66 protein-coding genes, 1 pseudogene and 1 riboswitch are annotated in these 56,846 nt (G+C 40.6%); of the genes and pseudogenes, 21 read left to right on the forward strand and 46 right to left on the reverse strand.

Going from position 1 to position 56,846, the window contains the following annotated elements:
- Window positions 1–13: 13 nt before the first annotated feature.
- The 7 genes from G6554_RS04810 to G6554_RS04840 form a co-directional block, all read right to left on the reverse strand.
- Entirely contained in the window at window positions 14–679 is a 666-nt protein-coding gene (locus G6554_RS04810) for a CpsD/CapB family tyrosine-protein kinase (RefSeq protein WP_347564278.1), read from the reverse strand.
- The gene (locus G6554_RS04815; RefSeq protein ID WP_166239314.1) at window positions 657–1,394 is read right to left on the reverse strand and encodes a YveK family protein; all 738 of its coding nucleotides are present in this window, start codon (window positions 1,392–1,394) and stop codon (window positions 657–659) included. Before G6554_RS04815 ends, G6554_RS04810 begins: the two co-directional genes overlap by 23 nt.
- A 570-nt stretch (window positions 1,395–1,964) precedes the next feature.
- Entirely contained in the window at window positions 1,965–2,420 is a 456-nt protein-coding gene (locus tag G6554_RS04820) for a lasso peptide biosynthesis B2 protein (RefSeq protein WP_166239316.1), read from the reverse strand.
- A gap of 28 nt (window positions 2,421–2,448) precedes the next feature.
- Window positions 2,449–2,748, reverse strand: coding sequence for a lasso peptide biosynthesis PqqD family chaperone (locus G6554_RS04825; protein ID WP_166239318.1), 300 nt, complete (start codon window positions 2,746–2,748; stop codon window positions 2,449–2,451).
- A 2-nt stretch (window positions 2,749–2,750) separates the two neighbouring features.
- A complete protein-coding gene (locus G6554_RS04830; protein ID WP_166239320.1) occupies window positions 2,751–3,680 on the reverse strand; it encodes a phosphoenolpyruvate carboxykinase (ATP) in 930 nt (309 codons plus the stop codon).
- A gap of 141 nt (window positions 3,681–3,821) precedes the next feature.
- Window positions 3,822–3,953 carry a paeninodin family lasso peptide gene (locus tag G6554_RS04835; protein WP_166239322.1) on the reverse strand — a complete coding sequence of 44 codons (132 nt, stop codon included), beginning with the start codon at window positions 3,951–3,953 and terminating at the stop codon, window positions 3,822–3,824.
- A 14-nt stretch (window positions 3,954–3,967) separates the two neighbouring features.
- A complete protein-coding gene (locus G6554_RS04840) occupies window positions 3,968–5,908 on the reverse strand; it encodes a lasso peptide isopeptide bond-forming cyclase (protein WP_166239324.1) in 1,941 nt (646 codons plus the stop codon).
- Between the two features lie 411 nt (window positions 5,909–6,319).
- Window positions 6,320–6,436, forward strand: a riboswitch (SAM riboswitch).
- A gap of 143 nt (window positions 6,437–6,579) precedes the next feature.
- Here G6554_RS04840 and G6554_RS04845 point away from each other — a divergent pair.
- From G6554_RS04845 to G6554_RS04885, 9 genes are all read left to right on the forward strand, one after another.
- Window positions 6,580–7,692: a methionine biosynthesis PLP-dependent protein gene (locus G6554_RS04845; protein WP_166239327.1), complete on the forward strand. Its 1,113-nt coding sequence runs from the start codon at window positions 6,580–6,582 to the stop codon at window positions 7,690–7,692.
- Window positions 7,692–8,885 carry a cystathionine beta-lyase gene (metC, locus tag G6554_RS04850; RefSeq protein WP_166239329.1) on the forward strand — a complete coding sequence of 398 codons (1,194 nt, stop codon included), beginning with the start codon at window positions 7,692–7,694 and terminating at the stop codon, window positions 8,883–8,885. Before G6554_RS04845 ends, metC begins: the two co-directional genes overlap by 1 nt.
- Window positions 8,882–10,744 carry a bifunctional homocysteine S-methyltransferase/methylenetetrahydrofolate reductase gene (locus tag G6554_RS04855; RefSeq protein WP_166239331.1) on the forward strand — a complete coding sequence of 621 codons (1,863 nt, stop codon included), beginning with the start codon at window positions 8,882–8,884 and terminating at the stop codon, window positions 10,742–10,744. The genes metC and G6554_RS04855 overlap by 4 nt, the downstream gene beginning before the upstream one ends.
- Window positions 10,722–14,171 (forward strand): methionine synthase, encoded by a 3,450-nt coding sequence (gene metH / locus G6554_RS04860; protein WP_166239333.1) that lies wholly within the window; start codon window positions 10,722–10,724, stop codon window positions 14,169–14,171. Before G6554_RS04855 ends, metH begins: the two co-directional genes overlap by 23 nt.
- 282 nt (window positions 14,172–14,453) lie before the next feature.
- Complete coding sequence (locus G6554_RS04865) at window positions 14,454–14,867, forward strand: MarR family winged helix-turn-helix transcriptional regulator (RefSeq protein ID WP_166239335.1); 414 nt, start codon at window positions 14,454–14,456, stop codon at window positions 14,865–14,867.
- 14 nt (window positions 14,868–14,881) lie between these two features.
- On the forward strand, window positions 14,882–16,090 hold the full coding sequence (locus G6554_RS04870; RefSeq protein ID WP_166239337.1) for an MFS transporter: 1,209 nt from the start codon (window positions 14,882–14,884) through the stop codon (window positions 16,088–16,090).
- A gap of 67 nt (window positions 16,091–16,157) precedes the next feature.
- On the forward strand, window positions 16,158–16,364 hold the full coding sequence (locus G6554_RS04875; RefSeq protein WP_166239339.1) for a hypothetical protein: 207 nt from the start codon (window positions 16,158–16,160) through the stop codon (window positions 16,362–16,364).
- A gap of 98 nt (window positions 16,365–16,462) precedes the next feature.
- The gene (locus G6554_RS04880; RefSeq protein WP_166239341.1) at window positions 16,463–17,026 is read left to right on the forward strand and encodes an NAD(P)/FAD-dependent oxidoreductase; all 564 of its coding nucleotides are present in this window, start codon (window positions 16,463–16,465) and stop codon (window positions 17,024–17,026) included.
- Window positions 17,027–17,199: 173 nt separating this feature from the next.
- The gene (locus tag G6554_RS04885; protein WP_166239343.1) at window positions 17,200–18,714 is read left to right on the forward strand and encodes an MDR family MFS transporter; all 1,515 of its coding nucleotides are present in this window, start codon (window positions 17,200–17,202) and stop codon (window positions 18,712–18,714) included.
- Window positions 18,715–18,756: 42 nt separating this feature from the next.
- On the opposite strand, the gene G6554_RS26310 is transcribed toward G6554_RS04885, so the two are convergent.
- Entirely contained in the window at window positions 18,757–18,804 is a 48-nt protein-coding gene (locus tag G6554_RS26310) for a hypothetical protein (protein ID WP_481747907.1), read from the reverse strand.
- A 490-nt stretch (window positions 18,805–19,294) separates the two neighbouring features.
- Here G6554_RS26310 and G6554_RS04895 point away from each other — a divergent pair, with 490 nt between their 5' ends.
- A complete protein-coding gene (locus G6554_RS04895) occupies window positions 19,295–20,203 on the forward strand; it encodes a nuclease-related domain-containing protein (protein WP_166239345.1) in 909 nt (302 codons plus the stop codon).
- Window positions 20,204–20,387: 184 nt separating this feature from the next.
- Here G6554_RS04895 and G6554_RS04900 read toward each other — a convergent pair whose 3' ends face one another.
- The 5 genes from G6554_RS04900 to G6554_RS04920 all read right to left on the reverse strand — a co-directional run bounded on the left by G6554_RS04900 (window position 20,388) and on the right by G6554_RS04920 (window position 23,458).
- Complete coding sequence (locus G6554_RS04900) at window positions 20,388–20,783, reverse strand: cytosolic protein (RefSeq protein ID WP_166239347.1); 396 nt, start codon at window positions 20,781–20,783, stop codon at window positions 20,388–20,390.
- A 99-nt stretch (window positions 20,784–20,882) separates the two neighbouring features.
- Window positions 20,883–21,044, reverse strand: coding sequence for a hypothetical protein (locus tag G6554_RS04905; protein ID WP_166239349.1), 162 nt, complete (start codon window positions 21,042–21,044; stop codon window positions 20,883–20,885).
- Between the two features lie 116 nt (window positions 21,045–21,160).
- Window positions 21,161–22,099: a magnesium transporter CorA family protein gene (locus G6554_RS04910; protein ID WP_166239351.1), complete on the reverse strand. Its 939-nt coding sequence runs from the start codon at window positions 22,097–22,099 to the stop codon at window positions 21,161–21,163.
- Window positions 22,100–22,303: 204 nt separating this feature from the next.
- Window positions 22,304–23,209 carry a cation diffusion facilitator family transporter gene (locus tag G6554_RS04915; RefSeq protein WP_166239353.1) on the reverse strand — a complete coding sequence of 302 codons (906 nt, stop codon included), beginning with the start codon at window positions 23,207–23,209 and terminating at the stop codon, window positions 22,304–22,306.
- 111 nt (window positions 23,210–23,320) lie between these two features.
- A complete protein-coding gene (locus tag G6554_RS04920) occupies window positions 23,321–23,458 on the reverse strand; it encodes a hypothetical protein (RefSeq protein ID WP_166239355.1) in 138 nt (45 codons plus the stop codon).
- A gap of 93 nt (window positions 23,459–23,551) precedes the next feature.
- Here G6554_RS04920 and G6554_RS04925 point away from each other — a divergent pair, with 93 nt between their 5' ends.
- Window positions 23,552–23,758, forward strand: a complete 207-nt coding sequence (locus G6554_RS04925; RefSeq protein WP_166239357.1) for a YozQ family protein — start codon at window positions 23,552–23,554, stop codon at window positions 23,756–23,758.
- A gap of 48 nt (window positions 23,759–23,806) precedes the next feature.
- On the opposite strand, the gene G6554_RS04930 is transcribed toward G6554_RS04925, so the two are convergent.
- Window positions 23,807–24,562 (reverse strand): TraR/DksA C4-type zinc finger protein, encoded by a 756-nt coding sequence (locus G6554_RS04930; RefSeq protein WP_166239359.1) that lies wholly within the window; start codon window positions 24,560–24,562, stop codon window positions 23,807–23,809.
- 217 nt (window positions 24,563–24,779) lie between these two features.
- Here G6554_RS04930 and G6554_RS04935 point away from each other — a divergent pair, with 217 nt between their 5' ends.
- Entirely contained in the window at window positions 24,780–24,941 is a 162-nt protein-coding gene (locus G6554_RS04935; RefSeq protein WP_166239361.1) for a hypothetical protein, read from the forward strand.
- Between the two features lie 47 nt (window positions 24,942–24,988).
- On the opposite strand, the gene G6554_RS04940 is transcribed toward G6554_RS04935, so the two are convergent.
- The 5 genes from G6554_RS04940 to G6554_RS04960 form a co-directional block, all read right to left on the reverse strand.
- Window positions 24,989–25,765 (reverse strand): enoyl-CoA hydratase-related protein, encoded by a 777-nt coding sequence (locus tag G6554_RS04940; RefSeq protein WP_166239363.1) that lies wholly within the window; start codon window positions 25,763–25,765, stop codon window positions 24,989–24,991.
- 114 nt (window positions 25,766–25,879) lie between these two features.
- Complete coding sequence (locus G6554_RS04945) at window positions 25,880–26,506, reverse strand: LysE family transporter (protein ID WP_166239365.1); 627 nt, start codon at window positions 26,504–26,506, stop codon at window positions 25,880–25,882.
- A 103-nt stretch (window positions 26,507–26,609) separates the two neighbouring features.
- Window positions 26,610–27,650, reverse strand: coding sequence for a glycosyltransferase family 2 protein (locus G6554_RS04950; RefSeq protein ID WP_166239367.1), 1,041 nt, complete (start codon window positions 27,648–27,650; stop codon window positions 26,610–26,612).
- A gap of 20 nt (window positions 27,651–27,670) precedes the next feature.
- On the reverse strand, window positions 27,671–29,347 hold the full coding sequence (locus G6554_RS04955; RefSeq protein ID WP_166239369.1) for a DUF6044 family protein: 1,677 nt from the start codon (window positions 29,345–29,347) through the stop codon (window positions 27,671–27,673).
- A gap of 122 nt (window positions 29,348–29,469) precedes the next feature.
- Window positions 29,470–29,634, reverse strand: a complete 165-nt coding sequence (locus G6554_RS04960) for an aspartyl-phosphate phosphatase Spo0E family protein (RefSeq protein WP_242637714.1) — start codon at window positions 29,632–29,634, stop codon at window positions 29,470–29,472.
- A gap of 229 nt (window positions 29,635–29,863) precedes the next feature.
- Between G6554_RS04960 and G6554_RS04965 the strand changes: the two genes are divergently transcribed.
- Window positions 29,864–30,850: a potassium channel family protein gene (locus G6554_RS04965; RefSeq protein WP_166239371.1), complete on the forward strand. Its 987-nt coding sequence runs from the start codon at window positions 29,864–29,866 to the stop codon at window positions 30,848–30,850.
- A 47-nt stretch (window positions 30,851–30,897) separates the two neighbouring features.
- Here the strand turns inward: G6554_RS04965 and G6554_RS04970 are convergent, their stop codons facing one another.
- The 5 genes from G6554_RS04970 to yugI all read right to left on the reverse strand — a co-directional run bounded on the left by G6554_RS04970 (window position 30,898) and on the right by yugI (window position 36,648).
- Complete coding sequence (locus tag G6554_RS04970; protein ID WP_166239373.1) at window positions 30,898–32,244, reverse strand: glucose-6-phosphate isomerase; 1,347 nt, start codon at window positions 32,242–32,244, stop codon at window positions 30,898–30,900.
- 110 nt (window positions 32,245–32,354) lie between these two features.
- A complete protein-coding gene (locus G6554_RS04975) occupies window positions 32,355–33,518 on the reverse strand; it encodes an iron-containing alcohol dehydrogenase (protein ID WP_166239375.1) in 1,164 nt (387 codons plus the stop codon).
- 94 nt (window positions 33,519–33,612) lie between these two features.
- Complete coding sequence (locus G6554_RS04980; protein ID WP_166239377.1) at window positions 33,613–34,884, reverse strand: Glu/Leu/Phe/Val family dehydrogenase; 1,272 nt, start codon at window positions 34,882–34,884, stop codon at window positions 33,613–33,615.
- A gap of 14 nt (window positions 34,885–34,898) precedes the next feature.
- Window positions 34,899–36,110 (reverse strand): ornithine--oxo-acid transaminase, encoded by a 1,212-nt coding sequence (locus tag G6554_RS04985; RefSeq protein WP_166239379.1) that lies wholly within the window; start codon window positions 36,108–36,110, stop codon window positions 34,899–34,901.
- A gap of 136 nt (window positions 36,111–36,246) precedes the next feature.
- Window positions 36,247–36,648, reverse strand: a complete 402-nt coding sequence (gene yugI / locus G6554_RS04990; protein WP_166239381.1) for a S1 domain-containing post-transcriptional regulator GSP13 — start codon at window positions 36,646–36,648, stop codon at window positions 36,247–36,249.
- Window positions 36,649–36,863: 215 nt separating this feature from the next.
- On the opposite strand from yugI, the gene G6554_RS04995 reads away from it, so the two are divergent.
- A complete protein-coding gene (locus G6554_RS04995; protein WP_481747904.1) occupies window positions 36,864–37,103 on the forward strand; it encodes a helix-turn-helix domain-containing protein in 240 nt (79 codons plus the stop codon).
- Between the two features lie 225 nt (window positions 37,104–37,328).
- Here the strand turns inward: G6554_RS04995 and G6554_RS05000 are convergent, their stop codons facing one another.
- From G6554_RS05000 to G6554_RS05025, 6 genes are all read right to left on the reverse strand, one after another.
- Window positions 37,329–37,592 (reverse strand): DUF1871 family protein, encoded by a 264-nt coding sequence (locus G6554_RS05000; RefSeq protein WP_166239385.1) that lies wholly within the window; start codon window positions 37,590–37,592, stop codon window positions 37,329–37,331.
- A gap of 57 nt (window positions 37,593–37,649) precedes the next feature.
- A complete protein-coding gene (locus G6554_RS05005) occupies window positions 37,650–38,834 on the reverse strand; it encodes an alanyl-tRNA editing protein (RefSeq protein WP_166239387.1) in 1,185 nt (394 codons plus the stop codon).
- 119 nt (window positions 38,835–38,953) lie between these two features.
- Window positions 38,954–39,337 (reverse strand): hypothetical protein, encoded by a 384-nt coding sequence (locus G6554_RS05010; protein WP_166239389.1) that lies wholly within the window; start codon window positions 39,335–39,337, stop codon window positions 38,954–38,956.
- A gap of 131 nt (window positions 39,338–39,468) precedes the next feature.
- Window positions 39,469–40,020 carry a superoxide dismutase family protein gene (locus G6554_RS05015; RefSeq protein ID WP_166239391.1) on the reverse strand — a complete coding sequence of 184 codons (552 nt, stop codon included), beginning with the start codon at window positions 40,018–40,020 and terminating at the stop codon, window positions 39,469–39,471.
- A 105-nt stretch (window positions 40,021–40,125) separates the two neighbouring features.
- Window positions 40,126–40,335 carry a hypothetical protein gene (locus tag G6554_RS05020; protein ID WP_166239393.1) on the reverse strand — a complete coding sequence of 70 codons (210 nt, stop codon included), beginning with the start codon at window positions 40,333–40,335 and terminating at the stop codon, window positions 40,126–40,128.
- 90 nt (window positions 40,336–40,425) lie between these two features.
- Complete coding sequence (locus tag G6554_RS05025; protein WP_166239395.1) at window positions 40,426–41,175, reverse strand: peptidylprolyl isomerase; 750 nt, start codon at window positions 41,173–41,175, stop codon at window positions 40,426–40,428.
- A gap of 127 nt (window positions 41,176–41,302) precedes the next feature.
- Here G6554_RS05025 and kapB point away from each other — a divergent pair, with 127 nt between their 5' ends.
- Entirely contained in the window at window positions 41,303–41,680 is a 378-nt protein-coding gene (kapB, locus tag G6554_RS05030; protein WP_166239397.1) for a kinase-associated lipoprotein KapB, read from the forward strand.
- Between the two features lie 38 nt (window positions 41,681–41,718).
- Here kapB and kapD read toward each other — a convergent pair whose 3' ends face one another.
- The 9 genes from kapD to G6554_RS05075 form a co-directional block, all read right to left on the reverse strand.
- Entirely contained in the window at window positions 41,719–42,342 is a 624-nt protein-coding gene (gene kapD, locus G6554_RS05035; RefSeq protein ID WP_166239399.1) for a 3'-5' exonuclease KapD, read from the reverse strand.
- A gap of 185 nt (window positions 42,343–42,527) precedes the next feature.
- On the reverse strand, window positions 42,528–42,911 hold the full coding sequence (locus G6554_RS05040) for a hotdog fold thioesterase (protein ID WP_166239401.1): 384 nt from the start codon (window positions 42,909–42,911) through the stop codon (window positions 42,528–42,530).
- Between the two features lie 111 nt (window positions 42,912–43,022).
- Window positions 43,023–43,271 carry a hypothetical protein gene (locus tag G6554_RS05045; RefSeq protein ID WP_242637715.1) on the reverse strand — a complete coding sequence of 83 codons (249 nt, stop codon included), beginning with the start codon at window positions 43,269–43,271 and terminating at the stop codon, window positions 43,023–43,025.
- Between the two features lie 147 nt (window positions 43,272–43,418).
- On the reverse strand, window positions 43,419–44,930 hold the full coding sequence (locus G6554_RS05050; RefSeq protein ID WP_166239405.1) for a leucyl aminopeptidase: 1,512 nt from the start codon (window positions 44,928–44,930) through the stop codon (window positions 43,419–43,421).
- A gap of 63 nt (window positions 44,931–44,993) precedes the next feature.
- Window positions 44,994–45,374, reverse strand: coding sequence for a DUF309 domain-containing protein (locus G6554_RS05055; RefSeq protein ID WP_166239697.1), 381 nt, complete (start codon window positions 45,372–45,374; stop codon window positions 44,994–44,996).
- Between the two features lie 68 nt (window positions 45,375–45,442).
- The gene (locus G6554_RS05060; protein WP_166239407.1) at window positions 45,443–46,054 is read right to left on the reverse strand and encodes a 3D domain-containing protein; all 612 of its coding nucleotides are present in this window, start codon (window positions 46,052–46,054) and stop codon (window positions 45,443–45,445) included.
- Between the two features lie 128 nt (window positions 46,055–46,182).
- On the reverse strand, window positions 46,183–46,506 hold the full coding sequence (locus G6554_RS05065) for a YuiB family protein (RefSeq protein ID WP_166239409.1): 324 nt from the start codon (window positions 46,504–46,506) through the stop codon (window positions 46,183–46,185).
- A gap of 131 nt (window positions 46,507–46,637) precedes the next feature.
- Window positions 46,638–46,763, reverse strand: a complete 126-nt coding sequence (locus G6554_RS05070) for a YuiA family protein (protein WP_166239411.1) — start codon at window positions 46,761–46,763, stop codon at window positions 46,638–46,640.
- Window positions 46,764–46,986: 223 nt separating this feature from the next.
- Window positions 46,987–48,204 (reverse strand): NAD(P)/FAD-dependent oxidoreductase, encoded by a 1,218-nt coding sequence (locus G6554_RS05075; protein ID WP_166239413.1) that lies wholly within the window; start codon window positions 48,202–48,204, stop codon window positions 46,987–46,989.
- A 450-nt stretch (window positions 48,205–48,654) separates the two neighbouring features.
- Here G6554_RS05075 and G6554_RS05080 point away from each other — a divergent pair, with 450 nt between their 5' ends.
- Entirely contained in the window at window positions 48,655–49,653 is a 999-nt protein-coding gene (locus tag G6554_RS05080; RefSeq protein WP_166239415.1) for an FAD-dependent oxidoreductase, read from the forward strand.
- A gap of 37 nt (window positions 49,654–49,690) precedes the next feature.
- On the opposite strand, the gene G6554_RS05085 is transcribed toward G6554_RS05080, so the two are convergent.
- Together G6554_RS05085 and G6554_RS05090 are read right to left on the reverse strand one after the other, a co-directional pair.
- Window positions 49,691–50,056 (reverse strand): HesB/IscA family protein, encoded by a 366-nt coding sequence (locus G6554_RS05085; protein ID WP_166239417.1) that lies wholly within the window; start codon window positions 50,054–50,056, stop codon window positions 49,691–49,693.
- 212 nt (window positions 50,057–50,268) lie between these two features.
- Window positions 50,269–50,508 (reverse strand): YuzB family protein, encoded by a 240-nt coding sequence (locus tag G6554_RS05090; RefSeq protein ID WP_166239419.1) that lies wholly within the window; start codon window positions 50,506–50,508, stop codon window positions 50,269–50,271.
- A gap of 201 nt (window positions 50,509–50,709) precedes the next feature.
- Between G6554_RS05090 and G6554_RS05095 the strand changes: the two genes are divergently transcribed.
- Entirely contained in the window at window positions 50,710–51,777 is a 1,068-nt protein-coding gene (locus tag G6554_RS05095) for an NAD(P)/FAD-dependent oxidoreductase (protein ID WP_166239421.1), read from the forward strand.
- Between the two features lie 39 nt (window positions 51,778–51,816).
- Here the strand turns inward: G6554_RS05095 and G6554_RS05100 are convergent, their stop codons facing one another.
- Complete coding sequence (locus G6554_RS05100; protein WP_166239423.1) at window positions 51,817–52,143, reverse strand: YuzD family protein; 327 nt, start codon at window positions 52,141–52,143, stop codon at window positions 51,817–51,819.
- A 140-nt stretch (window positions 52,144–52,283) separates the two neighbouring features.
- Between G6554_RS05100 and G6554_RS05105 the strand changes: the two are divergent.
- Window positions 52,284–52,520, forward strand: a pseudogene (locus G6554_RS05105) (NifU family protein); the annotation flags it as partial.
- Between the two features lie 48 nt (window positions 52,521–52,568).
- Here G6554_RS05105 and yutH read toward each other — a convergent pair.
- Complete coding sequence (gene yutH, locus G6554_RS05110) at window positions 52,569–53,582, reverse strand: spore coat putative kinase YutH (protein WP_166239427.1); 1,014 nt, start codon at window positions 53,580–53,582, stop codon at window positions 52,569–52,571.
- 167 nt (window positions 53,583–53,749) lie between these two features.
- Here yutH and G6554_RS05115 point away from each other — a divergent pair, with 167 nt between their 5' ends.
- Window positions 53,750–54,259 carry a phosphatidylglycerophosphatase A family protein gene (locus G6554_RS05115; protein ID WP_166239429.1) on the forward strand — a complete coding sequence of 170 codons (510 nt, stop codon included), beginning with the start codon at window positions 53,750–53,752 and terminating at the stop codon, window positions 54,257–54,259.
- A gap of 32 nt (window positions 54,260–54,291) precedes the next feature.
- Here G6554_RS05115 and G6554_RS05120 read toward each other — a convergent pair whose 3' ends face one another.
- Both G6554_RS05120 and G6554_RS05125 read right to left on the reverse strand, forming a co-directional pair.
- Window positions 54,292–55,056, reverse strand: coding sequence for a TIGR01457 family HAD-type hydrolase (locus G6554_RS05120; protein ID WP_166239431.1), 765 nt, complete (start codon window positions 55,054–55,056; stop codon window positions 54,292–54,294).
- A 53-nt stretch (window positions 55,057–55,109) separates the two neighbouring features.
- The gene (locus G6554_RS05125; protein ID WP_166239433.1) at window positions 55,110–55,547 is read right to left on the reverse strand and encodes a DUF86 domain-containing protein; all 438 of its coding nucleotides are present in this window, start codon (window positions 55,545–55,547) and stop codon (window positions 55,110–55,112) included.
- A gap of 157 nt (window positions 55,548–55,704) precedes the next feature.
- Between G6554_RS05125 and G6554_RS05130 the strand changes: the two genes are divergently transcribed.
- Window positions 55,705–55,971: a DUF3055 domain-containing protein gene (locus G6554_RS05130; RefSeq protein WP_166239435.1), complete on the forward strand. Its 267-nt coding sequence runs from the start codon at window positions 55,705–55,707 to the stop codon at window positions 55,969–55,971.
- 55 nt (window positions 55,972–56,026) lie between these two features.
- Window positions 56,027–56,314 (forward strand): cytosolic protein, encoded by a 288-nt coding sequence (locus G6554_RS05135; RefSeq protein WP_166239437.1) that lies wholly within the window; start codon window positions 56,027–56,029, stop codon window positions 56,312–56,314.
- 182 nt (window positions 56,315–56,496) lie between these two features.
- Here G6554_RS05135 and G6554_RS05140 read toward each other — a convergent pair whose 3' ends face one another.
- Window positions 56,497–56,772 (reverse strand): YutD family protein, encoded by a 276-nt coding sequence (locus G6554_RS05140; RefSeq protein ID WP_166239439.1) that lies wholly within the window; start codon window positions 56,770–56,772, stop codon window positions 56,497–56,499.
- Window positions 56,773–56,846: the final 74 nt, after the last annotated feature.

Consider the following 56,846-nt stretch of genomic DNA (forward strand, 5'->3'; position numbering starts at 1 on the left):
CCGTTATGTATTCCTATTTATTCATGACAACCCCAACCAGTTTTGCTTTTGCAAAATCCAACACTTTTTTAGCTTCAGCCGCTTTTTCAAATTTTGTTTTACCATTTTGGATGACCAATATAACCCCATCACATTGATTTGCCAATAATTTAGTATCTGTTACTTCTAGTAGTGCATTTGTATCTATTAATATTGCAGCATATGATTTTGATGCTGTCTTTAGAAGGTCCTGCATCATATGGGAACCTAATAATTCAACTGGATTATACTGGATACGCCCACTAACTAAGAGATCTAGCCTTCCGATTTCTGTATGTTGAATAGCCTCATAGAAAGATACTTTCCCAGTAAGTACATCTGTTAGCCCAATTGAATTAGATGTCTTAAAAAAGGAATGCAAAGCAGGTTTCCTTATACTTGCATCTATTAATAGAACCTTCTCTTTCTGTTGTGCCATTGACACTGCCAGATTAGCCGCAGTAGTCGACTTACCTTCACCATCACCGGGCGAAGTAATTAAAAAAATTTGACTTTTTTCTTCAATCATAGAAAATTTAATATTTGTTTGAATCGTCCGAAATTGCTCCGATATCTTTGATTCTGGATGTGAGTAGGTAACAATTGTCCTCTTTTTGTTAGCTAACAAAGATTTTCGCTTATTTATTACCAATGTTCTCACCTCTTAGGTTATATTCAAGCTGCATAGTATTCGTTTTCCTTTTTACACTTCTTTTGCTTACTTTTGACACTCTTCCTAATACAGGTACACCAAGTAATAATTCAATTTCACGGACTGAACGAATTCTGTCATCCAATGACTCTAATAAAAATGCTAATCCAATACCAATTATTAAACCACCGGCAACCGCGATAAATAACTTATTATTGTTACCTTGATTAATTGCTACTGGGCTTACTTTAGCACCCGATAATAACCGTATATAGTCTTGACCGATTATGTTTGGTACTTCATCCCTAAATACCTTGGCCGTAGTATCCGCTAGTTTCGCTGCAAAAATGGGATCGGGGTCTATTACACTAATACTTACAACCTGGGACCCATCGACACTGCCAACACTAATTTGTCCTGCCAACGCTTCAGCAGTTCTATTAAGTTCTAGTTCTTTTATCACCTTGTCTAAAATGACTGAATCTCTAATTATTACTTGAAGGGTTTTTCTTGATTCTTCATCTGCACCTATTATGATCCTTGAAGAAGATTGATACAGTGGAATAGTCCTGGTTTGACTTAGAAGTACCCCCACAATACCGGCAAGTATTGTAACTACTGCTATGACCCAGAATCGTCTTTTAACTACTAGGAAAAGTTCTTTTAAATTTATTTCCTTGGCTTTCTTTTTCTCAGCATTGTTAAATTGATCAAAACTATTCATTTAACCACCTTTAATGTAAGACATTTATCCTTTAAGTATTCTAAATAAAGAACAAAATAACAAAAAAGAAAACCTTATAATTTTATTATTTCGACCCTTCAGCACCCGGAATATATTTTAGACTTTATAACATTTATTATAGTTCTTTATACAGAACAGGTCAATCGAATATTTTAAACTGTTAGATAAATGATGTTAAGTGGTAATGGTAATATACTAGCAAACACTGAACCCCATTTGTTTTCTGCCAATGTATTGGATTACTTAATAAACCTTCTAGAAATGTATTTGCTTTGTGAAATAACAAATAAGTTTCATTTACAAATCCTCCTATTATTTCCTTGGCGCTTGGTTTTCCTCCAAGACCAAAAAAGGACATAAAGGAAAATATTAAAAATGAAGATACGTAGGAAATGGTAATATCACAGCATCCCCTGAATAAGGCTATAAAAGTATAACCCACCATGTCACTCAACTTGGGAAACAACAAAAAAAGATAAAATCCCCCTCCCCAAATAATAGACAGAATAACTGGTTGTGGACCTCATTAATAATTTCAACTTGACCCTTTCAATTACCCATTCTTTTAGCAAATTTGCTTACCACCACAAATTGGTCCATGACCTCTGCACCTGTTATAAATAAAGGGCCACTTCGCAGCCATGCATGAGCAATTAGTTTTCCATTTTCATCTTTCGAAGTTCCAAAATAAATAGTACTTTCGATTTTTCGCTTTTCCAACATTTTCATCGCTGCAATTGCCTTAACTAGACACATGCTTTCCCAAATTGTATAGCGGCTCATAATATTAACTGCTTGGGATACATTCCTAATAAGTTTTCTATTCCCTTCATCCATATCAAAAGTAGTTTCTTTCATATGCTCTCCTAAGGAAGGAGCAACCTTTGAAAATGATATGCCTTTTAGAATTCGTGCCCAACCAAGAAGAAGAAAAGCCTCTACTAATAGCAGTTTTATCTTCATATCTAATAACATAAAAATCTTTAACCTTTTCAAAACTGTCATTAGAAATTACCTACTTTTTTCATATTTATTACAACGAGCGATCTAAAATTTCAATTAAGCCTTCATCCAATAAGAGTTCCAAAAACGATATAACATGGTCCTCACACTCTGACAATTTGACATCATAATTGGACATTAGGGTTTCAAGCAATTGTTTGACTGCCATTTCTTCCCCAATCAGATCCCAAATATCGCCGCCAATTTCACCTAAATTGTAGTACTTGCCTTTATTAACACTTAACATAACCTTTTCTCCACCCATATCACTAACAATGTTTCCTTTTATCTGGACAACGGAGTCGTTTAATGAAATCTTACTTTTAATCATTTTTACTCTCCTTTTTCGATAGCATTTAATATTGTTGATACTAATTCGGTTGCGCTAAATCCATTAACAGGTCGTTTCAATTGATATATATCTATTTTATTTACTATATTGGCAGAAGTTTGAAAGTGCCAGTTCATTAACCCCAAATCCCTTATAAGGAAGTTTCGAAATGTATTGGAAAATAGGATATAAAACCGTTCCATTTTTTCTATTCTACGTATTTCAATCTTAGTATTCTTTGATTTTATTAATTCAAAGACTCCCGCAAGCGGTAATGGTTCTCTAAAGTAATTTGTAGAAACTGGTACACTATACTTGGTTTCTCTCCCAAATATTGAATTGTAATCATTAGCATCCATTCCAAAATTACTTAGACTTTCTTTCCATAGCTTTTGCTGGGGATAGGATGGAGTTACAAATGGAATTGATTCTTCTTGCGAAAGAGAAACAGCTAAAACATCGTCACTTAAAAGTTGATACCCTTCACTTAAAAATGCAGATGCCAGCGTAGACTTTCCAGCCCCTGACTCCCCAATAATAGCATATGCTTTCCCGTTAATCGCCAAAGCACTTCCATGTAATGGAAATACTCTTCTTTGTAGTAAAATCGCCCCCATACAAGTTCCTAATAGATAAAGGCGAATGATATCCTCATCATAATCATTTAATGGAGAAACGATTATTTTTTTTCCTTCCATAATACAGAAGGTAGCAATATTAGGCACTTGGAACATAACTAAATTTTCATTAACAACAAATGCACTCTGAGTATTTGATAATTCAAGCCATAACTTTGATAAGTCTTTAATTTTTATTTCCAAATCAATTGAAACTTTTTTATTATTCATTTGAGGTAATTCAGGAAAAGGAATTTCACTTTTAATCATATAGCCAAAAGCTTTGTAAATCACTTGTGTAGTTATTTCAATCATTCTTCCAACTCCAATATATCCAGGGTTATGTTGAAGGTCCTATATTCTTAATTCATACAAGGACCTTCAACATGTGTACCTAAAATAATTGTAATCTACTAGGTTCCATATGTATGAAATACAAGTAGATTCGTTCCCCTTTTAGCTGAATGTTAAATCGCTTTTTAGGGTACCATCTGGAAAATCATTATCCAAACGATCCCCGTCAGCCCCAAGCATAGTCATATTAACATCAAGCACTTCTAATTCTGGTTTCTGCCATTCCTTTTTCATTAAATCACCCCCCTTCAAGAAAATTCTTTAATAAAACGATATACAACTAAACTTTGCATTAAAATTTTATAGTCAGGATTTGTATCCAATTCCGGTCGAGCCCCTTGTCTTGCCATTACAAGAGCTTTTTCAATAACTAATCCATTTAAATATTCTATAGCCCTTTTATCTGTTCTAAGATGTTCGAGTTCATTTATGAATTTATCCCAATGTGGAACCATTCGATGAACCCAATCAGCACCTTGAACCCCTCGGATACGTTGATTTAATCTAACCTTATCTGGTAATAAATTCTCTGTAGCCCTTCTTATAAGAGCTCGATCTAATCCATTTTGAACATATTGTTCTTCAGGTACTGATAAACAAAAACGAACTACCCGAATATCATTAGTTGGATCTCGCTTCCATAATGAGTGCTTTAAAGATAGTTTTGATGTAAGTGTATTACCTGCATTCCATGGAAAGATATCTTCAAAAAGTGTTCTTCTTCCCTCATAAATATTTGAAGGTGAAAACCATCCTGATTGCCCAATACCATGCTTTTTTAGTTTTTCCATAATCCCAATACGTTTTGCAAATTCCGGGTTAATTAGAGACGGACGTTTATAAAGGGTTCCCTTTGGAAATAGTTGTTCAATTATCGGAAAGCCCACTCTCGCAATTGCTGGTAATCTTCGAAGTCTAGGACCGCCTACATTTTTGCAGTATTGATTTAATTCCTCAAAAAGCCGAATCCATTTTAGTCTTTTTAAAAGAATGCCGAAATAGTCAAGGGCTGATCCCCAAGATATGGTGAAATTTCCTCTATCTCCATTTAGTAAAACCCCAATCCCTTCCTTATGAGCACTCTCAAACACGCCCTTTAACCAAAAAGAATTCTCAAAGAACTTGTAAGGCATTTCCATAATCTCAAGCATGTCATGGATTTCCGAATATGAATTCTTTCTCTCAAAATCCAAGTAGTGATCACTTATACCGCCAACGTGTTCTACTGTTAATTTAATAAAGGGCCTCTCATCGGCCATTAATTGCTTTGGAGTGAAGTCGATAAAATCATTCGGTGGGATATAACTAAATGTGTGTAGTGTTTTATTTTCCTCCTTCATTGCCTTTGCAGCAAAACCAACTACCGCCCCGGAATCTAAACCTCCACTTAACTGTGAACCCACTTTACGATGTGTTCGTAACCTACAGTTTACAGCCTCTTGAAAAACTTCTTGAAATGCTTCCACATACTCTTCGTTTGATTTTAGTTTTAATCGTTCCCCCGTTGAAAACATCCCATATCTCGTAAGCTTAATTTTCCCCTGAGCTAGTAAAATACTATGAGCTGGAGGTAACTGTTCTATATTTTTATAAGGTGTTGTTAAAGCATCTAATGTATCAATCATTCCGGAGATAGACAGGAATTCAGCAAGCCATTGTTCATTCAGTTGTTTATCTACATAGGATAAAGAAAGTAATGGTTCTATTGTTGTACAAAAGGCAAAGCGTAATTGATTCTGGTAATAATAAAGGGTTCTATATCCCGAAAGATCTCTTGCACCAAAAAATTGTTGCCTTTTCTCATCCCATATCATAAAAGCGAAATCCCCTATTAAGTACTTCGGCGATTCTTCCCCCCACTTATGATAAGAAAGCAAAATTAACTCACTATCGGTTATTTCTTTTCTTTTTCTTTTATCAACTTGTAATCTCTCAAATAACTCTTCCCGATTATCAATAATTGCATCAGCCGTTATTGCTAGTTTCCTTTCATGATCATAGTAAGGAAGTTTTTCGCCGACGGACTCTGGGGTAATCCATTGGGCATGGCAGCCGAGGAAGACTTTATCGCTATTCCATATCTGAACGTCGTTTGCAGGGTATCTTTCTAATTCCTTCATTAGGGTCCTGCCGTGTTCGAGGTTAATAGGTTCATCGTTTAAATGATATATTCCAGCTATTGCGCTCATTGTTTCCTCCTGCCAAGTATGTAAAAGTCATCTATTTTCAAAATCCATACTTTTAACCTATGCTTACCCATTGTTTAATTATTCAGACTACTCATTATAAAATTATGTTCTACAAAGTGAATATTTTCTCATATTCCCTCTACTATTCATTTAGCCCTAAAGACCCGCAATTTCTCCTATTTTTTAATAAGTAATAGATTTAACACCATTGAATACTCATTAAAATGTAACTAATTACGAACATGTAGTTCTACATAAAGAACAATTTGATAAACCAATAATATAATCTAATAGTCATAGTGTCAACCAGTATCTCCTATACAAAAACCAACAAAAACTGCAATTTTCATAAAAGTAATTGACATCCGAATCAATCTGTAGTAAATTTTATAAATAATCTAAATAATCGATTTCTTATCAAGAGAGGTTGAGGGAATGGCCCTACGACGCCTCAGCAACCATCAATGGATTCATCCATTGAAAAGGTGCTAAGTCCTGCAAATTAGCTGCTAATTTGCAAGATAAGAAGAATGACACTTTGGTCGTGCTTACAAAAGTCTTCTTCTTATAGAAGACTTTTTTTTATTATTACGCAACTTTATCGCCGCAGAGCATTAAAGCAGCACTGACGAAACGAAACTATTTCATTTATTAAACAAGGAGTGTTCACCATGTACAAAATTGATACGAAACTTGCCCAAATTGGAAATCGCAGTGATACAGCTACAGGAACCGTAAATCCTCCCGTTTATTTTTCAACAGCTTTCAGACACAATGGGATCGGGCAATCAACAGGTTTTGACTATTCACGGACGGGGAATCCAACACGCCAGATTCTTGAAAAAACGATTGCCGATTTGGAATGTGGTGATCAGGGTTTCGCCACAAGCTCGGGGATGGCGGCAATTTTCACCATTCTTTCTTTATTCCAAAGCGGTGATGAATGGTTAGTAAGCGAGGATTTATATGGCGGCACCTACCGTTTATTAGAACAAGGCTATAAAAAATGGGGCTTAACGTGTCAATATGTCAATACATGTTGTCCTGAAGAGATTGAACGGAAGATTTCACCACAGACGAAAGCGATCTTTCTTGAGACTCCTACCAATCCCCTCATGCAACAATCCGATATTGCCGCTGTTTCAGCCATTGCTAAGAAACATGGCCTATTGCTGATTGTTGATAATACTTTCTATACTCCACTATTACAGCAGCCAATCGTACTTGGTGCCGATATTGTCATTCATAGCGCGACGAAATATCTTGGCGGTCATAATGACGTTCTTGCTGGGCTGATTGTCGCAAAAGGGAAGGAACTTTGTGAGGCCTTGGCCTTCCATCATAACGGGGCAGGCGGTGTCCTGAGTCCTTTTGACTCCTGGCTGTTAATGCGCGGCATGAAGACCTTGTCGCTTCGGATGAAACAACATGAGAAAAATGCAAAAGAGATTGTGGAATACCTTTCCCGACATGAAGCGGTGACCGATGTTCTTTATCCGGGAAGAGGCGGGATGGTTTCATTCCGGTTAAAAGAAGAAGCATGGATTAATCCGTTTTTACAAGGCTTAAAGCTAATTACCTTCGCCGAAAGTCTTGGCGGCACTGAAAGCTTTATTACGTACCCGGCAACGCAAACACACGCGGATATTCCAGAAGAAATAAGGATTCAATCAGGCGTTGACAACCGTTTATTGCGTTTTTCCGTTGGCATTGAAGATGCAGAGGATTTAATTGTTGACCTTGAGGGCGCTTTTGCCCATCTCAATGAAGGAGTGATCGCCTAATGGCACAGGAAGAATTTAGTTTTGAAACCAGGCTTCTCCATAATAAACATAAAATCGATCCAACCACCGGTGCTGTCAGTGTGCCGATTCAGCATGCATCCACCTTCCATCAATCTGATTTTGATCAGTTTGGTAAGTACGATTATGGCCGTAGTTTAAATCCGACAAGGGAAGCACTTGAAGATGTCATTGCTGAACTCGAAGGCGGGGTAAAAGGATTTGCCTTTTCATCCGGTATGGCCGCGATCTCGACGGCATTTCTTCTGCTTTCTGCCGGGGATCATATGGTGATAACCGAAGATGTGTACGGCGGTACCTTCCGAATGGTGACGGAGGTTCTTTCACGGCTTGGGATTGAACATACATTTGTTGATATGACAAATCTTGATGAAGTAAAACAAGCGATTCAACACAATACTAAAGCCTTTTATGTGGAAACACCGTCGAATCCATTGATGAAAGTAACTGACATTAAGGCGATTAGTAAGATAGCAAAGAAAACGGGTGCGTTCACCTTTGTTGATAACACGTTCCTTACTCCAGCCTTTCAAAAACCATTGGCATTAGGTGCAGATGTTGTCCTCCATAGCGCTACAAAATTTTTATCCGGGCATAGTGATGTCGTGGCAGGACTCGCGGTTGTCAAGGACGAAGATTTAGCCAAAAGATTAGGCTTTTTACAAAATGGCTTTGGCGCGATCCTGGGTGTTCAAGATGCTTGGCTTGTATTAAGAGGCATTAAGACGCTGCACGTCCGTCTGGAACAATCACAAAAGTCGGCTATGAAACTAGCGGAATTTTTAGATGCCCATCACCTTGTTGAAAAAGTTCATTATCCAGGGCTTGAAAGTCATCCGCAATATCAGCTGCAAAAAGAGCAAGCAGCTAGTCCTGGGGCCGTGTTATCGTTTGAACTGGCTACTGAAGATGCGCTGCGAATCTTTCTTGCCAATGTAAAAATCCCTGTATTCGCGGTTAGTCTCGGTGCAGTTGAATCGATTCTTTCCTACCCGGCAAAAATGTCTCATGCGGCAATGCCACAAGCGGAACGAGAAAAGCGCGGGATTACCAATAGCCTTATCCGCCTATCGGTTGGGCTCGAAAACCCAGAAGATTTGATTAAAGACTTTTCACAGGCCCTCCGTCATGTTGAACAAAAACAATTGGTTTTACCACAAGGAGAAACTCCATGAGTTTTTTAGAAAAATTACAAAATCAGATTTTAATCGCTGATGGTGCGATGGGAACCCTTCTTTATTCCTATGGAACGGATTGCTGCTTTGAGGAATTGAATCTGTCGCAGTCAGAACAGATTCAATCCATCCATAAAGCTTATATAGATGCCGGAGCAGACGTGATTCAAACCAATACCTATGCTGGGAACTACTTAAAACTGCAGCGCTATGGACTAGAAGACTCGGTGAAAGAAATTAACAGTGCTGCCGTTCGCAATGCCAAAAAGGCCGCAGAAACTAATGCCTATGTACTTGGAACAATGGGCGGTAATCGCGGTGTTAAGCCCAACTCTATTTCTATCGATGAGCTGAAACGCAGCTTCCGCGAACAATTATACTGCCTGCTGCTTGAAGGGGTTGACGGTTTATTGCTGGAAACCTTTTACGACTTAGAAGAACTCGAAACCGTTCTGACCATTGCCCGGAAGGAAACCAAGCTGCCGATTATTGCCCAGGTTTCGCTTCAAGAGCCAGGCATTTTGCAAAATCAATTGCCTGTTAACGAAGCTATGACAAGGTTAGAAGGTCTGGGAGCAGATGTCATTGGCCTAAATTGCCGGCTTGGGCCGCATCATATGCTGCTCGCACTGGAACAGATTGAACTTCCAAAGCATGCCTTTCTCTCGGCCTACCCAAATGCCAGTCTGCCGACCTATACGGATGGGAAATTTCATTACGAAGGGGATGCTGATTATTTTTGTCAGTCAGCTCGTGCCTTTCGCAATGAAGGGGTTCGCCTACTTGGCGGATGCTGCGGCACAACACCGGCGCACATCCGGGCATTTGCGTCAGAACTGAAGAATAGTGTTCCCATTACCGAAAAGGTAGTCAAATTGAAACCAAAGAAGAGTGTCGTCGAAACTTCTGCTGTTAAAAGGGAGTTCACTCCCCTTCAGGAAATTGTAAAGGAACGACCGTCGGTAATCGTGGAATTAGATCCACCAAGAAAGCTGGATACAACGAAATTTTTCGAAGGGGCCCAGGCGTTAAAGGACGCGGGAATTGATTCGATCACATTGGCCGACAATTCACTGGCCACCGTACGGATTTCCAACGAATCCCTCGGTTACTTATTAAAAGAGAGATTAAATGTAAGACCGCTCATCCATTTATCCTGTCGCGACCGCAATATTATCGGCTTGCAGTCACACTTAATGGGTCTGCACACACTTGGCTTGAATGATGTCCTAGCCATCACCGGTGACCCTGCCCGGGTTGGCGATTTCCCTGGTGCCTCTTCCGTGTATGATGTATCTTCATTTGAATTGATTCAAATGATTAAGCAGTTAAATGAAGGTCTTTCTTTTTCCGGAAAGGATTTGGGGCAAAAAACAGCATTCAGTATTGCCGCCGCCTTTAACCCGAATGTCCGCTCCGTAGAAAAAGCTGTAAAGCGGTTGGAGAAGAAAATCCACTATGGGGCTGATTACTTTATCACCCAGCCGGTTTTTTCCGAGGAAAAGCTGCTGGAAGTCTATCAACATACGAAACATTTAGATGCACCGATTTATATTGGCTTAATGCCACTTATCAGTAGCAAAAATGCCGAGTTTCTTCATAATGAAGTACCCGGTATAAAAATCGCTGATTCGATCCGTGAGCGGATGGCGGGCTTGAATGATAACCCGCTTCAGGCCACAAGAGAAGGAATTGAAATAACCAAGTCACTTATTGACGCGGCTTTGGATTTATTTAACGGAATTTATTTAATAACACCATTTTTACGCTATGAATTAACCACTGAGCTGGCCCAATATGCTAGAAATCGTGCCAGCGAAATAAGGGGGAACAGCTATGCCAAAAACATCGTTTATTGAGCAACTAAAAAATCGCATCCTTGTTATGGACGGGGCAATGGGAACCATGCTGCAGCAGGCGGAGCTTACTCCTAATGATTTTGGCGGCGAGCAGTATGATGGCTGCAACGAAAACTTGAATTTAACCGCTCCAGCTGTCATTGCAAACATTCACCGCGAATATTTGGCGGCTGGCGCCGACATTATCGAAACAAATACGTTTGGGGCAACGAGCATCGTCCTTGATGAATATGAATTAGGATTTAAAGCCTATGAGATCAATAAAATTGCCGCCATGATTGCGGTTCGGGAAGCGATGAAGGCTTCGACCGATGAGTGGCCCCGCTATGTGGCAGGTTCGATGGGACCGACAACGAAAACACTAAGTGTTACCGGTGGAACAACCTTTGATGCGCTCTCTGCTTCCTACGAAGAACAAGCGATTGGTTTAATTGACGGTGGTGTTGATTTACTCTTGCTGGAAACGAGCCAAGACATGCTTAATGTGAAGGCCGGCTATGTCGGGATTCAGAAGGCTTTTGAGAAAACAGGAAAGACACTGCCATTGTTCATTTCCGGAACGATTGAGCCGATGGGAACCACGCTCGCAGGACAAACGATTGAGTCGTTCTATATTTCTGTTGAGCATATGAATCCTGTCGCCGTTGGTTTGAACTGTGCCACAGGTCCGGAATTTATGCAGGATCATGTTCGTTCGCTGGCAGGGCTTGCTGCTACTGCGGTCAGCTGTTATCCGAATGCCGGTTTACCGGACGAGGAAGGGCATTACCATGAAACACCTGAAACACTTGCCAAGAAGCTTTCGGATTTTGCCGCTCACGGCTGGCTGAATATTGTCGGCGGCTGCTGTGGTACGACACCTGAACATATTCGAGCCATTGCTGAGGCGATGAAAGAATATAAGCCGCGGGAAGTTCAACAATCCAGTGTTCATATGGTCTCCGGTATTGAGCCTTTTGTTTACGATGACCCGACTTTAAGACCTATCTTGGTTGGCGAGCGGACGAATGTCATTGGATCAAGGAAATTCAAACGGTTAATCACAGAGGGTAAATTTGAAGAAGCAGCGGAAATTGCCCGTTCACAGGTAAAAGGCGGTGCGCATGTGATTGATCTTTGCCTTGCAGATCCAGACCGTGATGAAATAGTAGACATGGAAAATTTCATCAAAGAGGTAGTGAAGAAGATTAAAGTACCACTTGTGATTGATTCAACCGATGAAAGGGTCATTGAACGGGCCCTTAAATATTCGCAGGGAAAAGCGATTATTAATTCGATTAATCTTGAAGATGGGGAAGAGCGTTTTGAAGCTGTTGTACCTTTAATCCACCGTTATGGGGCAGCTGTCGTTGTTGGAACCATCGATGAAAAAGGAATGGGCGTTACCGCTGAGCGGAAACTGGCGATTGCTAAACGTTCTCATGACCTGCTAGTGAATAAATACGGCCTTAAACCACAGGATTTAATTTTTGATCCGCTTGTTTTTCCAGTTGGCACGGGCGATGCTCAATATATCGGTTCTGCCAATGCTACGGTTGAAGGAATCAGGTTAATCAAAGAGCAACTTCCAGGCGTTCAAACAATTCTCGGTGTGAGCAATGTTTCATTTGGTCTTCCTCCTGTTGGCAGAGAAATTCTAAACTCTGTGTATCTGTACCATTGCACGTTGGCAGGGCTTGACTATGCCATCGTCAATACGGAAAAATTGGAGCGGTTTGCGTCGATTTCGAAGGAAGAAGTTCAATTAGCAGAAGCTCTTCTTTTTGATACAACAGATGAAACCCTTGCAACCTTTACTGAATTTTATCGCGGCAAAAAGAAAGAATCGAAAGTAACCGGCACCAATATGAGCTTAGAAGAACGGCTTGCCTATTATGTGGTGGAAGGGACAAAAGAAGGCTTGCTGCCTGATTTAGACCTTGCGCTTGAGTCCTACTCTGCCCCTCTTGAAATCATTAACGGGCCATTAATGGATGGGATGAAGGAAGTTGGGCGCTTGTTCAACGACAACCAATTAATTGTTGCGGAAGTACTGCAAAGCGCCGAAGTAATGAAAGCATCCGTATCACACTTAGAGCCGCATATGGAAAAAGGCGATGTTTCTGCCTCGAAAGGAAAAGTGATTCTGGCAACGGTTAAAGGCGATGTCCATGATATCGGGAAAAACTTAGTGGATATCATTCTAAGTAATAATGGCTATCAGGTACATGATCTTGGGATTAAGGTGACACCTACCGAGTTGGTTCAGGCCATTCAAAAGGAAAAACCGGATTTTGTTGGGCTATCTGGTTTGCTGGTTAAATCCGCGCAGCAAATGGTCTTAACCGCTCAAGATATGAAGGAAGCGGGGATTTCTTTACCTATCTTAGTTGGCGGTGCCGCCCTATCCCGGAAATTCACGGATACAAAAATTTCTAAAGAGTATGATGGTCTTGTTCTTTATGCAAAGGATGCGATGACGGGCTTATCCCTTGCTAACCAGTTAGGCTCACCCGAAGAACACCAAAAGCTGCACGATGAAAAAGCGGAAAGACTTGCTGCTTTAGAGATCCCAAGGGAATTGCCAATCCGGCCGAGTGGCTCAGTTGCCGTGAAAGTACGGCCTGCCATTTCCACTGAGGCACCGGTCTTTACGCCATTAGATACAAAAAGGCATATTTTGAGGTCCTATTCTCTCTCCCATATCGAACCGTATATCAATATGCAAATGCTCCTTGGACATCATCTTGGTGTGAAGGGGAAAATTGCAAAATTACTTGCAGAGCGGGATGAGAAGGCAGTAAAAATAAAAGAGATTGTTGACCAATTACTAGCAGAAGCAAAAGCGAATCAATGGATTACACCTGCGGCTGCCTATCAATTTTTCCCTGCACAATCAGATGGGAACAAAGTGTATATCTATGACCCGGAAAATCCGGATGTCGTTATTGAAACGTTTGATTTTCCACGACAGGAATCAGCACCGCATCTTTGTTTAGCGGACTTTTTAAAATCCGTTGACAGCGGTGTGAAAGATTATGTTGGCTTCTTTACGGTTACTGCCGGAAGAGGAATTCGTGAAAAAGCCGACCAGTTGAAGGCTGAAGGTCGTTTTCTTGAATGCCATGCTCTTCAGGCAATGGCGCTGGAGACGGCAGAGGGCTTTGCTGAATTGATTCACCGGCAGATGCGCGACCGCTGGGGATTCCCGGATCCACTTGATTTTTCGATGCAAGATCGGTTTGCCGCACATTATCAAGGACAACGCTTTTCGTTTGGCTACCCGGCATGTCCGGAATTAGAGGATCAGAAAAAGCTGTTTAAGCTTATTGGCCCAGAGGAAATCGGCATCCAATTAACAGACGGCTGTATGATGGAACCGGAAGCATCCGTGTCAGCGATCGTCTTTGCTCATCCGGAAGCTAGGTATTTTAATGTGTTGAGATAAGGGGTTATTTTCCGCGGAATTTTGTGGGCGATTCCGCGGATTTTATGTTTGTTTAAAGGACATTTTCTTAAAAATTGAGATTCCGCCAATTTGGTCCGGATTTCCGCCAATCTAGAGGATAAAGTCCGCCAAACTTTGTATTATTTCCGCCAAATTTTCCTTTGATTCCGCCAAACACTTCTATACTACCTTTTTTATGATAAAACAGTACCCTTCCTTGACAATTATCACTAAATCCACTATAGTTACCTAGGTAACTAATTTTCCTAATTGGAGCGCATTATGATAAGCCACGAATTATTCCATACTCTTCATCAGCTTTCACGTCAACTTACCAATAAACTCAATGAGTCCTTAAAACCATTTGGATTATACAGTGCCCAGTGGGCTGTCATTTTTGTCCTTAAAAATAAAGGGTCACTTACGCAAAAAGAACTTTGTGATTATTTATTTGTTGAAGCGCCGCCGATGACCCGAACCATCCAACGTCTCGTCAAACAAGGATATGTGAGGCAGGTTCCAGGGAAGGACAAACGAGAAAAACATGTGCAATTAACTGATGCAGCCTTGAGTGAATACCCACTGTGGGAAAGTGTCGTCACAACGGTGAATCAGGAGTTATTAAAGCACTTTCCGGTGGCATCACAAGAAGAGCTTCTTAAACTGCAAACCAACTGGTTACAGCAAATTTTATAATAGGGGTGCATCGTATGATTAAACCAAAACTTTGGAGCAAAGATTTTATCAGCGTTTCTTTAAGTAACTTTTTTCTATTTTTAACCTTTTACATCCTACTGGTCACTTTACCGTCGTACGCAATGGATGAGTTACATAGCAGTTCTTCTGTCGCAGGGCTTATGACAACGGTATTTCTGCTGTCCGCCATCATTTCACGTCCGCTTGCTGGGCAATGGCTTGAAAGTAAAGGACACAAGAAAGTACTATTAATTGCCCTCGTTTTATTTGCCGGCGCTTCCCTTTTATACTTTTTTCCAACATCAATTATTGGATTTCTAGTTGTCCGTTTAGTACACGGGATTGGCTTCGGGATGGCGACAACAGCTGTTGGTACAATCGTAGCTGATATCATTCCAGTCTCACGACGCGGCGAAGGAATGGGCTATTTCGTGATGTCAACAAATATGGCAATGGTCATCGGGCCATTTGTTGGGTTACTGGCCATCCAACAGTGGGGATCTTCTATTCTTTTTATCCTTAGTGTCGTTGTGGCGGTTGGTTCTTTACTTACCGGATTAAGTGTTGGGATTAAGAAACCAGTACAACCTGCTGAAAAAGCCATTTCTTCATCATTTTCATTTAGAAATCTTTTCGAGGCTTCTGCCATTCCGATTGCCCTGGTAGGCAGCTTCATGGCCATTGTTTATTCTGCCCTGCTTTCATTCGTGTCAATATATGCAAATCAAATTCATTTAGCAAATGTTGCCAGTCTGTTCTTTGTGGTCTATGCCATTGTTTTATTATTATCAAGACCATTTACAGGAAAGTGGCTCGATCAATATGGTCCAAATGTCATTTCCTTCCCCTGTATTGCACTTTTTGCCATTGGTATGCTTGTTTTAAGCCAAAGTACTGGGGCTGGAACATTCTTATTATCTGCTGGATTGATTGGCTTGGGCTGGGGAACACTCTTTCCTACCTTTCAAACTATTGCCATCCAAGATGCTGAACCTAGAAAAAGAGGTCTGGCAACAGCAACCTTTTTATCCATATATGATACCGGTATTGCACTAGGTTCATTCATTGTCGGGATTATCGCGGTAAAAATGGATTACAGTACGTTATACTTCTTTTGTTCCTTCTATATTTTAATTGGAATGGTGCTATATTACTTCCTTCATACGAAGAAACAGCGTTCTGCTGATTCAGTGAAGGAACAAACGACCGTTCATGATGCGTAACTCATTCGAAGCAAAGCTCCGCCAGATGGTATATAATAGAATGAAACCAAATGGAGGAGTGATTTTCATGGCGAAATCCAAAGCCAAGAAGGTAAGAGAAAAACTTGCACGCGCGGGAAAACTAAATCCCGATGCAAAGCGAAGTGGGTTTGTTTTCACAGATATGCGTACAAGAATGACGAAGACGAAAAAGGATCATTTATATCAGTTTAAATATAAGAACCATCAATCCAATGACGGAAATGATGGTTCTTTTTTTATTGTAAATAGTTAGATTTCCAAAAGTTTTGAAATGAGCCGATGATTTTACATACTACAATGGTTACGATACGATAATACTGGTAAAAACTTATTCATATGGAGGTTTTGAAGATGTTTGATGTTGTAATTATTGGTGCCGGCCCTACCGGTGCAAGTGCTGCTTTATTTACGGCGAAAGCTGGAAAGAAAACCTTAGTCATTGATAATGATAAAAGTGTGACAAAGCGTGCATGGATAGAAAATCATTACGGTGTAGCCGAAATAAGCGGTCCTGACCTTGTTGAAACAGGTAAAAAACAAGCGAGTAAATTTGGTGCCGAAATCGTTCAGGCCACTGTTACAAACGTTAGCAAAGCAGATAATAGCTTTAAGGTTGAAACTGATCAAGGCGAATATGAAGCACAGCACGTGATTGTAGCAACCGGCATGATGGCTGATCTTGCTGAAAAAATCGGCCTAACCACAAAGCCCGGTACTGAACCAAGAATTAAAACCATCCTTGATGTCGATGCAGCCGGAAAAACAAATATTAACGGAATCTGGGGCGCTGGCACTATCGCTGGTATGAGCATGCACACGATTATTACCGCCGGAGATGGCGCAAAAGTGGCCATCAATGTGATTAGTGAATTGAATGGTGAACGCTATGTTGACCATGATGTTTTAAAAGCGTAAAAAGGAACTATTCCAATACCTAAAGAGACTCCGTGGGGTCTCTTTTTTTTACAAAAAAACTATTAATTGACAAGGTCTATCCTTCCCTTTTAAAATTGCTTTATCTTGAAAATTGTAAGAGAGGATCATTTTGGCCAGTATTATCATTACGGGAACTACTAAGGAGAAATTTTATGATCAAAAAAGACAATAATCTTAAGCTTGTTGTTACGGGTATTTTACTAGCCATTCTTATGTCGGCCATGGATAATACGATCGTTGCAACGGCAATGGGAACCATCGTTTCCGACCTAGGCGGCTTTGACAAATTTATTTGGGTCACATCAGCCTATATGGTTGCCGTTATGGCCGGAATGCCTATATTCGGTAAACTCTCTGATATGTATGGCCGAAAACGCTTTTTTATTTTTGGATTAGTGGTATTTCTTGTAGGTTCTGCCCTTTGCGGAATTGCTCAAACGATTGTTCAACTAAGTATCTTCCGAGCGATTCAGGGGATTGGCGGCGGTGCCCTTATGCCGATTGCCTTTACGATCGTATTCGATATTTTCCCACCGGATAAACGTGGAAAGATGACCGGCTTACTTGGGGCTGTATTCGGGGCCTCCAGTGTATTAGGTCCGCTACTTGGAGCCTATATTACAGATTATATTAGCTGGCATTGGATTTTCTATGTGAATGTTCCAATTGGTATTATTTCGCTTATTTTAATTGTTCGTTTTTATCATGAATCATTAACCCATTCTAAGCAAAAAATTGACTGGGTCGGAGCGATTACGCTTGTTATTTCTGTAGTCAGTTTAATGTTTGCTCTTGAACTAGGCGGGAAGGAATACGCTTGGGATTCTGTGCAAATTATGGCTTTATTTGCTAGCTTTTTTGTCTTTATTATTGCCTTTTTCATCACCGAATTTAAGGCAGCTGAACCGATTTTGCCGCTTTGGCTGTTTAAGAAAAGATTGTTTGCGACCTCGCAAATCCTTGCCTTTCTTTATGGTGGTACCTTTATCATATTAACCGTGTTTATTCCTATTTTTGTCCAGGGAGTTTACGGCGGTACCGCTAAAAATGCCGGCTTGATTTTGACACCGATGATGTTGGGATCTGTGGCAGGAAGTTCTGTTGGCGGAATCTTTTTAACCAAGACTTCCTATCGGAATCTAATGTTGATTTCGATTGTTTCTTACGTAATTGGAATGTTCTTCCTTGGCACAATGACAGTGGATACAGCCCGCTGGTTATTGACACTCTATATGATTCTGGTCGGCTTTGGGGTTGGTTTCTCCTTTTCATTATTGCCGACTGCATCGATTCATAATTTGGAGCCGCAATACCGGGGAACAGCTAACTCGACGAACTCTTTTCTTCGTTCGTTTGGGATGACACTTGGAGTGACGATTTTCGGAACCATTCAGAGCAATATTTTTCAGGATAAATTGAAAGCTGCTTTCGCAGGTATGCAAGGTGGAAGTAATTTCAAGATGGGCGATCCTCGCGAAATTTTCCAAGCCAGTGAGCGTGCGAAGATTCCTGACTTTATCCTTTCTAAAATTGTTCATGCGATGTCGGATTCCATTACCCATGCTTTCTTGCTGGCATTGATTCCGATTGCTCTTGCAGCTGTCACCATCTTCTTTATGGGTAATGCCCGGGTTGAGGTGACGAAAAAGGAATCTGCTAAAAGCTAATTAAAAACGTACCGGCCCTTTATTTAGGCCCGGTGCATTTTTTTATTCAGCAAACTTGCCGTCCATATAATCACGATACGCTTGACGGATTTCTTCTTCCGTGTTCTTGACAAATGGACCCTGGCCACAATCGGCTCATTTAATGGCCTCCCCGCATATAACAACACTCTGAGTCTTTCTTCTGCCTTAATGGCAACCTCACTGTTTTGTCCTGCCTCACCTTTTTCAAGTGAAAGAACTTGTCCCTTTTCAAAATAATGGTATCGTTATTGAGATTTATTTTCAAATATAATGATTCGCTCGTTGAAAGGTTAAATTCGCTCATTGAAAAGGTAAATTCGCTCATTGGCTTCAAAAATTCGCTCATTGAACTTATTAATTTCATTGATAGAAACTATAAAATTGCAAATGACATATTTTAGACAATCTTTTCAACAAGAATCGCTATAATTCGGCAGGAAATTCAATCTTCTCCTTAGAATTTATTTATAAAAAGAAAGGAGTGAACATTTTGCTTATAAAAGAAAGGACAAAACCGTTGATTTTGCTTATTTTAGAGGCTTTACTTCGGAGACTCCCCTTGAGTCACCAAAAATATCAGCAGATTTCAGACGAATGTGGGAGGAGACAAGCCGGATACCTAGGCGAGAAATCTATGGATTACTATTATCGGGACCTCCCGAACCAGAAATATACGATCCTACACGATTTAAACCTTCCTGATGGTGACTACAACTGCCAAATCGACACCCTACTCCTAACACCAGAATTTGCCCTAGCAATCGATGTAAAAAATTTGGCAGGAAAGTTACTATTTGATACAGACAATGAACAGCTTATACAAATCAACAATGGGAAAGAAAAAGGATACCCCTATCCGATTGCACAGGCAGAAAGGCATAAAAAGCACCTACAGAAACTTCTTGCAGCACACCATTTCCCTCCAGTGCCAGTTGAATATTTAGTAGTTATCAGTAACCCGTATACCTCATACGTTATTACAGGAAAGAACGCCTACAAAGTGAAACCTTACATATGCAAAGCAGATATCTTTTTAAAAAAAATTGAACTCTTGGAAAAACAATATTTGCAACCACTCCTTACCGCAAAATACCTCCGTAAGCTTTGCCGCCGCCTTGTGAAAATGAATACCCTGCCGATAAACTATCTATTGAAAAAATACGGTATTCAGAATTCGGACCTACTAACAGGTATCCACTGCCCTTCTTGTTCTCATCAAACCCTTATTCGTAAAAAACAGAATTGGTACTGCTCCTCCTGTCATTCTTTTTCAAAAGATGCACATATAGAGGCATTGAAGGATTACTTTTTGTTGTTTGGTTCGACCATAACCAATAAGCAGTTTCGGGATTTTGCCCATCTAGAATCCCGCCATATTGCAAAAAGAATTCTACAATCTTGTTCCTTTCTTGAATATTCCGGCAAGAACAGATACCGATACTATTCACCAAAGATCTTCCCTTGGTGAGATTCTTTTAAAAGGACGATTCGCTCATTGAAACGGTAAATTCGCTCATTGAACATTAAAATTCGCTCATAGAACTCTTAAATTCGCTCATAGAGCTCCATCCTGCAGGAAAATTTTCTTTAAAAACCTAAAAAGGACGCCATGACCTGGTGTCCTTTCCCTTTACATGAAAAATTACCACTTTTTATGCCTCAAGATCCTTGCCTTCTTCAACAATATGGAACAAGAGGTGTGCCAAATGATGGACCGGGCCGTATTCTTCTTCCTCTTCATTTGTTTCTTCATTGAATTCCAGATCATTTAAGAAAAGCGCCATAAATTCGTAAAAGTCCTTCAGTTGGAATGAAAAACAGGCTACGGGCTCTTCGTTGTCCTCTTCATATTGCAGGACCATGTAGGAGAGGTCACCATCGGCATCCTCCGCATCGAAAAAGACAAAAAAACCAATATTGGTATCGAGTTCAAATAAATGTCTCGTTCCGCCTGCTGTTGCCTTATCAAACTCTTCCTGATTAAGTTTTTGAATTTGCATGCTATCTACATTATCTTCCTGATGAAAACCTACGACAAATGATTTCATACATTCAACCTCCATAGTTTCTTCCATAATAAAAAACACATATATCTATCATACCCCTTTTTGATGACGACAACCAATTTTCCCTTTAAAAATAAGAGGTTATTCCTCCCCTTCAAAATGTTCATTTAGGAGTGAATTTTCATTTGGAGCAAATTTCAAGGACTGTAAACTCATTTCAGGCTCAAGTCCATAAAGAGTTTTAACAGGTTTCTCTTCATTTTCGCCACAATTTAGATGCTGCTCAGCTTCTTTTTCATTCATTGGAATCATCCTTTTTTAGATTTTACTTTCTTCTATTGTCTGCCTTAGGTTTGGATCACATGCTACATAATTTCTTACCAAAAAAAGAAAAACCAGCTCAATAAAAAGCTGGTAATCTAGAAATATTTCTTTTTCCAAAAAATGAATGCTGTTAAGCTTGTTATAGATGCAGAGATTACGAGCGGAATGGCATAGGAATGCGTCGCATGCTGGAAAGGAATGTCGACGTTCATTCCGTAAAAGCTCGCCACCATCGTTGGGAACGACAAGATAATCGTAATCGAAGTTAAGAATTTCATGACAATGTTCAAGTTATTTGAAATGATGGAGGCAAAGGCATTCATCATCCCGCTTAAGATGGAACGGTACGTTTCAGCCATTTCAATTGCCTGGGTGATTTCGATAATAACATCCTCTAATAATTCCTTGTCTTCCTCGTACATTTTTAAATAGTTAAAGCGCAGAATCTTATCGAGTACAACCTTATTCGAGCGTAACGAGGTTGTAAAATAAACCAAACTTTTCTCTAATGCAAGAAACGCGTATAGTTCTTTATTTTTCAATGATTGGTGCACTTCACGTTCGATTTCATTCGTTTTCTTATTGATCTGCTTTAAATAACGTAGGTAATAGGATGAAATGACAAACAGAATCTGGAGAGCAAATCTTGTTTTTTTAAAGGTAAAGAATTCTTTGACTCTGTTCTTTCGGAATTCTTCTAGTATCGGTGTATCTTTTAATGAAACGGTAATAATACATTCATCTGTTAAAATAATGCCAATTGGAATGGTTTCATAAACGGTCAGTCCTGATTCGTCTTGGACCGTATACGGAAAGTCGACAATAATATAAATCCTGCCGTCATCCCGTTCAATCCTTGGACGTTCTTCATCATCCAAGGCATCCTTTATGATATCAACATCGACTTGCGCATCATTGGATACTTTATTTATTTCTTCTGCCGTTGGTGCGTACATATTGACCCAGCAGCCCTTTGAAATCACATCAACTTTTTCTAACACCCTTGCATCGGTGCTTTTAAAAATTTCTAACATGCGAAAACCTCCTCACTCACTTTGTTTGAGGAAGCCAACAACCTTTTTCAGAGTTGATATTCAAGATATTCAATTCAAAGACATTGACTTCCCCTCGCCTACTTGGGTCCGGGTCTATGGAATAACTCAAAAATATCAACTCCTTCGCATTTTAATATACTATCTTATCATAAACCAAATACCAGAAAGGTCATAGTAGTTTTTTTAGGAATTATTACTATCGTCAGGAAAATAGGGATTTAAATGAATGAGTACTTCACGAATGTTGTCATTTTCATCCATTAATTTTTGTTTGATTGATTTTGCCAGATCGTGACCTTGTTTAATGGTTTTAAAGTGATCAATGGAAATGCGTAAATCCACCAATACATAATGCCCATGTTCTCTTGCCCGAATGCGGTCAATCCGCTTTACCTCTTGAAATTCGCCCACAATGGAAATGTATTCCTGCAGTGTCTCTGTATTAATATTACGCTCAAGTAAGATGTCAAATGCCTCTGTCAGCATTTCCTTTGCAATTTTAAATATTAAATAGGCGACGAAAATACTTGCTGCCTTGTCCCCATATAGTAAGAAATGGATATCCATTCGTTCCCCCACAATGGAAACGAGCACCCCGATTGCCGCTGCAATTGATGCAACTATATCTGCTTTATGGTCAAAAGCAATCGCTTCGATGGCCTTACTTTGATTCTGTTTAGCGACCTTAAGTGAACTTCTGTATAAAATAATTTTCGTAATAAACGAAAAAAGTGCGACCCACATCGCTAAGAAACTAGGTGACTCCACTTCGTGGAAGAAACCACTAAAGCCTTCGTAGGCAACATAAATGGCCACAAGTAAGAGCAGAAATCCAATTATTTCAGAGACGATTACCTCTGCCTTTCCATGACCATATGGATGTTCTTTGTCAGCTGGTTTGTTCGCAATTTTTATCACCAATAAGACGATGACGGAGGCGAACACATCAGCAGCAGAATGGATCCCGTCCGCGAATACCGCGTCACTATGACCGTACCCGCCAATGATGACTTTTCCTAATGTTAGGATAATATTACTAATCACACTAATCCAGGCTACTTTTTTAGCCAGCGATTCTCTCATTTCCATCGTAATCCACCTTTGAAATTCCTTTAGCCATCATAGCAAATACAAACTGGATGGGTCTAGAGAAAAAGTCTTGTGCAGCCTAATAAATGTTGGCTGCACACAAATAATTTCTCATTCTTCAGGACCCTCATTGTCCTTTTTCCTCATTTCTACTTCCTCCACAACAGAAATTCTGTTTATTTGGTCATGAAGATAATGGAATGCCTGATCTAATTCTTCTCGTGTTGGAAATTCCTTTTTTCGATTCATTAACAAATCCCCTTCCAATATTTATAGGAGTAATAATTTTAAAATAAGAAAAAATACCGGTGTAGTGCTTTTTAAAAAAAGGAGGATGACAGAATGGACAATAAAAAGGCAAATCCCAAGAAAGAGTTAGCAGGCAGTTTTTATCATCCGAGTTATTATCAAGAAAAGGATACCTTATCCTCAGGACTTGCGACTACACATGAGCAAGTGAGCGACACCTATACCGAGGGACAAATAGGCGCCGTTATTGATGATGTAAACGGAAAGGATATCCCGATTCCCCGAAAAGAATTTGAATAAGGATTATAATAAGGAAAACAGCTTTCAACCGAAAGCTGTTTTCTTTATTTATTTTTCATCCTCAACGTAAGGGTCGTGTTCATATGCAGGCAGATCGCCAAAGGTTGTCATGATTCCTTCTTCATCGAGGGCGTCTTCATACTTTTCATGCTGTGGATTTGGATACACCTTTATATCATTTCCATACATATCATTACCGACAAAATTTTCATAGTCCTCCACGTAACCGATATTTTCATCGGCTTCCACATACATATCTTGATAATCATCTTGCGGAAAGGCTAAATCCGATGGCGTATCAGAAGTTCCCCAGGCTGCCACGGTCTGCCAGGAATCCTCAGCATCAAAACTAACGTTTTCCTTCCTTTCATCCATATCAAACTTTCCAAATGGAGGAGCCAACACTTCTTCCTCGACTGGACGATTATGGGAGGTAGCTTGATCCTGGCTGTGCTCAATACAAAAGGTGGTATTAGGAAGGGCCTGTAACCGTTCAAATGGAATGTCTTTTCCGCAGACATCACATTTTCCATACGTTCCATTTTCCATTGCTTCTAAGGCCCTGTCAATATTCCCTAACTGTGTTTCAGAATGCTCATTTAAAGCAATATCCTTTTCGCGTTCATATAATTCTGTTGCTTCATCGGCCGGATGGTTATCGTAGCTCGATAACTCCCCCATCGATTCATGGGCATGCCCACGTTCTAACCCGAAATGATCATTTTGTTCCAACCGTCCCTCCGCTTCGGCCTTTTCTTGCAACAATTGTAACCGTAGCTCAGCTAACTGCTGTGTCGATAACATGCGCTAAACCCCTTTCATGGAAAAAGCGTTATCTATCTCACCATTTATTTCATTTATTTTTTATCGTACCCTTATATTTTCATTTGTTTCACGCTTGATTATGTATTTAAAATTGAATTCCATCAAAATCCTATCATCTGATTCGCAAAGGAACCGTATAAGAATTGGTTTGGGGTGTATCTTAAGGATGAAAATGATTAGAATGAGGGGGATTTACGTGGTTAATTTAGACTTTGAAAAATTTAAAAAAGAACAGCGCGAACATAAGGCGGAATATATAGGAAGCGACAAAAACAAGCAACCAGGCTTTAACGACCCTGAATATAACAACCAGGATGACACTGATAAATCACCAGGAGCAACAGGAAGAGAGCTATAGATGATAAAAAGGTTGGGGCGGCATCCCTCAACCTTTTTACTGAAATCCTATTCCCCTTTAAAGTTCGGCGGGCGTTTTTCCTTAAATGCTGTTAATGCCTCGATTCGATCCTTTGTAGGAATTATGACTTCATACGCCTTCGCTTCGATGGCCAATCCTGTTTTTACATCCACATTGCTTCCATAGTTTACGGCGAATTTCGCTTGTGTCACGGCAAGGGGAGCATTTTTCATTATTTCTGCTGCCAATTCTATAGAGGAATCGAGTAACTGGCTCTTTTCGACTACTTTATTTACCAGTCCTAAATCAAAGGCATTGGTAGCCTTAATCTTTCTTGCTGTTAATATCAATTCCTTCGCTTTCGAAAGTCCAATGATTCGGCTTAAGCGTTGTGTGCCCCCGGCACCGGGGATTATTCCCCAACTTACTTCCGTTAAACCCATTGTTGCTTCTTTCACGGCAATACGAAAATCACAAACTAAGGCAAGCTCAAGCCCGCCACCAAGTGCATACCCATTGATAGCAGCAATCGTTGGTTGCGGTAACTCTTCAATCTTTGTGAAAACAGACCGGATCATGCCCACGTTTCTTTGAACCTCTTTTTCATTTAGTGTCCGTCTTTCCTGTAAGTCTGCCCCCGCACTGAAGGCCTTTTCTCCCGCTCCGGTAATAATAACGACGCGGATATCCTTATCATGTTTCAGCCCGTCTACCACCTCTTCTAACTGTAGAAGCGTTTCCATATCAAAGCAATTTAATTGATCTGGGCGATTGATGGTTAGGACTGCTACTCGATTTTCTACCTTTACTACAACCTTTTCCACATTGATTCCTCCTCCTGATACAATTAACATTAATAGGAAGATGATTTACATGTCAATAAGAATGGACAAAATAGTGCAAAAAATCGAATAGTTCACTATAGCACTAGTATTTATTTAATTAAATAAATTTGTAAATGCCTGCATTCCAAAGTAGAGGCCAAAGCCTATCAAGGATAGTCCGGACAAGATAGAAATCCCCACAAGCCACTGAGAGGTTAAATATTTCCGAGAACTACTTGCCACACCTGCCATGGCAACATCCCATATCAAGAGCCCAATAAAAATCGCGCTGCTATAAAGGACCAATTGACTGGTATCATAGGTGGCAGCTGTCTTCGCCAGAACCGAGCCATAAATACCTAACCAAAAGAGAATGGTCAGTGGATTCGAGATGGACATGAGGAATCCTGAGAAAAACGATTTAATCAGTGGTTCCTTGCCTCTGGCATACTCTAAATTAATTTTCCCGGCATTCATGAAGGTTTCAATCCCCGTATACATCAAGACGAAACAGCCAAAAAACCAAAGAAAGGTTTGCATAAATGCTGTTTCAAGAAACTGGACAACCCCTATGTAAACGATTAGCATATAAATCCCATCGGCGACAACAGCCCCTACCCCAATGAGCCAGGAGTGCATAAAACCATTCCTTATTCCCCGATCAATTTGCGCCGCATTAATCGGGCCGATTGGTGCCGCTAGCGACAATCCTAACAAGATATAACCTAAAAATATATTCATGATAAATTCCCCCTAAAATGAAGCCTGTCTTCCCATATTTATTCAGGTAGGGGAGGTTGTACCACAAAAAAAGAGTTCTCCATTATGGAAAACTCTTGGAAAGCTATTTGTTTGTTTCTGATACTTTTCTAAGATCAAGGCTGAATCCTTCATCCATCACTGTTTGATTTAGCAAATGGTGCCTTGGAATGGGCAGATTAAAGGAATCGATATCGACAATATACTTTGGACGCTGCTTGGTTTCTTTATAAATTTTTCCGACATATTCACCAATCAATCCAATCGCAATTAATTGCAGTCCGCCAATTAACCAAATAGAGGTAATCAGCGAGGTCCACCCTGACTCGGTGTCGCCAAAAAATTTCAGTGTTAAGAAATACCCGCCAAAAATGAGACTCATGAAAAAGGAAACAAACCCCGTGATTAATACAAATCGGATGGGTGAAATAGAGAAGGAGGTAATGCCATCAAAGGCAAAGCCGAGCATCTTTTTGACAGGATACTTCGTAACCCCGGCCTGCCTTTCTAAGCGATCATAATAGACCACATCTGAACGAAAGCCAAGCAATGGAACGATTCCTCTTAAGAAAAGATTTACCTCACTAAACCGTTCTAATTCATCCACTGCTCTTTTGCTCATTAACCGGAAATCGGCATGATTATAGACGAGGTCAACCCCCAACTTCTTCATTATTTTATAAAACCCTTGGGCAGTGCCTCGTTTAAACAGTGTATCCGTTTCACGGCTCTTACGGACACCATAAACAATTTCATATCCGTTATTGAACTTTAGGATAAATTCCCGAATGACACGAATATCATCTTGCAGGTCAGCATCAATCGAAATCATACAATTAGATCGCTCTTTTGCGGTAAATAAACCAGCAAGTAAGGCATTTTGATGCCCCACGTTCCGCGATAATTTCAAGCCGCGGACATATTCGTTTCGCAGCCCTTCTTTGTAAATTAACTCCCATGTACGATCCTTACTTCCGTCATCAACAAAGAGGATTTTGCTCTGCTTTGATACTAGCCCCTCATCTATCAGTTCTATTAGCAACGACTGTAGCTGGGCAAAGGTATCCGGCAACACTTCTTCCTCGTTATAGCATGGCACAACAATCGTAAGGACTGACTCGATCATCTGTATACTACCCCCGATGTCTACAATGTCTTATATAAGTAAATCTTCCATGCTGCTTTTTTCGAAATGAACACTTTATCAAGTACTAGTTTATTTTGCTCGGCATTGTCGATTGGTATGGCCGAAAAGATATAACGTCCGCCCATTTCCTTAAAAACATCCGTATTCAGCTCAAGATTTTTTAAATGGCGTTTGGAATCTTTCTTCAGCATATATCGTTTTCCAAGCTGGGCCGTAAAAATATAGCAGCGTCCGCCCCATTTATCAAAATAGTTTCGAATGGTTTTATTTTTGGCCAATTCTTTTTCAATTATTTTCCTAAATTGATGTTTATAGCTTAATGGATAAAAATTATTATAGGTGTCAATCGTGTAAAAGCCATTGTATTGCGCGACTGCAGGGTGCAGTCCGATACTGGCAATCCGGTAATCCTCTTGTGGGAGGGCGATATGCTCTTTGATTTCCTGAAATAAATCCTCTGCGAAAAATTCCTTAACGGTTGGCTTATCTTGATAAATGATTTCATCGTTACATAATGCCAAGAAGAAGATTTGCAAAATGATCAGCCACTTTGCCAGTTTTGTCCAATCAATCCCTTGTAGTGAAATAATTTTTAATGCAAGGGCAAAGGCTGAATAGATGACAAGCGGCCTCAAAAAATGGTAACGGGCAAAATTAAACGTATTCATAAAGTGAAATTTTTCGGTTAAGGGCAGCCACCCATCATAAAACCAAAACGCATACCATAACGATAAGAGAATATTGAGCGTGAACAAAAAAACAAATAGTTTTTCCTGTTGCCAGAGTTTTTTTGAAAAAACAAAGTAGATAGCAATAAAGGTGGCCGGGACAATAAATAGAGTGTGTACGGTCAGTACATGGGTGTGTCCCAGCAGGTAATTTTTGATAAAAAGCCGGACTGCCCCCCCAAATGGCAGATGTGCATGAAAATATTCATCACGGCTATTCGGCTCTTTTGAAAATAAAAATGAATAGACGAGTCGGTACTCAACAAGCATAAATAGGATGGTCATATACCCAAGTGCCAACAAAAAGCGAAGGTTCCAGCCTTTTCCACGGAAAACATCCCAAAGCCATAGGACCCCGATTGCACTTAAAAAAAAGAAAAATCCTAAAACGATGCTCGCATAAAACGGGATGATTGTGAGGACGAGATAATCTTTCCAACTTCCATTTCCATTCCGGATGTTGAGAAGGGCCCAAAGTGCCAGCGGCATTCCTAATGTACTTAACATTCCTGATGGCCAAAACGGTGTTAAGGCAAAGGCAAGGGCGCTCCCTATTTGCAGGAGGAGCCATTTATCACCAGTAAGAAAATGCTCCTTTAGCAGTAAATACATACCAAAGAAGGCGGCAACCCTTGTTAATGCTTGGCTTAAACCGTAGGCCAGCATGGTAGGAAATAGGGCATACAACCAGACAATCACGCTGTATTCCGTCCCAAAGGCGTTTCTCGATAGCTGCCCATTGATAATCTGGGGAATGACTGCATTTGCACTGCCAAATAGTTCTCCACTCTTCGCCAATACCTTATACCACGCCAGGTTTGAATCTAAATTATCATGGACCCGGATATGGGCATTTTCCTGCAGGATGAATAGTGGAGAGAGATAGATCGCGAGAACAAGTAAAGCGAAGAAGATCAGTCTCCGCTCTTTTTTGGTATCAATAACCACTCTTCTACACCTCAAAAATTTATCTTATAAGGGCACGTTTATTTTACATTTTGCTTTTGGCATGGAAATTATTCCTTTTGATCAAAAAAACCTTCCGGGAGTTCGGAAGGTTTTTAAAATGCTTAATGCTTTATGTTTTTTTTATTATAAACATTTAATAGAAGATCGAGTCTTTGACTGCATTGAATAACATTTGGATTTGAATAGCCATATTGATGTGCCAAAAGGATCATTTCCATTCTTGTCTTTTCAATATTTGACAATAGTAAATTCATACCAGTTCCCATCTTACGACCCACCTTCCATGTTGTACCTGTATCAATAGTGATAAACATAATTTATAAGTTTTTCATAAAAAAGGCAAGCATTAAAATACGAACTTTTTGTGAACATTTACCCATGTGAAATTATAATCATTCAATAATAATGAGAACTTACACTTTTGTCAATAATAGGTAGTACCAAGGAAAATGGAAGGAGTCTGAAGCTGGATAATTCTCGAAAAGAGGTGTGGTCATGCCGAACAGAGTCTATATCAGTTTTTTGCGGTTACCGCTTCTCATTCGAATCCTTTTAATCGCATTGCTTGTATTTTTGTCATTTGGAATCTCCATTCACTTTTTAGAGCCCGAAACCTTTCCAACTATTTTTGACGGTATTTGGTGGGCGATTATTACGGCCTCCACTGTGGGATACGGTGATTATGTACCCCATTCTTTTTGGGGCAGGCTGACTGCATTGATCTTAATATTACTGGGTGTTGGCATTGTCTCCTCTTATTTTGGTACTCTCGCAGCTGCTGCGGTTACCAAACAAGATGCCTTTTCAGAGGGAAGAATCCCGTTTAAAGGGAACGGCCATATCATTATTATCGGCTGGAACGAGCGATCAAAGGAACTCATTCATAAGCTTACAACTGTTCATCATCCGCAAATGATTGTCTTAATTGATGAAACACTTGAAGCCAATCCGGTAAAGTCAAAATTTGTCCATTTTATCCAAGGAAAAGGCCACGTCGATGAAACCATCATCAAAAGTGATATTGAAAAAGCGGAAAAGGTACTGATTACTGCTGATCGAGGAAATGATGAGCTCCAAGCTGATATGAACAGTATTTTAACATTGCTCACGATTAAAGGGTTATGTGCTCAAGTTAAATGCATTGTTGAGATTTTGACAGCCGAGCAAGTTGTCAATGCCATGAGGGCTGGCGCAGACGAAGTGATTCAATCCAATAAAATAACGAGTGTCTTTATGGTTAACAGCCTGCATTCCAATGGTGATGGGCTGTTATCGAATGTTGTCCATCAATTACAGGAAAGCAGATTGTCGTCCAGTGCTGTAAATCGTGATGATATCGGTAAATCCTTCAAAGAAGTATCCTCGGGACTATTAGCAAACGGATTTCTATTGATTGGGATCAAAAGAGGAGAGGAAACTATTCTAAACCCCGCACATTCAATTAAAATTGAAGAAAGCGATGAACTTTTAACGTTTAAATAGAAAAGAGTGCGGACGCCCCAATCGCGTCTGCACTCTTTTGAGCTATACTACAGTCGTTTCTCAAGCTCTGCTTTCTTTTCTTCATACCCAGGCTTACCTAATAAGGCGAACATATTGACTTTATAAGCCTCTACACCTGGCTGGTCAAATGGATTCACTCCAAGAAGGTAGCCGCTCATTGCACAGGCTTTTTCAAAGAAATAAACAAGGTAACCAAATGTATACTCATCCATTGCTGGAATGGAAACAATTAAATTTGGTACCCCGCCGTCTGTATGGGCGAGCATTGTTCCTTCGAATGCTTTGTTATTTACAAAGTCAATCGTTTTTCCTGCTAGGTAATTCAAGCCGTCCAAGTCATTTTCAAACGCTTCGATTTTCAGCTCATGACGCGGTTTTTCCACCTTTATGATGGTTTCAAACAAATCGCGGCGTCCTTCTTGCACATATTGTCCAAGTGAGTGCAGATCTGTCGAAAAGTTTGCGGAAGATGGGTAAATACCCTTTTGATCTTTTCCTTCACTTTCACCAAACAGCTGCTTCCACCATTCAGAGAAATACTGCAAACCTGGTTCATAATTGATCAGCATTTCAATCGTTTTTCCTTTATTGTAAAGCGCATTTCTTACGGCAGCATATTGGTAGGCAGGATTCTCTTCAAGCTCTGAATGGCTGAAGTCTCCTTGAGCTGCTGCTGCCCCTTCCATCATCTTTTCAATGTTTGCTCCGCTGACTGCGATGGGCAACAAGCCTACTGCCGTTAAAACAGAGTACCGGCCACCAATATCATCCGGAATAATGAAGGATTCATAACCTTCTTCTGTTGCTAACGTTTTTAACGCACCTCTTGCTTTGTCTGTTGTTGCATAAATACGTTTACGTGCTTCCTCTACGCCATATTTTTCCTCAAGGAGCTTGCGGAAAATACGGAAGGCAATTGCCGGCTCTGTTGTTGTTCCGGATTTAGAGATAACGTTAACAGAGAAATCCTTGCCATCAAGAAGATCGATTACATCGTGCATATAACTAGAACTAATATTGTTGCCAACAAAAATGATTTGCGGCGTGCTGCGTTTTTCTTTTGGAAGCACGTTGTGGAAGCTGTGCGACAGCATTTCAACGGCCGCCTTTGCCCCGAGGTACGAACCGCCAATTCCAATGACAAGAAGAACATCTGAATCAGCTTTAATTTTCTCAGCAGATTTTTGAATCCGTGAAAATTCCTCTTTGTCATAATTGGTTGGCAGTTCAATCCAACCTAAAAAGTCGCTACCGGCACCAGTACCCTCATTTAGAGAATGGTGGGCTACTTTTACAGCATCCCTTAAGTATGTAAGTTCATGTTCACCAAAAAAAGTAAGTGCTTTTGAGTAATCAAAACGAACGTGTGTCATGAATGATCCTCCATCAAATTTATTTACATTACAACTTTATCGAATGCCGACAAGATTATCAAGAAAGGACACCCTTTGTAAGCGTGCCCATTTTCGACATTTTTCTACGTTTATAAAGATGCCCGGTAAATCGCTAAAACATCCGCACGATTTAACTTTGTGAAGTTGCCAAACTCACCGTTTGCCATTGCACGATCCGCCATTAAATCGAGCTTCGTATCATCAATTTCATAGTCTGCTAAACGTGATGGTGCTTCAATGCTGTTCCAAAACTCACGGAGCTTGTGAATGCCTTCGAGACCTGCCTCCTCGGCACTTTTCCCGGAAGCATCTACACCGAGCACCCGAACAGCAAGCTGTTTAAAGCGCTCCGGTTTCACGTGCAGGTTATGCTCCATCCAGTGTGGGAAGAGAATCGCCAGCCCACCGCCATGCGGGATGTCATAGACGGCAGAAACCGCATGCTCAAGATTATGGGTTGCCCAATCGCCGCGATAGCCCATATTTAAAATACCGTTCAATGCCATGGTGCCGCTGTAAAGAATCGTTGCCCGGTGCTGGTAGTTTTCTAAGTCTGCCAACAATTTTGGCGCGGTTTCCATCACGGTAGTGAGCAACGATTCGCACATCCGATCCTGAAAGTCTGTATGTTCTTCAAGATGAAAATAATGTTCCAAAATATGTGACATCATATCGACGATTCCATAAATCGTTTGATTTCTTGGTACTGTGAAGGTGTTAACAGGATCTAAGATAGAAAATTTCGGGAATGTGACAGCACTCCCCCAGCCATGTTTTTCGTTCGTCTCCCAATTCGTGATGACCGAGCCGGCATTCATTTCCGAACCAGTGGCCGCAAGTGTCAATACCGTACCAAAGGGAAGAGCTTCCATTGCAAAAGCCTTTTTCACCACTAAATCCCAAGCATCCCCATCATACTTAGCACCCGCAGCAATTAACTTGGTGCAGTCAATGACACTGCCGCCGCCAACAGCTAAAAGGAACTCAATTCCTTCCTTTTTACAGATTTCCACCCCTTTACGGGCAGTTGATATACGGGGATTCGGTTCCACACCCGAAAGTTCAAATACCTCGGCACCGATTTCATGTAAAAGCGCTGTAACTTTTTCATAAAGACCACTTCGTTTAATACTGCCGCCACCATAGACAAGCAACACTTTTTTTCCGTATGATGGAATTTCCTTTTTTAATTGCTCAAGCTGGTCTTTGCCAAAAATCAATTTTGTTGGATTCCAAAAAGTAAAATTCTGCACATTAACACCATCCTTTTCATTACTCATTATTAGTTAAAATCATAAATTTTGCAAAAAAAGAAACCCCTGCATCAAAAAGATACAAGGACTCCCTTTAGACCCAGCCCCTAAACATGGCGGCTTCAGCTAATTTTCTTACACCAACCATATAAGCTGCCAAACGCATATTTACCTTCTTAGTTTGTGCTAGTTCATAAATTTCATTAAAGGATTTGACTAGCCTCACTCGCAATTTCTCAGCTATTTCCTCTTCAGACCAATAATAGCCTTGTTTATTTTGAACCCATTCAAAATATGACACCGTAACACCGCCTGCCCCTGCTAACACATCCGGCACCAGCAAAATTCCACGCTCGGTAAGAATCGTTGTCGCCTCAAGTGTTGTCGGCCCATTGGCGGCCTCAACAACAATACTCGCCCTAATATTGTGGGCGTTTTCCGCTGTGATTTGATTGGAGATGGCAGCAGGTACCAAAATATCACAATCCAACGTAAGCAATTCCTCATTGGTCATCGCACCATCAAATAAACTGGTCACCGTACCAAAGCTGTCCCGCCGATCCAATAGATAATTAATATTTAATCCATCAGGATCATAAAGAGCGCCGTAAACATCAGAAATACCGATAACGATGGCTCCTGCATCATGTAAAAACTTGGCAATATAGCTGCCGGCATTCCCAAATCCTTGGACAATCACCCGAGCCCCTTTAATCGAGATACCCCGCCTTTTCACCGCTTCCTCGATACAAATCGTCACCCCTTTTGCTCCTGCTTTTTCGCGGCCCTCAGAGCCTCCGAGCACAAGTGGTTTTCCCGTAATAAAGCCCGGGGAGTCATTTTGCCGAAGGTGACTGTATTCATCTAACATCCAGGCCATAATTTGCGAATTCGTATACATATCCGGAGCCGGAATATCCTTTGTTGCCCCGACGACTTGACTAATCGCCCGCACATACCCACGGCTTAAGCGTTCTAGTTCGCCAAATGACATGGAATGTGGGTTGCAAACGATACCACCTTTGCCACCCCCAAAAGGCAGATCAGCAATTCCGCATTTCATACTCATCCACATCGATAATGCCTTGACTTCCTCTTCATTTACCCCGGGATGATAGCGTACACCGCCCATTGTTGGCCCAAGGGCGTCATTATGCTGTGCGCGAAAGCCTGAAAAAATTTTCGTCGCTCCATCATCCATCCGTACAGGAATCCTGACACTAAGTGATTTCAAAGGTTCTGCCAATAACTGAGCTATCTCTTCGTTATACCCTAGTTTTTTTAATGCATCGTGAATCACCATCTGCGTTGATGTAAGAAGGTTGACTATTTCTTTTTTCTTTCCGTCTCCATCAGTTGTCCCCATTTTGGCACCCCTACTTATTTTTCCACGTTACCCAATACTTTACTAATTCGCTCAATAGCCCAATCTAAATCTTCTTTACTGATAACGAGCGGCGGTGCAAATCGAATCACTGTGTCATGCGTTTCTTTACATAATAACCCATGATCTTTTAATTGTTCGCAATATGGTCGGGCTGGTTCCGTTAATTCCACGCCAATAAACAATCCTCGTCCGCGAATATCCTTGATTTTAGGATTCTTAATTTCCTTTAATTCGCTGATAAAATAATCCCCTAGCTCTAAGGATTTTTCTGCAAGTTTTTCATCTACAAGCACATCAAGTGCCGCGATAGAAACGGCGCAGGCCATCGGATTTCCACCAAATGTTGACCCGTGGGACCCTGGGTTGAAGACACCTAATATATCCTTATCCGCAACCACGCACGAGATAGGGAATACTCCTCCGCCCAAGGCCTTACCGAGGATATACATATCCGGTTCAATGCCTTCCCATTCGCAAGCAAACATTTTTCCAGTACGTGCTAAACCTGCCTGAATTTCATCAGCGATAAAGAGTACATTGTTTTCCTTACATAGATCAAATGCTGCCTTCATAAAGCCTTCAGGTGGAATGACAATTCCTGCCTCACCCTGAATAGGCTCGATTAAAAAGGCCGCTGTATTTGGGGTAATGGCTTGTCTAAGCGCTTCTAAATCACCATATGGAATGAGCTTAATACCTGGCAGCATCGGTCCAAACCCTCGTTTATATTCGGCATCTGATGACAATGAAACAGCCGTCATCGTTCTTCCGTGGAAATTCCCTATACAGCCGATAATTTCTGCCTGATCCTCAGCAATCCCTTTTACATCATAACTCCAGCGACGTGCAGCCTTCACAGCTGTTTCAACAGCCTCTGCCCCTGTGTTCATCGGTAAGACCATTTCTTTCATCGCTAACTGGCAAACCTTTTCATACCAAGGTCCAAGCTGGTCGTTATGGAAAGCCCTTGATGTTAATGTAACCTTATCTGCTTGATCCTTTAATGCTTGAATAATTTTCGGATGGCGGTGTCCTTGGTTTACTGCAGAGTATGCACTAAGCATATCCATAAATTTATTGCCTTCAGGATCTTCTACCCAAACACCCTCAGCACGTGAGATGACAATTGGCAGCGGATGATAATTATTTGCACCGTATTTCTCCGTCTTTTCAATCAATTCGTTTGTATTCCTATTAGCTGGCATACATCATTCCTCCATTTCATTCTTTCTATTTATGTATAGTCAATACTATTGTAGCCGAGCATGGAAAAAGAATGAACTATAAAAAAAAAAAAAGCCTGAGCCAATTTAATTGAATTGGTCTCAGGCTTCTTCTGACTTATTTTTTTATTAAATCTTCGCGTTGGGATTGATCAATCCACTCTTGCAGCTTATCTTTTAATGTGTTAAATCCTTGCCCGCCTTCAACTTCAGGAATGATTGCCGCAGCTTGGCGTTTGCGTGGCTTCTTTGGTTTTGCAGCCTGTTGAACAGGTGCTTCCTCAGTTGCGCGGATTGAAAGGCCGATTTTGCCAGCTCCTTCATCAATTGACAAAACTTTAACCTTAATTTCATCGCCGACTTTAAGGTGCTCATTAATATCTTTTACATAGCCGTGCGTAATTTCTGAAATATGAACAAGACCTTGTGTTTGTTCGTCAAGTGCAACAAACGCTCCATAAGGCTGAATTCCTGTTACCTTACCTGCTAATATACTACCTATTTCAACTTTCTCTGTCATAAAAACACTCCTAATTAATAAAAAATTTTATCCCTTATATACGCATTAAAATATTATATCATACTACCTAGTTTTAATCAAAAAAGCTTTTTTTATGAAAACGGTGTTGCTCTAGCCCTTTTTAAAAAAAGTTAACAAAATGTTCAAAAATGGAATAAGAGAAAAGAAATTTACCATGATATACTAATAGTGAGAAGTTATAATTTCAAGAAGAGGTGAACTGTATGAGCTCAATTGGTACCACTATTAAAGCTGCTCGCGAGATGCTCCATATGACCCAAGAGGAATTGGCTCAGAAGGTTAGAGTTGGAACGCAGACAATTGAGAAATATGAATCTGGGGAACAAATGCCGAGTACCCAGACAATCATGAAGCTGTCCACTGTGCTGGATATCCCGGCTTCTGAATTATTACAGCACCACGTTCATCCAAATTCCTCACCTACGAAACTGTAATATATTCTAAATGCAAAAGCGGTAAAATGTACCGCTTTTTTATTTTTTTACCATTTTATTGTTTAGAAAAAGGTAATTCTGGGTATCCTTTAGACGTAAAGCTTTCTAGTATTCCCCCTTTTTGAAAAGGACAACCAAATTGGTTTGTCCTCTTTTTTTATGAGTAAGCATAAATATTTAGCACTGAGAATTGTCCAACGATCAACAAGCACCCTGCTTTTTATTTTATAGTGAGCAAGTTTCATTTTCTTTCATGATTAATAATTCCTCTGCCACTTTTAGACAGCTTTTCAGAGGGATTATTTTTTCAAAGGAAAATTCATATATGGCTTGAATTCTCTTGGCCAGTTTAGCGGGATCATTCAGTTCATGGACGGCTTGAATCGTGTCTGCTATTTCCGTGTCATAGTCCCCACTTTTCAAATGAAAGGGATCCCACTCATTTAGCACATCCACAAATTGCAAATTTGTTTGCAGCTCTTTTCTCATATTTTTGTCTCCTATAACATACATTTGAATCATTTTATCATACTTGTAGGTATGAACCTATTTAATACCAGTTAACAGCTGTTGAAGAATTTCCTCCGCTGGGAGCAGCGCATTCCCTCCGCCTTGGGCAAAGGACTCGTTTCCTCCGCCTTTGCCGTTTAGTAATGGCAAGACTTCACCCACCAATGTTTTCATATTTTCCTTTCTGGCAGTTCCACGGGCACACACTAGCTGCAGACGGGTTTCATTCGTGGATACAAACAAAACGAGTACCCCATCATCTTCAGCAATAACGGACCGGGCCAGCTTTTGCAGCTCCTGAATCGTTCGATTTTGAAATACCGCAGCGACAAGTTGATTGTTGTTAGCCAATAAGTGCTTCGCCTCATATTGAAGTAAACTTTCTTGCGCTTGCTCAAGTGCCTTTTCCGTGCGTTTTCCATTTTCCAGCAGTCGTACCACAGCCTGCTCCATTTCCATTTCTGGAGCATTAAGAAGCTTCGTTAACCTAAGCAGTAGCTTTTGCTTATCGCCAAGCAGATTTACCACGCGTTCGCCGCAGGCAAACTGCACACGGACCTTTTTCCTTTGTCTTTCCCAATCCAATACTTTAATCGCTCTGACTTCACCGGTTGCCTTTGGATGCGTCCCACCGCAGCCATTATAATCGAAGTCTGGAATAATCACGAGACGGATATCCTCTTTAACCTTCGTCGCTTTCCTTAAGGGGTAGTGCGACAACTCTTCTTCTGTTACCCACTTAGTTTCAATCTGCCTGTTCTCTAAAATAATCCTGTTCGCAAGTGCCTCTGCTTTCTTCACTTCCTCCCTTGTTAAATCATCAGTTTCAAGGTCAATCGTCAGGTTGTCCACCCCCAAGTGAAAACCTACTGTATGGTAATCAAATAATTGCTCAAAAGCTGCCGATAAAATATGCTGTCCCGCATGCTGCTGCATATGATCAAATCGTCGTTCCCAGTCAAGAGTGCCTGACACCTCTTCAGCGCCATTTTGAAATGGGGCTTCAAGATAATGGCGAATCTCACCATTAACTTCTTCTACATTCACGACTTTTTTATCCGCGATGATGCCGGTATCGTGCGGCTGCCCCCCACCCGTGGGATAAAAAGCTGTTTCGTTTAAAACGGCATACCATTTGCCATTTTCATCTTGTTCATGTTTTTCTACATGTGCTGTAAAAGATTTTATGTAAGCATCTTGATAATATAGTCTGTTTTTCATTGCAAATACACCTCGTTATTTCTGTATGAACATATTGTCTAAAAATATAGAAATTTAATCAAGTCAAAATAGTAAAAACCTGTCCTTTTTACAGAACAGGCCACTATTAAAGATGTAAATTACTTTTTATCCTTCTTCCGCTGCCCAAATGTTGCTGGATTAAATCCGCCCATTCCTTGTGGGAAGCCTGTCTGCTGCTGTCCGCCCATTCCTTGCGGGAAGCCCATTTGCTGCTGACCACCCATCGTTTGGGGGAATCCCTGGTGCCCAAAACCGCCCATTTGCTGCCCAGGAAAACCATGTTGACTACCACCCATCTGTGGATATCCATGCTGGTAGCCGCCCATCATTTGCGGGTAACCATGTTGATACCCACCCATCATTTGCTGGCTGCCTGGGTATCCACCCATCTGTTGTCCGAAACCTGGCTGCTGGAATCCGCCCATCATTTGTGGAAAGCCCATTTGCTGCCCAGGAAAACCGCCGAATTGTCTTTTCTCCAATTAATTCGCCTCCTTACATTCTCCCTGTTAGTGTATGTACCACTTTTTGGATAAGCTTAGATTCATACCTATAAGAAAAATATTTTTTTCCATCAAAAAAGCTATCCCATAACGGAGATAGCATTACGAATTTATTCTTTTTCGTCCTGGGCCTTTTTTTGCCCTGCTTTTTTATCTTTCGAAATTTCTCCGCAGGCAATCCTTTTCCCCGAGTCCCCGGCAGGCTGACTCATCCCATCGTCTTTCCCTTCATGTACGACGATGGAAGTTCCTTCTTTAGTGAACAGTGATTTTTTCCCATCCTTTAAGGTGACGTTTGGAGCCATTAAATCTGCTTTTGCCGTTTCATCATCCCCGACAATTAAATTCGGCAGGTCTCCCGCATGCGCTCCTTTCGGATGTAGAAGGCCATGTTCCTTTTTCTCAGGGTTAAAATGGCTCCCCGCAGACTTAAAATCAGGTGCTTTGCATTTTCCTGTGTCATGAATGTGGATCGCATGCTCCCCGGCCGGAAGCCCCTTCAAATTTACGGTCATTTTAACACCGCTTGACTGCTCGGCTAATGTCACAGTCCCGAGCGAATCACCAACGGTATTAAACATTTCTACATCTACCTTTTTGACTTCCTTTTCCATACATCCTGTAAGCATGAGGAGTGGAATCATCAGCAAATACTTCTTCATATGTTTTCCCCCAACTAAAGGCAATTTGCCGTTAGTATGGGCAAACGGATCATGACCTATTCAAATTCCACCAGTTCCTTTTATAAAAAAAAGGAACTGCCTTTGTTAGCTGTCCCTTTGTGTTGATTGATTATTTTTTATTTGTTCCTCTAACGCTTTTGTCTTTTCAGCTTCACGTTTAGAAATTCTCATAATAAAGCGCATCGTAAAAAAAGCGGCAATCATAAAGATTGTTAGGCTGATGACAGCGGGTATATATTCTGATTTATCCTCTGGAAAGTATAAAAATAACGCTAGAACGGATGGTTGAAACATTTTTCTTCTCCCTTTCTTTTAAAGGAACTGCTCTATGTATTATAGCAACAAAAAACATTTCACACCAATGATTCCATTCAATTAGATCGCTTACTTTAATACATGGATCTTTTTAATGATTACATCTGTTTCCGGCTTGTCTTTTGCATCTGCAGGAGTGGCCGCAATTTTATCGACAATATCCATCCCCTCAACGACCTGACCAAATACGGTATGGCGATGATCAAGCCAAGGTGTCCCCCCATTTTGATCATAGGCGTCGATAATTTCCGTCGGGTAGCCGGCCTTTTCCATTTCCTTCTTCATCGCAGGGTCGAGTGATGAACTTTGAACGATAAAAAACTGGCTGCCGTTTGTATTTTCACCCGAATTGGCCATTGACAAGGCACCACGAAGATTATACAAATTCTTCGAGAATTCATCCTCAAATGGCTTTCCCCAAATACTCTCTCCACCGGTTCCGTTGCCATTCGGATCGCCGCCTTGAATCATGAAGTCTTTTATGACGCGATGAAAAAGTAAACCGTCATAATAGCCTTCTTCACTGTGCTTCACAAAGTTTTCAACGGCCTTTGGCGCATATTCAGGGAATAATTTGATTTTAATCGTCCCCATCGATGTTTCCATTTCTACTAGTTTTTCATTTTCTGAAACCTCTGTTGATAGCTGAGGATAAACAGCATTTGTCACTTGTTGTTCTCCTTCCTTCTTCTGTTCCGTTTTTGGTGCAGTAGTTTTCGATTTCGATCGTGTATCCTCGTTCTTTGAGGTTGTCCCACATGCAGCCAATACCAGAATAATCGATAATAACGTAACCAGCATTTTCAAATTCTTACCCATATATCATTCCTCCATTTTTACACTTTAACCGAAATTTCATTTTTTTGCACTTTGTTTTTAATTTAGACCTTTTTCTATTAAAATGAAAGTATAGAAGAAAAAATTATAGGCAGGAGTTGTTTAGTTAGTGGAATTACAGGTGGGTGAAGTTGTAACCGGGATTTATAAAACTGGGAAGTACATCGGTGAAATAACCGAGATTCGTCCCCAACATTATTTAGTCAGGGTGTTAGCTGTCATGAAGCATCCGATGCAAGGGGATCTGCATAGTCCAAAGGACGCAGATGTGCTTATTTTTCATGAAAGGCGCGCGCTCAGCTTTAGGGAACAGGCCAATATTCCAAAACAAATGGTCAAACCGTTTGAGAATGAAGTTCCTGAATATATGGAATCGCTAAAAGAGGCCGTTGCAAAAATGAAAACGGAGCTTTCTGCAGCAGGTTCGGAATGGGCTGAAATGAGTTTGAAAGCAATGGAAACATTGGAGAAGGATTATAAAATTTAACAAACGTTAGGCCAAATCAGTTTGAATGATTTGGCCTTTTATGCGAATTCATTTAATAGCTTCGAAAAATCGACACGATCGCCAATTGTCGTGGGTTTTGGTTTTTCTAAATAGCGTTTATCCTTTTCGACAAGTTTGAATATATTGTAGGTAGTCATAGCGTCATCAAGTGCGCGGTGATGCCGGCCTGTCCCTTCCTTGCCGTATTCCTGGACAGCTTTCCATAGACCTGTTTGATTCTGATCCCCAAAGAACCGTTTATATTCCATAGATAAATCCATTTCAGCACCATGAAAAGGAAAATCAACCCCTGCCATTAAACAATTGTGCCGCAGGACCTTCATATCCATATTTCCCCAAGTAACAATTGTGGTTTCTACATGATCCTTATTGAACTCCGCCAATTTTTTGATCAGTTCAAAAATAGACACCCCGTTATCCACCTGCTGCTGTGAAATATGTAGGAAGGATTTACAGCGCTCTGATAAGTTCGGAAATTTTAAAGGGGTCACATAGGATGAGAATTGCTCCGTTATTTGATCATCAACAACAGCCACAATTCCAACCTCAATGATTTCTGCAAAAAAGTCTTTCATTCGCACATTTCGTTCCGGCATTGTAAACTCAAAATCAATAAATAAATATTGCCGTCTTGCTCTCATCTTTTCACCACCTTTTCTTTTTTATCCTACTATCATTATATAAAGAAACCTGTACAAAAAACTGTGCTTTTTTTCTATTTTTTTATTTATCTACCATTATATCATGAACTTTGTGGAAATTTTTTAAATTTTTGTACAATTTATTGATAAAAGGGCATGGAAAATCAATCCATCCCCTTTCCGCTTTATTTCCTTAGCTTCATAACTGCCATTGTACATCTGGACACACAAATGAGTCGGTCTTGTTCATCGTGAATCTTAATATCCCAAACCATTGTTGATTTTCCTTGATACAGGATCGTACCCACTGCCGTGACAATCCCTTCTGTCGCTGAACGAACATGATTTGCATTAATTTCTAATCCTGCCACAGCTTGCGTTTCCTTGTCTACCAATTCATAGGCGCCAACACTTGCAACCGTTTCAGCTAATGCTACAGACGCACCGCCATGCAGTAATCCCATAGGCTGTTTCGTTCTTTCATCCACGGGCATCGTGGCAATCACTTTCCCTTTTTCTAAATTGGTAATCTCAATCCCCAGTGCTTCTAATAATGTATTTTTGACCATTTTTCATCTCTCTCCTCTATGTAGTTTTCTCTAAAACTTATTCTCTACTTTTGGGAAATTTCCTTTAAATAAGAAAAAAAACAGCCACAGGAGCTGTTTTTTACCACGTTGTTAATAATATCCCGGATAACCCGTTGGCGGATAGCCCATCGGAGGGTATCCCATTGGGGGATAGCCCATTGGCGGATAGCCATAAAACGGGCGGCTTGCCACAAATCCGCCTGCCAATCCGCCGCCGATTAGACCGCCTAAAAAGCCAAGCCCACCTATCGCTAATGGCCAGCCAAGAAACCCAATAAACCGTTGATCTTGGACCGGGTATTGATTTCGATACAGATACGGGCTTTGATATGGATACATACCACACTACCTCCTTTTATCTACGATACTTGCCTACACTATTTCATATGCGAGAAACAGGGGTTTGGAGTGGGCTTTATGGGTAGGGCTAGAACGGGGCCATTCACCACGTGAAAAAGCCTCCAAAGGAATTTGAAGGCTTTTTCATTAATTCTTTTCAATTGGTTCGAATCTTTCCACAAACAATGCCAGTGTTCTTGTCATCACTCCTGTTGCACCCGCCGGGCCAAGATCATAGGCCTTAGAAGTGGTGGCTGTTCCAGCAATATCTAAATGTACCCATGGCGTACCTTCAGCAAACTCGCCAATGAAGGCACCGGCTACAAGGGCATGCCCTTCACTGCCCGGGGAATTATTCAAGTCTGCGACTTTACTGTTTCTCACACGCTCTTTCTCCGTCTCAAACAATGGTAAGAGCCACATTTGCTCACCAGCCTCTACGGCAGCTTCAAGAACTTGTTCATATAGTGATTCATGATTTGTCATAGCACCCGTCGTATGCAATCCAAGTGCGGTGATCACTCCGCCGGTTAAAGTCGCTACATCGACCAAATAATTAGCCCCATGGTGTTTTGCATAGGTAACGGCGTCAGCCAGTACAAGACGGCCTTCTGCATCTGTATTTAACACTTCAATTGTTTTCCCGCTCATTGATGTAATCACATCATCTGGTTTGAAGGCACCGCCGCTAATCATATTGTCTGTTGACGGGATGACAGCGACAACGTTTTGCTCCGGTCTGATTTCCCCGATAATTTCCATAGCACCCAGAACAGCGGCAGCACCGCCCATATCCGTCTTCATGCCGACAATCCCCGTTTTTGTTTTAATGGAATAGCCGCCCGTATCAAAGGTAATACCCTTGCCGACTAAACCGATAACATCCGTCCATTCTTCTTTTCCTTGATATTTTAGGACGATCATCTTTGGTGGTTCTAAAGAACCCTGGTTGACAGCAAGCAATGCCCCCATGCCTAGCTTTTCAATATCCGCTTTATCGAGAATTTCCACTTCAAAGTCATACTTTGCAGCAAGCTCAGAAGCATAAGTAGCCATATCCGTTGCTGTAAGTAAGTTCCCAGGAATATTTACTAGTGTCCGGGCTGAATTCGTCCCCTTACCAAATGCGTAGCCAACCGACAGCGATATCTGAACATCCTCTACATCCATTGCCTCACTGTAAACGGTCACTTGCTCCATTCTCTTTTCCGGCTCATTCGATTTCTGTCGATAGCCATCAAACTGGTAGGTTGAAAGGGCAAATGCTTCACCCAATGCATGTGCTGCATCTAGGCCATCTAATTCCGGTGCAGTGAAGGAGTCTAAATAAACAGCTATTTCTTCAAGTTTACTTGCCTTCACTTCCTTAAAAATCTTGCCAAGCGCTTCTTTTAGTTTGTCAAAGGATAATTCCTTTTCCTTGCCAAGCCCAACAAACCAAATTCGTTTCGCTCCTAATTTTCCTAAGCTATGTACTTTACTAATACTTTTTGCCTTAGCAGAGATATCACCTGATTTAACTAACGCGGTCAATTGCCCGTCAAACCTGGCATCAAGTGCTGCCAACGATCCTGAGAATTTTTCAGGTCTATCAACTAAACCGATGATCAAGCCCTCATCTTGCGCTGACAGGTCCCATTCTTTTTTTACATGAAACATATTTACACCACCTTTATCATTTTCTTCTATATTATAACGAAAGAAATAAAATATTTCGACCTTCTAATCATCTTCCATGTACAGCACTAAATGAGGCAGCTTCGGCAAATTTCCAACTTGCTCAAAGGGAATCCGGTCGATGTTTTTCGGAAAAGTCGCTAGGCTTGCTTTAATAAAAGGATAAACCTTTTCTAAATCCAGTCCCCAGAATTTTGGACGGTAGGCCTGCAAATAGTCATATGCTGTTTGCATCATCACGCGAGCCCCCTTCACATTCCCGTATTCATAATGGTAGATGGCCACACTCATTTGCAATAATCCTTTTAAAAATAAATTGTCCTTCTCCGTCATCCACATTTCTTCCAGTAAGTCGTGGCATGTGTAATAGTCTCCTTCATTGAACGAGACAAAAAATTCATAGTACTCCATTGGGTAGCTATTCAGCAATTAGAATCCCCCCATTGTAACGTTTACTATTATTATAATGTAAAAAAACAGGCTGCTGCCTGCTTTTATCTTTTTTCCGAACTAATATATTGTTGTCGGAATACCTGCAATGTTTTATCCTCGTTTAAGGCCTGCAATTGATCCTCAGTAATCTTTCCATTCCCGTTTTGAACGACATAAACTTCGACCTGTTTTTTACCCCAGTGTTTGTAAACATCATCGACCGTTTCATAATAAAGGTCTAATTCGTTGCCCTTGATGGCGCCTCCCTTATCTGCCACAACTCCGTATCCATAGCCTGGAATAAAGAGGATCGTTCCAATCGGAAATACAGTTAAATCTGCTGCTATAGTAGAAAATAAATCACGTTTTACTTTTACACCCGAGTAAGTAATTCCGTATTCAGGATGATTTTGTCTTTTTCCAGTTGATTCATAACCAGCAGTATATCCTGTGGCAGTAACTATATGTTTAGGGTATTTTGACCAATCAAAGGCATCCTCTAGCGATGGCGGCGTTGTTCCGGAAACCTCTTTACTTGACGTGATGGCCGACGCAAATTGAGCGATCAGTGTTTTAGCCTTTACGCCGGAAATAGATTGGAAGGTCGCTCCTAATGCCATAAAGAAAAGACATGTCATGGCAAAGCGCTTTATCCAATTTTTCGTTTTACTCATTGAATTTTTTCACTCCTCCAAAATATTCATTCCCATTGTGAAAGGAATTATACAAAAAGAGGAGGAAAAAAAGTGAAAGAGCTCTGTAGCTGGACACAAAAAAAGACTCCTACCTAATGGTAAAAGTCTTAAAACATTTGATATCCATTTTTCCGTAATAATTTTATCGTGAGCCCGGCGGCGATTGCCCCAGCTAGTCCGCTAATTAAAATGAGAATATCGGCAGTTGCTAATGAACTGAACCTTTTTCCAAGGTCTTGAAAGGCTGCACCGCTATTGGTAAAATACTCGCTAAAGCTGACTTTATCTACGATAAAAATGGCTACAATCGGGTATACGACCGCCATCACCCATGACATTCTAAGGAGCATATTTAGGATAAATCCAATACCGAAAAATAAGACAAAAAATAGCACAATTGATATGATTAAAACAACGATGCTCATTTGCACCCGAGATTCCCCCTTTATACATCAACATTTAGTGTACTGAATGTCTAAAAGGGAGTCAATAAAAGATGCCTTTTTGAGGAAAAAAAATAGCTCCTCCTCAATCAATCCGGAGAAGCATGGTTAAAAACCTTCTATTCCTTTTTCTTCCCTGTTCCACCACAGCATGAGCACGTTTCTGAACCTCCAAGTACCAATTGAAAATAGCCGTTTCCGGCACAATAATCACAATTTTTTGTATCCACACTCTTCACTGTCATTCCAACATCCCCTTCGAATAATTAACCCAATTTTCTGATAATATACCAAGAATTCTAGAAAAAGAAAAGCTCTAAATTCTTGCAAATCTTGAAAGGAAAGCGGATACATCATCAATTTTCTTTCATTTCCGAACTGTTACTCAAATTTTCAAAAGATTATGAAAATATCATTCAAAATAAAAAGAGACAGGGAGCTCCTGTCTCTTTTGGGAACCTTTTAAGATTAAAAAACGTTAAATTTCCCTTTTTTCATGACCAAACCAGCGCCGCCAATCATATAAAGGGCACGATTATCGACTACTTTTTTCATGAATGATGCTTTTGCACCAGTCAGTTTTTTACCAAAGACAACACCGATGGCGTCATCTTCACCAAGTGAGCAAACTGTTCCTTTATTATCAAAGGTGAAGGATTCAAGCTCAGTCTTGTTTCGAATGAGAGCACCAATGTTACGAGCTACAATCTCACCTTGCTGCATGGCAATTTGCGCTGTTGGCGGATATGGGCGATTGATTTCTTCATTAATGACCAATGAACTGTCACCGATAATGAAGACATTATCAAATCCTGGAGCACGAAGATCAGGATTAACTTTTACACGGCCACGCATTGCTTCAAAACCGGATTTTTCAATAATCGCATTTCCACGGACACCAGCAGCCCAAACAACTGTCTCAGCCTTAATTTCATACGGCTCTTCGTCGCCTTTTCCTACCAGAATCGCACCAGGAGAGGCTTCCTTAATAGCAGTACCAATCAAAAATTCCACGCCTTTACGCTCAAGCGTTGAAACCGCGTAGTTTACTAATTCAGGATCGAAGCCAGGTAACACAGTTGGAGCAGCTTCCACACAAGTGATTTTAACTTTATTAAAATCAACATCATACTCATGGCATAATTCAGGAATACGGTTGGTTAATTCGCCAAGGAATTCAATTCCGGTAAAGCCTGCACCACCGACAACGATAGACAGACGATTCTCGTTCTTTTCTGCTTCCATATTATATGTGGCAAATTGATATTCAATATGCTCGCGCAATTGACGGGAAGAATTGACACTGGTAATACCAAATGCATATTCTTTAAGCCCTTTAATACCGAATGTTTCTGGTTCACCGCCAAGAGCGATAACAAGGTAGTCATAATTGACTTCCCCTTTTTCCAAGATCACTTTCTGTTCGTCCTTATTAATTTCAACTACTGTATCCTGAACAAAATCTACCTTGCTGCGGTCAATCACATTACTAATATCATAACGAACCTTATCGTGATGCAATGTACCTGCAGAAGCCTCATGTAACCATGTAGTTTCGTAGTGGTAATCATTCTTATTCACTAATACAATATCCGCTTCATTTACACCGATTAATTTTTGCAAACGAACTGTTGTTAGTAGTCCGCCGTAACCTGCACCGAGAATAACTATTTTTGGCTTTCTCAACGTGATCACTTCCACCTTTATATTATATTTGAATAAATCCTCTTTTTCTTATCTTCCACTGCTCGAACCATTTTTATTTTGATTTGCGGAAAAATGTATGTGATAAAATTCACGAATATTGATAAAGAAAAAGAACTGAATCTAAGTACACAAGGAATGACAGAGTTTGTAAAATAATGAGCAATAGAAGGATTAGACTTCCCAGCCATTCATAAAAATGTACTACTTTTGTCACAAAATCTTAACAATATATCCACAATACATCTTATGCTACTTTCACTCTATTTTCAAGCGATTTATAGAAATTATTTAACAAAGTTTATTGGAAATTTTACATTTAAAAATGCAGATCCTTTTTTCCCAGTCAGAATATTTGATATAATGATGGGACGTTTTTTTAAATTGTGATATTATAGTGGATAGTATTACTACTAGTTGGGGGGATTCGGAGTGCAGGAAAATCAAAAAATTTATGATATTACTATCATCGGCGGCGGTCCTACCGGTCTGTTTACTGCCTTTTACGGGGGAATGAGACAAGCTTCCGTTAAAATCATTGAAAGCTTGCCACAGCTTGGCGGTCAATTGTCAGCCCTTTATCCTGAAAAGTACATTTATGATGTCGCCGGTTTTCCAAAAATCCGCGCACAAGAATTGATAAATAATTTAAAAGAACAAATGGCTAAATTTGAGCCAACTGTTGCACTTGAGCAATCGGTTGAAAAATTGGAAAAGCAAGAAGATGGAACGTTTAAATTAACAACGAATAGCGAAGTTCACTATTCCAAGTCGATTATCATCACTGCCGGAAACGGTGCCTTCCAACCGCGCCGACTAGAGCTTGATAGTGCGGTACAATATGAAAAGAAAAATCTTTATTATTTTATTGAAGACTTAAACCAATTTGCGGGTCAAAAAGTAGTTGTGTTTGGTGGCGGCGATTCTGCAGTTGACTGGGCATTAATGCTTGAGCCAATTGCCGAGAAGGTGACAATTGTTCACCGGCGTGATAAATTCCGCGCTCATGAACATAGCGTAGAAAATTTATATAACTCCAAGGTGGATGTGAAGACTCCATATGTTCCCGCAGAATTAATTGGGGATGCAAACGGAATTAAACAAGTTGTGCTCGAAACGGTAAAAGGTGAAGAAAAGGTAGCGATTGATGTCGACGCTGTCATCTGTAACTACGGATTTGTTTCCTCCCTTGGTCCGATTAAAGAATGGGGTCTTGAAATCGAAAAGAATTCTATTGTCGTGAATTCAAAAATGGAAACGAATACACCGGGTATTTATGCGGCTGGCGATATTTGTACCTATGATGGGAAAGTAAAATTAATTGCCTGTGGATTTGGTGAAGCACCGACTGCAGTAAATAACGCAAAATTCTTTATCGATCCAAAAGCAAAAGTACAACCATTACACAGTTCTTCCATGTTTAATAAGTAAAAGAAAAGGCGTCCATATGGGCGCCTTTATTTTTGGATTAGCATTCCTCTGGTGTACCGGTTGCTGTTGCAGTCCGGAACGATGAACCGCAGCCACATGATGCAATGGCATTTGGATTATCAATGGTGAATCCGCCGCCCATCATGGACTCTTTATAATCAATTTTTGTACCTTGAAGAATTGCGGCACTTTCTTTATCAACGATCACATGGATGCCATGCTGTTCAAACTGAAGATCATCCTCGTTTACCTCGTGTTCAAAACCCATGCCATAAGACAAACCGCTGCATCCGCCGCCCTTTACACTCACGCGTAAAAAGGCACCTTCTTCTTCATTATGCTTCATCATTTCTTTTACATGTAGTGATGCCGCTTCCGTTACGATTACCACTTCGTTACTCATCAAAACTCCCCCTTTTGGAAAAGGTGTTTCCATAATTGATGTTGTCTGGGACGCCATATCGTTTTCCAAGGCCTTTATTATAGTATATACACTTGGTACCGGGTACTCAAATGTTTAGATTCTTCTTTTTAACATATGCTACCTATATATAAAAAGAGAGCGGTATGCTCCCTTTTTCGTCTAGCTGCAGCGCCTAGGCGCTTCCGCCTTTATTAAAACATTGGATTTTCTTCAAGGTATTGGTAAATGTTATCGACCAGTTCATCTGGTGTGTTTCCGGTTACGACCTCACCGTTAACAAGAGCAAATAGTGTGACGGCACATTTCCCGCAGTACCCAAGGCATCCATATTCAATAATATCCAAGTTAGGATCTTTTTGTAGTTTTTCAAGTGCCCTTTGAGCACCGTTTGCCAAGTTGCTTATACAAAATTCAATGATCGGTTTAAACATGTAATCACCTCTCCACCACTCATTATCCTACTCCATTTAACAGGCTCCGTCAATTATCATAATCATGGCATAAGTGTCAAGAAAAGCATGAAAGATGTTGTTATTTTGACACAATTTAGATATACTCTATTGTGGTTATTAAAACAGAAAAATTATCTATCTATACTTATGAAAACCGGTTAAACGAAGGGGAATAAAAAAATGAAAAACCTTGTCATTCTTGGTGGCGGATATGGCGGGATGAAGATATTAAGCGAACTTCTTCCCAACCATTTACCTGAGGACGTAACGATTTACTTAGTCGACCGCGTCCCCTACCATTGCTTAAAAACAGAGTATTACGCATTAGCTGCTGGCACGATTTCTGATAAGGAAGTACGTGTTGCTTTTCCCGAACATCCCCGTTTGGTGGTAAAGTACGGTGAAGTTACCGGGATCGATACAATTGGTCGAAAAATAAACATGGCGGATGCCGAACCACTTGCCTATGATGACCTAATCATCGGTCTTGGTTGTGAGGATAAGTATCATGGGGTACCGGGTGCAGAACAATTCACCTACAGTATTCAAAGTATTGAAAAAGCCCGTCGCACATACTCAGTGCTAAATAATCTAGGCCCTGGCTCTGTTGTGGGAATTGTTGGTGCCGGCTTAAGCGGGGTTGAATTAGCGAGTGAATTAAGTGAAAGCCGTGAAGACCTGAATATCAAGTTATTTGACCGTGGGAAGCATATTCTTTCGGCCTTTCCGGAGCGGTTAAGTAAATATGTTGAAAATTGGTTTGTTCGAAACAATGTTGAGATTATTAATAATTCCAATATTACTAAGGTGGAAGAAAATCGGATCTATAATCATGATGAACCTATTGATTGTGATGTCATTGTTTGGACTGCAGGCATTCAGGCCAATAAAATCGCCCGGGACATGGATAGCGAAAAAGATCGGTCAGGAAGGTTGATCGTAACCCAGCACCATCATCTCCCTAATGATGAACATATTTTTATCGTAGGTGACTGTGCCAGCTCCCCACATGCCCCTAGTGCTCAACTAGCGGAAGGACAGGCAGAACAAATCGCTGAGGTATTGAAGAAACGCTGGAACGGAGAACCAGTACCGGAAAGCTTCCCTCCAATTAAATTAAAAGGCGTTCTTGGCTCTCTCGGGAAAAAACAAGGCTTTGGGATGATGGCAGATCGTGCTATCACAGGACGTGTCGCCCGAATGTTAAAATCAGGGATCTTGTGGATGTATAAGTTTCATAATGGATAATAAAAAGAAGAAGCATTCCGTCAAGAATGCCTCTTCTTTTTACATTGCTCTATACCCATACTTCTCAAGTTCAGCAAAAATGGTTTTTAACCGCGGGTTGCCTTCGCCGACGATTTTTTCTTTAATGACGACGACAGGGTAAAACATGTCCTCATCGATTACTCTTTGGGCGAAAGATACTTTTTCACTCTCACCTGTTGGCTGATGAATATCCACATACGTCATCTTAAACGGTTGTTCTGGGAATTTCCTAGCAATCGCTGCTTCCAGCCATTCAAATGTTTCTTTGGAAGAAGGTAAATTCACACAGCTTGGGCATAGAGTTTGTGCCCCATAAAGAACAATTTCCACTTCCTTGCTATTCATAAAAATCATTCCTGTCGTTTTTCTTTCATTTTACTATAAATACTAGGGAAATGTATGTAAATGTGTATTTTCCTAATTTCTGAGAATGGATTTTTGCCACGGATGACATTATAATGTAAGTAGGAAAGGAGTCGATTAACATGGAAGAACAAGAAATGTTTGGGCAAGTTCAAGAAGTATTAGATAAATTACGTCCATTTCTTCTTCGCGATGGCGGGGATTGCGAATTAGTAGATGTAGAGGATGGTATTGTTAAGCTCCGCTTGCTTGGTGCCTGTGGTACCTGCCCAAGCTCTACAATCACATTAAAAGCCGGCATTGAAAGGGCTCTTTTAGAAGAAGTCCCTGGTGTTGTGGAAGTAGAACAAGTATTCTAATGAATGTATTTCAAAGCGATTGCCACAAAAGGCAATCGCTTTATTTATTTAACCAAAAAGCCACTCCAGCTGTGGCAAATTCAACTGTTTAACCGGCGCACCCGATAGTTGAAAGAATCCGGCCAAGAACCGCTCATATTCACTTGATTGCCGTAAAATCTTACTTAACCTTTCCTCCAACACCTTTTTTTCCTGTTCAGAACGGGTGATATAATAGCTCTCAACACAGTCAAAATAATGCAGTGGAAAAACAAGTCGTGAATAGAGTAACCGCCAAGAAAAGGACGATAATGGTGAGATGCTTTGGTACTCCTCGAAAAACTGCCTTAATTCTACATCGTACGTTTGGATATTGCGAAAATACCTCTCCCTTGTCCACTCGGCCAAATCACGGCTTCGATGGTCAAAAACCCAATCAAACGGATTTTTAATCGTGTATTGATTATGGGGCCCCCATGTTTTATGGGTAAAACGTTCATGACAAACGGTCCCGCTATCCGTTTCTAACGGTTCATCATCAATCTCCGTGTCAACTAAATATTGAATCGCATTTTCCGTTAGTCCAAGGTAATAGGGAAAAGAGTCAATAAACATCCGTTCAAACTCATCCTCAGGTGTTTGAAAGAGGAGGCCATTCCAAACTCCCTCCATTTGCTCCAGGCGCCTTTCCCATAAAGCCTTCCATTCCCCAATCCTGCTTGAACGTTCTATTTGGAAAGGAACCCTTCGGCCCCGCTCATGGAATTTAGCCAGCTTCCGTCCCAATTTCATTTTCCTTTGCTCTTCCATCTGCCGGTTAGCTAACACGCAATACTTATTTTGTTCCCAGGTAGTAATTAACTGTCCTTCCTTTGACGGCAAAAAGATCGGAACATGTTGGTCACCATAATTTCGTAAATGCTCCGCAATTTTTTCAAGCTCGGTAATATCAGCCTCTTCCTTACCTGTCGGGCTTGAAATTAAATACAGCCAGCCATTGCCTCTCAGTGCGTCATAAGCATCTAATTTTACATACTCTTCTACTGTGATCCCATATTGGTTTTCAAGCATTTTTTGAAGCATCTATAGTCCCACCTTTTTTCAGACCTTCTCTATTGTCATGTATATGTATCGATTTCAAAAAACTTGTTGTTTTTCAAAGAGTACGCCTAGTTTAAATAGGATTTTTCCCTTCAAAATTGCATAGAGTATATATATAGTGGAAATCCAAAGAAAAGGGGATTATCGAAATGGCAGACGACAAAAAAGTGGACCTATCCGAAGAAACCGCACGCAGATGGCTAAAGGAACGTGGCGTTGAAATCCAGGATATGGCCGATTTAGTCTTCTTTTTACAGGAAAAATATCACAAGAATTTAAAAATGGAAGATTGCATCGCAAACGTGGAACGCGTCCTTTCGAAACGTGAGGTTCAAAATGCCATCCTAACAGGTATCCAGCTTGATATGCTCGCTGAAAAAGGGTTGCTGGAAGAGCCTTTGCAATCCATCATCGGAACAGATGAAAGTCTCTACGGAGTCGACGAAATCTTGGCCTTTTCGATTGTGAATGTATATGGTTCCATTGGATTCACCAATTATGGATACATCGATAAACTAAAGCCGGGGATTTTAGCGCATTTAAATGATAAATCAACAGGGGAATGCCATACCTTTTTAGATGATATTGTTGGGGCGATTGCCGCTGCCGCTTCAAGCAGACTTGCACATAGGGCAGCTAGGGCTGAAAAAGAAAAATAGTAAAAGGGATGGGCGAAGAACCCATCCCTTTGTCATATTTCCCACTCATCTAATGAATCAATTGAATACGTCGGCATCCGGTCGTAACCGGCCAGCAATTCTTTTGTCGTGACACCCGTATGAACCAATAAAGTATCCAAACCAGCATTCATTCCCGCTAGAATATCGGTATCATAATAATCACCGACCATTAACGTGTCCTCTTTAGCCGTTCCTAACACCTTTAATGCCTGTTCCATAATAATCGATTCCGGCTTACCAATGAAAATTGGCTCTGTTTGGGTGGAAACGGTGATGACCGATGTCAGTGACCCGTTACCAGGCAAGAGTCCTCTTTCGGTAGGAATAGCGATATCACCATTTGTGGAAATAAACGTCGCCCCATTGCGGACAGCCAGGCATGCAACCGCTAATTTTTCATAGCTAATTTCACGGTCAATCCCGACCACGACATAGTCAGCATCGACGCCAGCAAATTGCAATCCTTTCTCTTCAATCGCTGTTCGAACCCCCTCTTCGCCAATTACATAAACAGTAGCGTCATTCTTCCGTTCATAAATATAATTAGCTGTTGCCTGGCTCGTTGTAAACACGAGTTTTTCCTCTGCGGGAATATCAAAGTCTTTAAGCTTTTCAGCCACCTGTAGCGGTGTTCTTGATGAATTATTGGTCACAAATAAGTAAGGGATTCCTTGATCCCGTAGCTTTTTAACAAAGTCAGATGCCGCTTCAATCCGCTCTGTTCCTTTATACATCGTTCCATCTAGATCAATTAAATAGCCTTTATATTTTTTCAAGCTATATCACTCCTAAAAGTCTTTCTCATAGTTAAAAAAAGACCGCTCTACGGTCAATTTTTGAACGCTGAAACCGGCCCTAATTCATTTATGAGATAATCGCGGACATTTGCTGAAAAACCCGCTAATTCTGGCAGGTACTTTGAAAATTGTTCCTGAAGGTCGCGATGATCAATTTCAATGTAATCCTGGACAAGCATCTTTCGATAGTGAATGAGAATTTTAAAATGGGCGCCTGTTTCAGCTGTGATTACTTTCTCATCGATTAAAATGTCAATAATATCTTCATAACTACCCGGGTCCCGCATAATAAAACCATCAATCATGGCATTTCCAACATCCAGCACTGCTTCAAGCATCATTTGGCATAAGCGCTCTAATGCTACCAGTTCTAGTGGTGTAGACCAGTTCTTTTGGCCGTGGAAGAGATTAATTAGCTTTTCTAAATAGTGCAATGTCGCTTCAATTTTTTCCCTGTCAACAAAATACATCCTGCCCACTTCCCTCTATGTAGTCATTCCTTTTTTATTGTAACATAATCCTGAAATGGTTCGTATTTTTCCGCCAGCAGAAATCAGTGAAACATGCCTCTAAATTTGTTACTATAGAGAGGATTGTACCAGTTCAAACCACAAAGGAGACCATTTCATGTCAGAACGCTATTATTTATACGATGATACAGAGGATACAAAAACAAGATTTATCAGCTTTGTTGGTGAAAACCAGCGCTTTGATTTAGCCATTGTTCAAACTAACCGCCATTACGGGAAGAGTCTTGTTCTAGATATGCAGGGCAATCGCTTTGCGATCATTGGACCGGATGATCTTGAGGAAGAGGGTTATTTAGAATTTGCCTTTCAATTAAACGAGGAAGATGCTGAGGAACTACGATCGTTCTTAACTGAAATCATCTAATCCACACATGATTTTCACCCCTGCTTGCAATACTAAAGGCTAAAGGAGTGAAAGCATGGGAAATAAAGACTCTGAGAACTATACGGAATTATCGAATGTGGAAAAACAACATAATTACCTTACAGCACAAGAATTTCCTGAAGGCCCATTCGGTTCACCCATTAGGAAAGATGAACCGGTAAAAAATAAGAGTACACCTTGGGTAGAAGGACAGCGGAGATATAGTGCATATAATTGGGAGTTTAAATCACTGCACCAGGATAAGCCACGGCAAATGGAGGGTTCGCATCCGCCTCATGATGATCCGGATACAGATATACAGGAGCCATATTCAGAGGCTTAGTAAGAAAAGCGGAAGCGCCCTGTTCAGCGGCGTATGGCCTGGAGCGCTCCAACTGAGATAAAGGAAACACGAAGAGCTCCAGCGATTCGATGTTGACTTATCGTAGGGCGGAGAGCGAAGGAAACTAGCCGCTAGGGAGCTGGAGCTAGACAGAAAAGAAGGATCAGGTTTCCTGATCCTTCTTATTTTTTTACCTTTTTTAGTACAAAATACGCACAGCCAAAATTGCAGTATTCATATAGGTACTCATTTAGTGTGCTAATTTTTGTATCAAATGTAGCTTTTTGGTTTTGATCGTCGAAAAAACCCTTTAGGCGCAGCTGACCATAGCCCCAATCACCAATAATATAATCATACCTCGTTAAAATATCACTATACCTGGCTTTAAAGGCTTCTTCGTTATATCCATTTCGATATTCCTGCAAAATTTCATATGCAGTATTGTTGATAACAATCATCCTTATTCACCTCATTAACCCAGCGATTACCTAATATCCATTATAACCGATTCCCCATCAATTACTAAGAAAAA

Source organism: Bacillus sp. MM2020_4, from assembly GCF_011250555.1.
GTDB lineage: Bacteria > Bacillota > Bacilli > Bacillales > Cytobacillaceae > Neobacillus.

Bases quoted from the DNA above. Each gene is read 5' to 3' on its own strand.
- G6554_RS05090 (WP_166239419.1), bottom strand. From the start codon at position 50,508: ATGTTTAAACCGATCATTGAATTTTGTATAAGCAACTTGGCAAACGGT.
- G6554_RS05045 (WP_242637715.1), bottom strand. From the start codon at position 43,271: ATGTATCCATATCAAAGCCCGTATCTGTATCGAAATCAATACCCGGTC.
- G6554_RS04925 (WP_166239357.1), top strand. From the start codon at position 23,552: ATGGACAATAAAAAGGCAAATCCCAAGAAAGAGTTAGCAGGCAGTTTT.
- G6554_RS04950 (WP_166239367.1), bottom strand. From the start codon at position 27,650: ATGATCGAGTCAGTCCTTACGATTGTTGTGCCATGCTATAACGAGGAA.
- G6554_RS04970 (WP_166239373.1), bottom strand. From the start codon at position 32,244: ATGACACACGTTCGTTTTGATTACTCAAAAGCACTTACTTTTTTTGGT.
- G6554_RS05125 (WP_166239433.1), bottom strand. From the start codon at position 55,547: ATGTATTTTGTTGACAGGGAAAAAATTGAAGCGACATTGCACTATTTA.
- G6554_RS04930 (WP_166239359.1), bottom strand. From the start codon at position 24,562: ATGTTATCGACACAGCAGTTAGCTGAGCTACGGTTACAATTGTTGCAA.
- G6554_RS05040 (WP_166239401.1), bottom strand. From the start codon at position 42,911: ATGGTCAAAAATACATTATTAGAAGCACTGGGGATTGAGATTACCAAT.
- G6554_RS04855 (WP_166239331.1), top strand. From the start codon at position 8,882: ATGAGTTTTTTAGAAAAATTACAAAATCAGATTTTAATCGCTGATGGT.
- G6554_RS05095 (WP_166239421.1), top strand. From the start codon at position 50,710: ATGAAAAACCTTGTCATTCTTGGTGGCGGATATGGCGGGATGAAGATA.
- G6554_RS04900 (WP_166239347.1), bottom strand. From the start codon at position 20,783: ATGAAATCATTTGTCGTAGGTTTTCATCAGGAAGATAATGTAGATAGC.
- G6554_RS04980 (WP_166239377.1), bottom strand. From the start codon at position 34,884: ATGGGGACAACTGATGGAGACGGAAAGAAAAAAGAAATAGTCAACCTT.
- G6554_RS04960 (WP_242637714.1), bottom strand. From the start codon at position 29,634: ATGGGAACTGGTATGAATTTACTATTGTCAAATATTGAAAAGACAAGA.
- G6554_RS04820 (WP_166239316.1), bottom strand. From the start codon at position 2,420: ATGACAGTTTTGAAAAGGTTAAAGATTTTTATGTTATTAGATATGAAG.
- G6554_RS04875 (WP_166239339.1), top strand. From the start codon at position 16,158: ATGGCGAAATCCAAAGCCAAGAAGGTAAGAGAAAAACTTGCACGCGCG.
- G6554_RS05085 (WP_166239417.1), bottom strand. From the start codon at position 50,056: ATGAGTAACGAAGTGGTAATCGTAACGGAAGCGGCATCACTACATGTA.
- G6554_RS04835 (WP_166239322.1), bottom strand. From the start codon at position 3,953: ATGAAAAAGGAATGGCAGAAACCAGAATTAGAAGTGCTTGATGTTAAT.
- G6554_RS05025 (WP_166239395.1), bottom strand. From the start codon at position 41,175: ATGGGTAAGAATTTGAAAATGCTGGTTACGTTATTATCGATTATTCTG.
- G6554_RS05005 (WP_166239387.1), bottom strand. From the start codon at position 38,834: ATGAAAAACAGACTATATTATCAAGATGCTTACATAAAATCTTTTACA.
- G6554_RS05140 (WP_166239439.1), bottom strand. From the start codon at position 56,772: ATGATTGTTATCAACAATACTGCATATGAAATTTTGCAGGAATATCGA.
- G6554_RS04845 (WP_166239327.1), top strand. From the start codon at position 6,580: ATGTACAAAATTGATACGAAACTTGCCCAAATTGGAAATCGCAGTGAT.
- G6554_RS04815 (WP_166239314.1), bottom strand. From the start codon at position 1,394: ATGAATAGTTTTGATCAATTTAACAATGCTGAGAAAAAGAAAGCCAAG.
- G6554_RS04830 (WP_166239320.1), bottom strand. From the start codon at position 3,680: ATGATTGAAATAACTACACAAGTGATTTACAAAGCTTTTGGCTATATG.
- metH (WP_166239333.1), top strand. From the start codon at position 10,722: ATGCCAAAAACATCGTTTATTGAGCAACTAAAAAATCGCATCCTTGTT.
- G6554_RS05100 (WP_166239423.1), bottom strand. From the start codon at position 52,143: ATGAATAGCAAGGAAGTGGAAATTGTTCTTTATGGGGCACAAACTCTA.
- G6554_RS05135 (WP_166239437.1), top strand. From the start codon at position 56,027: ATGGGAAATAAAGACTCTGAGAACTATACGGAATTATCGAATGTGGAA.
- G6554_RS05050 (WP_166239405.1), bottom strand. From the start codon at position 44,930: ATGTTTCATGTAAAAAAAGAATGGGACCTGTCAGCGCAAGATGAGGGC.
- G6554_RS04915 (WP_166239353.1), bottom strand. From the start codon at position 23,209: ATGGAAATGAGAGAATCGCTGGCTAAAAAAGTAGCCTGGATTAGTGTG.
- G6554_RS05130 (WP_166239435.1), top strand. From the start codon at position 55,705: ATGTCAGAACGCTATTATTTATACGATGATACAGAGGATACAAAAACA.
- kapD (WP_166239399.1), bottom strand. From the start codon at position 42,342: ATGAGAGCAAGACGGCAATATTTATTTATTGATTTTGAGTTTACAATG.
- G6554_RS04910 (WP_166239351.1), bottom strand. From the start codon at position 22,099: ATGTTAGAAATTTTTAAAAGCACCGATGCAAGGGTGTTAGAAAAAGTT.
- G6554_RS05000 (WP_166239385.1), bottom strand. From the start codon at position 37,592: ATGAGAAAAGAGCTGCAAACAAATTTGCAATTTGTGGATGTGCTAAAT.
- G6554_RS04880 (WP_166239341.1), top strand. From the start codon at position 16,463: ATGTTTGATGTTGTAATTATTGGTGCCGGCCCTACCGGTGCAAGTGCT.
- G6554_RS04870 (WP_166239337.1), top strand. From the start codon at position 14,882: ATGATTAAACCAAAACTTTGGAGCAAAGATTTTATCAGCGTTTCTTTA.
- G6554_RS04865 (WP_166239335.1), top strand. From the start codon at position 14,454: ATGATAAGCCACGAATTATTCCATACTCTTCATCAGCTTTCACGTCAA.
- G6554_RS05070 (WP_166239411.1), bottom strand. From the start codon at position 46,763: ATGACAGTGAAGAGTGTGGATACAAAAAATTGTGATTATTGTGCCGGA.
- G6554_RS04920 (WP_166239355.1), bottom strand. From the start codon at position 23,458: ATGAATCGAAAAAAGGAATTTCCAACACGAGAAGAATTAGATCAGGCA.
- yutH (WP_166239427.1), bottom strand. From the start codon at position 53,582: ATGCTTCAAAAAATGCTTGAAAACCAATATGGGATCACAGTAGAAGAG.
- G6554_RS04825 (WP_166239318.1), bottom strand. From the start codon at position 2,748: ATGATTAAAAGTAAGATTTCATTAAACGACTCCGTTGTCCAGATAAAA.
- G6554_RS04905 (WP_166239349.1), bottom strand. From the start codon at position 21,044: ATGAATGAAAAAGAAGCTGAGCAGCATCTAAATTGTGGCGAAAATGAA.
- G6554_RS04985 (WP_166239379.1), bottom strand. From the start codon at position 36,110: ATGCCAGCTAATAGGAATACAAACGAATTGATTGAAAAGACGGAGAAA.
- yugI (WP_166239381.1), bottom strand. From the start codon at position 36,648: ATGACAGAGAAAGTTGAAATAGGTAGTATATTAGCAGGTAAGGTAACA.
- G6554_RS04965 (WP_166239371.1), top strand. From the start codon at position 29,864: ATGCCGAACAGAGTCTATATCAGTTTTTTGCGGTTACCGCTTCTCATT.
- G6554_RS04945 (WP_166239365.1), bottom strand. From the start codon at position 26,506: ATGAATATATTTTTAGGTTATATCTTGTTAGGATTGTCGCTAGCGGCA.
- metC (WP_166239329.1), top strand. From the start codon at position 7,692: ATGGCACAGGAAGAATTTAGTTTTGAAACCAGGCTTCTCCATAATAAA.
- G6554_RS05020 (WP_166239393.1), bottom strand. From the start codon at position 40,335: ATGTTTCAACCATCCGTTCTAGCGTTATTTTTATACTTTCCAGAGGAT.
- G6554_RS04840 (WP_166239324.1), bottom strand. From the start codon at position 5,908: ATGAGCGCAATAGCTGGAATATATCATTTAAACGATGAACCTATTAAC.
- G6554_RS05015 (WP_166239391.1), bottom strand. From the start codon at position 40,020: ATGAAGAAGTATTTGCTGATGATTCCACTCCTCATGCTTACAGGATGT.
- G6554_RS04885 (WP_166239343.1), top strand. From the start codon at position 17,200: ATGATCAAAAAAGACAATAATCTTAAGCTTGTTGTTACGGGTATTTTA.
- G6554_RS05115 (WP_166239429.1), top strand. From the start codon at position 53,750: ATGGCAGACGACAAAAAAGTGGACCTATCCGAAGAAACCGCACGCAGA.
- G6554_RS05060 (WP_166239407.1), bottom strand. From the start codon at position 46,054: ATGAGTAAAACGAAAAATTGGATAAAGCGCTTTGCCATGACATGTCTT.